This window comes from Rouxiella silvae (genome assembly GCF_002093625.1).
Taxonomy (GTDB): domain Bacteria; phylum Pseudomonadota; class Gammaproteobacteria; order Enterobacterales; family Enterobacteriaceae; genus Rouxiella; species Rouxiella silvae.
On record NZ_MRWD01000023.1, the window covers coordinates 1 to 56819 of the forward strand.

The window sequence follows — 56819 nt, forward strand, 5'->3', positions numbered from 1 at the left end:
CTTATTATACTTCGTAAATGCCGTTTTTCTGGCCTAAAAAAACAGCAATCGAACCCTTTTACAGCGGTCAATTACTTTGCGCAGATATTATTAGCAGTCTTGTTAGCGTATAGCGTTGTGAATAGTTACAATTGTTGTGTGGGTATGCGTTACATCATTTTATTTATTAAAACTCATTGTTTTTCATTAGTTTATTTGTATTTTCGGCTTTTCAAACCTGTGGTTATGAATAGAGTTACTTAAACTTTCAGCCGAGTCCTAGTCCGCTGAGCTGAAATTTGGTGCTGTAAATGATAAAGTAGTCTTACCATTGAAAACATGGTTCTCAATAAAACTAAATAAGAGTTAATATTATGGCTAATAGAGAGTTAATGAGACTTGCCAAATTGGCATATTGCAGCAGCCTAGGGAAAGAAGTCGAAAGTGAATGGAATCCGCTAGATAGCGACGTCGAAGCGTTTGAGCTAAAAAAAATGCTTGGACTTGAACTTCGTACCTATGAAAATGGTCTCGATCCCCATCAGTATGCAAGCGCGCATTACATGGTTAACGATGGCTATTCAGGTTGGGTTCATGAAAAAATTAACGGTGACGCAACTGTCGATATCCGACCTGTCGTTCGTCGCGTATTGGTCCGCGCCGCTGCGGAAATTGGTAAGCAAATATAATTTTGCAGTAAGCCTGCTATGTTTTTATTATCCTGTTTACATTGCAGGAAATATATTGGCTACGGCTAAAACTTGCCATCAGGTTGTTTTTTTAAAGCCTAACAAAGTTTCTGCGAATCACTCGTCGTTGATTTTAAGAATAGGCCTTATTTATTATGGCCTATTCTTGTCGTGGTGAAAAAGAGTAATCTAGCGACGCAGAATGTCGCTTCATGTCCGAACGCTTACTCTTCGTGAAGGGCACACTTTCTACACATGTCTAAGGTGAATTTACCTTTTCTCACTTCTTTGCGGATTTGTTTAAACCACTCGCTGCCCCAAATATCCAACAAGTTATTATTGAGCACATTACCGAAGCTGTGTTTAACGTGGAAATCATTAGTACACACTACCTCACCGGTATAAGTGATTGAAATCTCATCTGAGACGTAGTGGCATGATTTCATCTTACGCGCTATCGGCGGCTTAACCGTTCCCGCGCGATTGAATAGCGCCAGACCCTCGAGATTGCGAACCTTGATGACATTCTGCGTTTCCGGATTGTCTTTTATAATCGAGGTGAATGATTTGGGGAAGTTTTTGGTGTGCTGAGTCACCAGAAATCCGCTAACGCCTGAGTCTACTAGTTTCTTATACATCTCATAATTAAGCAGTATGCCGTTGGTATGTATAACGATTTGGGCATGAGGCAGCTTAGCGTGGGCGTAAGCCATAAGCTCTGGCAGCCGCTTATCCATCAGTGGCTCACCAAAAAAGTGAGGAGACAGTCGGCCAGAATATTTGATGGCGGATAAATCGTCTACCGCTTTGCGAAAGACCTCTTCTGGCATGTAGTTAACGCCGCGACCGCCATCAAGCCATAATGTTCACACCAAAGGTCTGTAATAGCAGCACAATATTAAGTGCCAAGATAATAACGGTGCCGATGACGGAGATAATGACCGTTGTTCTGCTGTTTACAAACTCGCCCATTATATCGCGGCGGCGGGTAAACATGACTAAGGCTATCATTGGTGCGGGCAGGGCAAGACTCAGCACGACCTGACTGTAAACCAGCGCGTCCGTGGCATTCACACCCATCGCCACCACAATAAAGGCGGGGATCATAGTCACCAGACGACGCACCCACACCGGAATTCTGAAGCCAACAAACCCTTGCATGATCATTTGACCGGCCATCGTGCCGACTACTGAGCTTGATATCCCGGAGGCGATAAGAGAAAGCAGAAATACCCCCGCAGCGCCAATACCGAGCAGTGGCGTCAACGTGTGGTAGGCCGTTTCTATTTCCGCGACATCGCTGTGGCCGCTGTGAAACGCACTCGATGCCATAATGACCATCGCTATATTCACCAGACCGGCCACGCTGAGGGCAATAATGACCTCGATATTAGAAAATCGCAGCAGCTTTCTTCGTTCCTTCTGATTCTTAACTTCAGTACGATTTTGTGTAAGCCCAGAATGCAGAAAAATAGCATGTGGCATTACCGTCGCACCAATTATTCCTACCGAAATAGTCAGCGCCTGCGCATCGGGTAGCTGGGGCATAATCATACCCATTCCCGCTTCAGCCCAGTTCACCGGAACAATAAACATCTCGACCAAATAACACAGAGCAATAATGGCAACCAAGCCGCCGATCATTAACTCAAGCGGGCGGAATCCACGTCTCTCAACCATGAGTAATACATAGGTAATAACGGCAGTGATACCCATCCCCACCAATAAAGGCATACCAAACAGTAATGAAAGCGCGATGGCACCGCCCAAGAATTCAGCCAGATCGGTCGCCATTGCGGCTATTTCACTCACGATCCACATTCCCCAAACTACCGGTTTAGGAAATTGTTCGCGGCACATCTCGGCTAGATTCTTATTGGTGACAATCCCCAGCTTGGCCGACAGCGCCTGAAAAAGCATTGCAATCAGGTTCGCCATCACCACTACCCACAGGAGGGTGTAGCCATAGCGCGAACCGGCCTGAATATTGGTCGCAAAATTACCCGGATCCATATAGGCAATCGACGCAATAACCGCTGGGCCGGCAAACAGCAGCGGCGTCATCATGCCGCGCTTACGTCCGTCTAAGGCTTGCCCAATGGCCTTATTCGTCCTCTCGGTCAGTGAGGAAGAGTGCTTCATCTCGTGCATAGTCGTTCCCGCCCCTGTAATACTTGCCCGTAAATGTTGAGTGGTTTTTATTCTATAAACTCAATATAGCATTGGCTATACTCTATAGGTCAGGCTAATTTGTGGGTAAAATTGTTTGATTTTGTTTCAAAGAGTGGGGAGCAACAGAACGGACAGTGCGGAGGGGTAAGTCACTTTTCTGGATAACGGCGGGAGCAATATTGACCGGTATATAGGGGCCGATGTGGAGGCCATTATTGATTACATCCAGAGAAACGTGATCTCTAATCCTTGTGTGGGCCAAATCACCAATATGGGTGGGGTACCTTCACCCGTACAGACCACAGAGGGCCTCTTAGTGTGGCACTTGCAGTTTGCCTGTCTATACGGCGAATAAGTTAAATTCAATCATACAGGTCGCCATGTGGCGGCCTTTTTTTATGCTTAAAAGAGGCTAAAAGATGGCAAAGAACTGCGCTACAGATAACACAAAGCTATTTGGTCGCGCCGTCATTATTGAAGTGGCGGACGGCTGCTCTGACACGGTACCGGGTGAAGGAGATTTCATGCTTCTCGTTGCCGGCACAACCAAAACTTTCGACTTCAATCCTAATACCACCAACTCATCCGCTGATGATACCAAGGGCTGGGTTGAAAATATTGTTACATCCAACGACCTGACTCTATCGTTTGAAGGTGAAGTCCACGTTAACGACAAAGCGGATCAGTATGGCGTGTACCGATTCATCAAATATTACGCCGCTGAAACGACAGCAGGACGCCAACCCACTCTCTGGGTGCGCATGTTCTTCGGTCAGTTGATGATTCAGGCTTATATGGTTATCACTGCGCTCAGTAACGACGGCGGCACGGATGATATCGTGACTTTCTCCACTGAATTCAAAGTCGCTGATGGCACCACTGTATCCGTTGATGACATCGCACCAGCTGTACCGGTTACAGGCGTGAGCGTTACCCTTGCAGCTGCAAGCATGGCGGTGGGTCATGCGCGCCAGTATCAGCAACCAAGAAAGCTGTTACCTGGTCATCATCTGATGCGACTAAGGCAACGGTCAATGCCAGCGGCCTTGTTACGGCAGTCGGGGCAGGTTCGGCAACAATCACGGCAACAACGGCTGATGGAGCTAAAACGGCAACTAGCGTTATCACCGTTATTGCAGCGTAAGCAAACCAAAGGGTGGCAAAAGCTGCCCTTGATTTTGTTTATGGAGGATTTGATGACGCCAATAAAAGAGATCGGCGAGTGCCTGATTGGGGCTGGAGACGATGATTATTTTTTTAGGCCATCATTCTCGCATATGATGCGCATTGGCAGCCCGCAGGAAATTGTTCAGGCTTATTACGACCTGCACAACAATGAGGTGCAAAGCCTACTGCTTGATATGGTCAACGCAACCGGCAGCTTGCCGCAATGGTTTATCCAATATCTCAACACCTGCTCAGCGGCCAGACGGGCCTTAATGGCTTCAATGGAAATAATGAACGCCTGCTGTGACGCTGATATCTCTGTCCTGACTGGTTATCTTGTGCCAAGCAAAACCGGCAAGCGGGCGTTCGTGTGGAGGCAGGGGGCGTTACAGCTCTCAGATATGATGCTGATAGCCTCATCGCTCATTACGCACGGCATCATCGGCAAAGCGAAGGTGCGGCAGTTGCAGCGCAACGAGGGCGGCAGCACGACGACCGAGTTTAAGGCTATCGACTACATCAACTCGGCCCGCAATCACTTCGGCATACCGCGGCAGGAGGCCGAAAATCTCGCTATGACCGAGTTTATTCTGATGATTAATGCTAAATACCCTGAGCAGAAGGGCTTTACTCGAGAGGAGTATGACTCCGTGGTTGATAACTATTTCGAGATGAAAGAGAAGCGGCTGGCAGCTTAGTTCAACTTAATGTTTTTTTTATTTCCAAGTATACAACCTACGTTTTGCAACATCTAATGGCACACGAGAAAAGCATCAGAAGGATGCTAAGCAGTAGACAGGGCTTTTGTTAAATGATATTAAATTCAAAAAAATCACAAAGATAAACTATGTCGAAAATCAGTGCCCCTTCGAGGATTTGCATTTATTCTGATGAGGATAGACCAAAGACTCTCAGCTTTTTTGCGGACATCAAGAATCAAGCCTTGTTTTTTGCCCGGAATCTCGTTGTAGATCTAACACAAGTTGAGTTCGCCTCAGCAGCTGCATCAACCCTAATGTTTGCTGTAGTCAATCATGCCCAACTTACTAGAGGAGACGCTAATTCCATCAAATTCATTTTTCCGGATAAAACACAAAATCCGCAGGGTAACAAGTGGATTGTTGGGACCGGATTATCTAAAGCACTTCTAGCAGGAAACTTAAGCCGACTAGATGCGTTAACGAGCAATGAACAATATTTTCAATCAGCTGTCAAACCTTATGAGCATTACCCTAAAACAGTTTTAATGTTGGATAAGCAAGCAAAGTTATCGGTAGGACAATTTGATGCATTAACTGCTGCTATAAGTGAGGCCATGATAAATGTTTCTCACCATGCCTATAAATTTTTACGTTTTGAGGGTTTTGTGAGTGCAGTTGGTGGCGAAAGGTGGTGGCAGTGTGCGTGGTATGATCCTGTTGGAGATGAGGTCGTTTTTATCATATGTGATTTAGGTATAGGAGTTGGTGAATCGTATAAATCAGGAAATCATGTGATAGCTTTCAGTGGTGAGCCCGACTGGGTTTTGCATGCTTTAAGCTTCGGTGGAACTAGATTCTCTGATTTAACTGAGCGTGGGAATGGCTCAGAAGATATGAAGAGGCCAATTACGTTGGGTGAATCAGATAATGAGAGTCTATTGGTTTATACGGGGCAGACCAAATACATCTATACTTCATCCCAGCAGATACCTGAATGTACATACATGCCAGAGCGTATACCAGGAACTATTGTTCAGTGGTCGCTGAAGAGAACGAGGAGTTAAAATGAATACAATATTGATCTCTAGGCAATTTTCGAAAACGCCATTTGGACGTTATGTGTCAGATGGCCCGCACAGTGCTGAACGCTTTAGAAGAGAATGCTTAGCTCCTGCTTTTAAAGAAGTTAATGAGCCTGTGGTGGTAGACTTTGATGGGATATCATTGGCTATCGGCTCCTCTTTTCTTGAGGAAGCTTTCGGGGGATTGATTCGCAAAGAAGGTATACCTAAAGATAAGGTAAAAAAATACTTGATTATAAAAAGTGAGCTTCCATTTTATAAACAGCAGATTGCTCGTTTTATTGATCGCGCTGAGCCTGAAAAGGTTAGGTGAGGGAAAAGCTTTTTATGTCAAATTTGCCATTAGTTCTTTCTTTGACAGGGCCAATTTTGGTCCTAATTGGCTGGAAAGTAGTATTTTACAACGCTCGAAGAATCGCAACAAGAAGTGAGAGCAAATCGATAGTTGACAGTCTTGTGAAAGTTATCAATGAAATCAATGATGTATCAGTTGATTACTGGGTTCCTAAAACGTCAGATGAGTTTCAGAAGTACCTCTTAACCGTATCTGCGAAATCCAGCCAATTTCAACACTATGTAAATGTTTTATCAAATCGAGGGGTTAAATTAGACGTAGCACTTTTGTCAGTTATCGCTGATGACGCAACTCTTGATGCCGAATATGCTTCTGCTATGACTGATGAGGAGCGAATTCAAAAGGCACATTTGGTTGTGGAAAGTTCAATGAGTGGGCTGCGTCACATCTTTAGCTGTTTTGAAAATGCATACCCTCCAGTTACAGAAATCGAAATGTATGAGTATTTTTCTTGGTGTGACGATGCTCATAAGAACCACTCATCTTCCAAAGTTGAAATCACTGTATAGCGCGAGCCTGGAAATTATATTAGCGCTCATAATAGACCCCGCAAAGCGGGGTTTTTTATTGCCTAAACCCACTTAACTGTAGGTTTTTTATTGTGAAATTGATGTTTTGTTTGTTAGGATATTTCCGATTGTAATAAAAGGAAATGACTGTAATGAAGAAGTTATTGATAGTAGCACTTGGTGTTATGGTTTTAGCAGGATGCGCATCTTCAGGAAACAAAGCACTGCAAAAGGAAAGTGAAACAAGCGTCCAAACAAAAATAAAAGAAGGCGTTACGACTAAAGCACAGGTTAAGTCGAACTTTGGATCGCCTGATAGTGTCAATTACACGGATGGTGGGAAGGAAATTTGGAAGTATGGTTTCGCAAAACTTAAAGTTAATGGGACCTCATTTATTCCTTTTTATGGCTTATTCCACAACGGAACGCACGGAACCAAAAAAGAGTTGACCATTCTTTTCAACGGCGATGTTGTAGAAAAATACAACATGTCTGAATCTGCGGTGGAAACAAAGACGGGTTGGGCAGACTAGCCTGAAGATTAATTCCTATGACCTCGCTCAGGCGGGGTTTTTTTATGCCTAGAGAAAGGTAATGGCCGGTAATCAAAATGCAGGATCTATTTACTACGATGTTGAGTTAGAAACTGCGCAGTTGCTTACTGGCGCCAGCAAAGTCGATACTGAATTAGAGGGTATTGCCTCTTCAGCAAAATCAACCGGCAAGTCAGTAGATATGCTAGGTCGAAATGCTAGCTCTATTGGCAAAGCAATGTTATCCCTTGGTGCTAATGCTAGCGTAGCTGAGGGATCGGTTTCTAGGTTGAAAGAGGTGGCCAAGAACTTAGCACTCGCCATATCGGTTGAAAAAATCGCTGAATATGCAAACGCATGGGTCACTGTAAGTAATAAGCCGATCAACTCAGTAAGGTCCACTGAAGATCTAGCCACCGTCACGCAGAGAGTTTTCGATATATCACAAGACACCCGCTCGGGGCTTGAAGCAACTGCCACGCTGTACGGCTGGCTTGAAAGAGCAACTAGGAGTGCGGGAACAAGTACAGCAGATCTTTCGAGGCTGGTTGAGACGGTTTCCCTTCCAAAATAAATCTCAAATGCCAAACTTTTTTGCCGGAAACGGGGATGTATAGATAGAGGCCATTGCCATCTAAAAGTCGGTAGGATTTTTACCCAGCAAAGGGGGGTGGCTGTCAACATACTAGCATCAACTGTGACGAACTGTTGTTGGGCGGTAGTACTGGTTTTTAGGGGGATTTGCGGACGAGGAAGAACTGAAAAAACCTTGAGGTGGTGTCCCCTACAGGAATCGAACCTGTAACTAGCCCTTAGGAGGGGCTTGTTATATCCGTTTAACTAAGGAGACATAGCTGCCACGGGGGGCAGCGCCGGCACAGTATACCCATTTTCATCTGAAAAATAAGGCATTGCGGGTTTGTTTGCTCAATACTTCATCATTTGACCGCCTTTGGGCCGTCTTTAGGGTTCTTTTGAGCTTTTTTGCGCTCGTTGCTTAAATCATTTCTAATTTGAGCGTGGCTGATCAGGGCGAATATAAATGTGCCGCCGATGATGTTGCCCGCGAGAGTTGGCAGTGCAAAAGGCCACAGAAAATGCTGCCAAGGTATCGCGCCGGAAAGTACCAGATATAACACTTCAACCGAACCTACGACGATGTGGGTCAAATTACCGATGGCGACCAGATAGGTCATCAATAGGATCACCCAAATTTTTGCCGCGCCTGCGCTGGGAAGCATCCAGACCATGGTGGCAATCAACCAGCCGGACACCACGCCGCCAACAAACATCTGGCTCGGATCTTTCTCCATCACTTCCATGCTGATGCTATGCATCGCCTGCATTATCGAGGGTTCAAACAGCGGTAAAGAGATAAACGCCAACGACGCACAGGCTGCGCCAATCAGGTTACCGGCCAGCACTACGCCCCACAAGCGGAACAAAATACCGAAATTTTTCAGCGTCGGTTTGTGCATGACCGGTAAAACGGCGGTGACGGTATTTTCAGTAAACAGCTGCTGGCGGGCCATGATTACTATAATAAACCCGACGGTATAGCCGAGATTCTCAAGGAAGAAACGGGCCGGGGTGTCTTCTAGCTGTTCGTGAAGAATGGCTTTAGTGACCAACGAAGCGCTAATGGATAAACCGGCGGCGATTGCGGACCACATTAGCGCCAGGCCGTCTCGCTCCAGCTCTTTCTCGCCCTCCATGCGGATCTGTTCATGCACGGCAGCGGCGCGCGAGGGGAGATTCTCTTCATCCACCTCAATCTCGCTGCCGTCATCATCCTCTTCACTGTCAACGTCGGGGCCGTTTTTATAGTTTTTTTTATCTGCACGGGGGGAATTGAGACTCATCACTGACTCCTTGGTGTTAATCCAGCGTTCGAAAAATTGGGCGTGATAAAGCGCAGCGTTTACATTTTGTATCACTCAATAAGCATAGGTTATTTTTTTAACCTTTTATTGCATGCAAACTCCGCAGCCAAAGCCTACAGCGTTTGTAAGGGCTATGTTATTATTGCCGCCCCGTTAGATAAGAGACTCGCCCATGTTCGAAGCGCTTAACCTCAGTTGTGTTCGTGACGAGCGAACCCTGTTTAGCAGCTTAAGTTTCACCATCCAGCCGGGCGAGATAGTCCAGATTGAAGGCCAGAACGGTGCCGGTAAAACAAGCCTGCTGCGAATTTTAGCCGGGCTTTCCGCTGCCGATGAAGGCGAGGTGCTTTGGCAAGGTCAAAACACGCGCCGCCAGCGTGAGGTTTTTCATCAGAATTTACTGTTTCTGGGTCATCACGCGGGCATTAAATCTGTGTTAACGGCCTATGAGAATCTGGCTTTTTATCAGTCGGAGAAAGGGCAGGCGGCACAGGATGCCATTTTCGATGCGTTAGAGCAGGTCGGCCTGCTAGGTTATGAAGACGTGGTAGTGGCGCAGCTTTCTGCGGGCCAACAGCGCCGCGTCGCGCTGGCCAGGCTGTGGATTAGCCGCGCGCCGCTGTGGATTTTGGATGAACCTCTGACCGCCATCGACAAGCAGGGCGTCTCTGCGCTCATTGAACTGTTTGAACATCACGCCCAACACGGCGGCATGGTGTTATTAACCACCCATCAGGATTTACCCGGCGTGAGTCGCGCAGTGCGTAAAATTCGTCTCACCAGTGCAGAGCTAGCCTAATGTTTATTAAAGTTTTACGCCGCGAACTGAAAATTGCTTTTCGAAAAAGCGCCGAGATTATTAACCCGCTATGGTTTTTCTTGATAGTCATCACCCTGTTTCCATTGGGTATTGGCCCTGAGCCAACGCTGCTGGCGCGCATTGCGCCGGGCATTGTCTGGGTGGCGGCACTGCTGTCTTCGCTGCTCTCGCTTGAGCGGCTTTTTCGCGATGATTATCTCGACGGTTCGCTCGAACAACTGCTGCTGTTGCCCGCGCCGTTGACTCTGACGGTCATTGCCAAGGTCTGCGCGCACTGGATGGTCACTGGACTGCCGTTATTAATTATTTCTCCGCTAATTGCGTTGCTGCTGTCACTGGATTTTAAAATTTGGGAGGCGGTGGCGTTAACCCTGCTGCTGGGCACGCCTACGCTGAGTTTTATCGGCGCTATCGGCGTTGCGCTGACCGTTGGGCTGAGAAAGGGCGGGGTGCTGCTGAGTTTACTGGTGTTGCCGCTCTATATTCCTGTGCTTATCTTTTCGACCGGTGCGATTGATGCGGCGTCGATGGCAATGCCGATTGGTGGATATCTGGCTATTTTGGGTGCAATGCTGGCCGGAAGTTTTACTTTGGCGCCCTTTGCCACCTCGGCAGCGCTGCGGATCAGCGTGCATTAATCAATCAGCGTGATGATTACTCTTAGGCACTTATTGGTCATAATATTTCAAATTAACCATAAATAGAGTAATGAGTTTACTTGCGGTTACAATACGCTAGAAAAAACGCAACCTTTGACTAACATCACACTTCTGGTTAGTGAACAATAGGCGCTATGCCCAAAAGAGCGGAAGGTGACCCACGCGTCCCTGACTGCCCTGCGTAACCCAAAAAAGGTTTACGGCATTTGAAACAGTGTAATTTTAACGTGAGCAATGACAAATAATGTGGAAATGGTTACATCAACTCGCAAGGCCTGAGCGGCTTTACCACGTCTGCGGCCGTTTTATTCCTTGGCTGGCTATCGCGGGTATTGTTTGCCTCCTTATAGGCTGGGTGTGGGGGTTCGGCTATGCGCCTCCCGATTATCAGCAGGGTAACAGCTATCGGATTATGTATATCCACGTGCCTGCCGCTATTTGGTCAATGGGTATTTACAGCTCGATGGCCATCGCCGCCTTTATCGGTTTAATCTGGCAGATGAAAATGTCCGAGCTGGCAATGGCCGCCATGGCGCCGGTCGGCGCGGTATTTACCTTTATCGCGCTGGTGACCGGCTCTGCTTGGGGTAAACCGATGTGGGGCACCTGGTGGGTGTGGGACGCGCGTCTGACTTCTGAGCTGGTGTTGCTGTTCCTTTATCTGGGCGTGATTGCCTTATATAACGCCTTTGAAGATAAACGAACTGCGGGCCGCGCCGCCGGTATTCTGGTGCTGGTCGGGGTAGTGAATATCCCAATAATTCATTACTCGGTGCAGTGGTGGAATACCTTGCATCAGGGTTCAAGCGATTTTGGTAAAACCATTGATCCCAGCATGCGTTATCCGCTGTTTTGGTCAGTGTTCGGCTACCTGTTCTTCTTTATTACCCTGACGCTGATGCGACTGCGCAACCTTATTATCAATCAGGAGCGTTCACGTCCCTGGGTGGCTTCGCTGGTGAATAAGGAGCGGGGTTAATGAACGCTGCATTCCCTACTTGGCAGGCATTCTTTGCGATGGGCGGCTATGCCTTTTATGTTTGGCTTTCCGTTATCGTCACGCTGATTTCATTATTTGGTCTGGTTATTCATACCGTCTGGCAGCGTCATAAACTGTTGGCTGATATTCGCCAGCGTCAATCTCGCGAACAGCGTATTCGGCAATCCAGAAAACAGGCCGGTGCAGCCCAGAAATCTGCGGCACCGAAGCCACCGGAATCTTCCCGGGAGAAGTTATTGTGAACACTCGTCGTAAAAACCGCCTTTATCTCGCCCTGATCGTATTAGTGGGATTAGGTTTGGCCACCACGCTGGTCATGTATGCGCTGCGCTCCAACATTGACCTGTTTTACACGCCTAGTGAAATTCTTCAGGGTAAAGGTAAAGACCATGAACTGCCGTTTGTCGGTCAGCGGCTGCGCATTGGCGGCATGGTGATGCCTGGCTCGGTAAAACGTGATGATAAAACCCTTGAAGTGCACTTTAAAATCTATGATGCACGCGGTGCTATCGCGGTGACTTATTACGGCATTTTGCCCGACCTGTTCCGTGAAGGGCAGGGCGTAGTGGCTCAGGGCGTGATGCAGGCCGATAACGTTGTCATGGCGAAGCAGGTTTTGGCCAAGCATGATGAAAAATATGTCCCACCGGAAGTAGAAGACGCAATGAAAGATAATCATACGGGACCTGCCTCGGCTTATGTTCCTCCTGCGAAAGGAAACGGCCAGTCATGATCCCTGAAATTGGTACTTTTGCTCTTTGCCTGGCGTTAGGCCTGTCAACTTTATTGAGCATTTATCCCCAATGGGGGGCGGCAAGGCAGGACGAGCGGATGATGGCGATGGCCCGCCCGCTTTCCTACGGCATGTTTGGCTGTATTTTGCTGGCCTTCATTATTCTGGTTCACGCCTTTGTGGTGAATGACTTCTCGGTCGCTTACGTGGCCAATAACTCTAATACCCATTTACCGGTTTACTACCGCATGGCGGCGACGTGGGGGGCGCACGAAGGTTCCCTGCTGCTTTGGGTCCTGCTGCTCGGTTGCTGGACTACAGCGGTTGCGCTGTTCAGTCGCCGTATGCCGAACGACGCCGTGGCCCGCGTTTTGGCAGTAATGGGGCTTATCACCACTGGCTTTCTGCTGTTTATTCTGCTGACCTCGAACCCGTTCCTGCGTACCTTGCCGAATTTCCCGATTGACGGCAGCGACCTCAATCCGGTACTTCAGGACATCGGCCTCATTTTCCACCCGCCTATCCTTTATATGGGCTATGTCGGTTTCTCAGTCGCGTTTGCCTTTGCGATTGCGTCACTGATGGCCGGACGCCTGGATACCGCCTGGGCGCGCTGGTCCCGCCCGTGGACTCAGGCAGCCTGGGTGTTTCTCACCATCGGTATCGTGTTGGGTTCTGCCTGGGCCTACTACGAGCTTGGCTGGGGTGGATGGTGGTTCTGGGATCCAGTAGAAAATGCCTCGTTCATGCCTTGGTTGGCCGGTACGGCGCTTATCCACTCACTGGCAGTGACTGAAAAACGCGGCACGTTCAAAGCGTGGACCGTATTGCTGGCAATTACCTGCTTCTCACTCTGCCTGCTGGGCACTTTCCTAGTGCGTTCCGGCGTGCTGGTTTCCGTGCACTCGTTCGCCTCTGACCCGGCGCGCGGTATGTTTATCCTCGCCTATCTGGTGATTGTTATCGGCAGTTCGCTGCTGCTGTATGCCATCAAAGGCAACTCGGTGCGTGCGCCAAGCCGCCATGAACCCTATTCACGAGAGAGTTTTCTGCTCGGCAACAATGTGCTGTTAGTCGCGGCGATGCTGGTGGTTCTGCTCGGTACACTGTTGCCGCTGGTGCACAAACAGCTCGGCCTCGGCAGTATTTCTATCGGCGAGCCGTTCTTTAACACGATGTTTACCTGGCTGATGGCACCGTTGGCGCTGCTGCTGGGCATCGGTCCGTTAGTGCGCTGGCGTCGTGATGAGCCAAGCAAACTGTGGCGTCGTCTGGGCGTGGCGCTGGTGGTGACACTGCTGCTGTCGATTCTGCTGCCTTGGCTGTTGCAGGACAAAATTGTGGGTATGACCGTGGTCGGCATGATGATGTCGGTGTGGGTTATTATCCTGACGCTGATGGAGCTGCACGAGCGCGCGACTCATCGTCATACCTTCTGGCGCGGGCTGACACATCTTTCTCGCAGCCACTGGGGCATGGTGCTGGGGCATTTGGGCGTTGCGGTAACCGTTATCGGCATTGCCTTTAGTCAGAACTACAGCGTTGAGCGCGATGTGCGCATGAAAGCGGGCGATACCGTGGATATCCAAGGGTATCATTTTGAGTTCCGCAACCTCAGCGATATCACCGGGCCGAACTATACCGGCGGCGAAGCCAATATTGACGTCACGCGCAACGGCAAATTTGTCACCGTGCTTCACGCCGAAAAACGTTATTACAGCGTGGCACACAGCATGATGACCGAAGCGGCGATCGACGGTAATTTGGCACGCGACCTTTACGCCGCGCTGGGTGAAGAGCTTGACGACGGCTCGTGGGCTGTGCGTCTTTACTACAAACCTTTCGTACGCTGGATTTGGCTGGGCGGCATCTTTATGGCGGTCGGCGGCATTCTGTGTATTCTCGACCCACGCTACAGAATGACCAAAAAGCTGAAACGTCAGGGCAAAGACGCGGCGGAGGAAGCATGAGTCGTAAAATTCTCTTTATCCCGCTGTTTCTGTTTTTAGCGCTGGCGGCGGCTTTTCTGGTGCAGCTGACCCGCAATGCGCACGGCGATGATCCCACTCTGCTGGAGTCGGCGCTGGTGGGCAAACCGGTGCCGGTGTTTAAGCTCGAATCCCTGTTTGAGCCGGGCAAAACCTATGATCAAGCCGTGCTGCACACCGGCAAACCGATTTTACTCAACGTGTGGGCAACCTGGTGCCCAACCTGTCGCGCCGAGCATGATTATCTTAATACGCTGGCGGCCAAAGGCGTGCACGTGATAGGTCTTAACTATAAAGACGACCGCGGCAAGGCGATTAATTGGCTGAATACGCTGGGTAATCCTTATGCGCTGAGCCTATACGACGGCGACGGCATGCTGGGACTTGACCTCGGCGTTTATGGCGCACCTGAAACCTTCCTTATCGACGGCAACGGCATTGTCCGCTATCGCCACGCCGGTGATCTCAACGAGCAGGTGTGGCAAAAAGAAGTCCGTCCGCTGTATATCAAGTACGGAGGTGACGCATGAGGCTGTTGTCGATTTTTCTCGGATTGGCGCTGAGCTTTAGCGTGTTTGCCGCCATCGACACCTATCAGTTCAAGTCAGTGCAGCAGGAGCAGCAGTATCGCCAGCTTACCGAGCAACTGCGCTGCCCGAAATGTCAGAACACCAACATTGCGGCGTCTGATTCGATTATTGCCGCTGACATGCGTACCAAGGTCTATCAATTATTGAATGAAGGCCAGTCGAGCAAACAGATTGTCGATTATATGGTCGCTCGCTATGGCAATTTCGTGACCTATGAGCCGCCGGTCACGCCTTCGACTTTAATTCTGTGGGTCGGACCTGCGCTGTTTGTATTGGTCGGCGCACTGGTCATTATTTTACGCGCCCGTCGTCGTCAAACGGGTGAGAAGTTCTCTTCGCAGGAACAGCAGCGCCTGGCGCAGTTGCTCGGTGAAAGTGACAGGAAAGAATCATGATTGTTTTTTGGCTGGTCATTGTTGTGTTGATGGTTATTGGCACTGCGCTCTTTATTGTGCCTGTTATTCGTGGCGATCGCGCCGACCTGGCAAACACCCGCGACGATTTGAACAAAGCGTTTTATCATCATCGCCTGACCGAACTTCAGGAAGACGAGGATCAGGGCGTGCTGTCTTCCCCTGAGCGTCCTCTTTTTGTGCAGGAATTGCAGGAAAATCTGCTGAGCGATATTCCCGGCCAAGCGAGCAAAGTGGGTAAACCGATTGCCCGCTGGACGCTGATCCCTGGCGTTATTGTGCTGTTGGTGGTGACCTTTGGTTTTTATCTGTACGCCGGAGGGCTCGGGCAGGTCAGTGCTTGGGATCAGGTCATGAAAAAAATGCCTGAACTGCGCGCACGTGTGGCGGATGCTAATGCCAAACCGCTCGATATGGCTGATATTCAGGACTTAGGATTAGGTTTACGTTCTGACCTGCAAAATGACCCTGATAATGCCAAAGACTGGTTGATGCTGGGTCGTGTCGGTATGGCGCTCAACAATGCCAGCACGGCAACGCAGGCTTTTGCGCGCGCTTACGCACTTTCTCCAAATGATATGGAAATCAAACTGGGGTATGCTGACGTGCTGACCCGTTCGAGCGATCCTCAGGATAATATCAACGGTGGCAACATGCTACGTGATATGCTCGAACATAATCAGGGTAATCTGCAAGTATTGAGTCTGCTAGCATATAATGAATATGAACAGGGTCATTATCCGCAGGCGATAGGTGCATGGCAGGTGATGCTGAAGATTCTGCCTGCTGACGACAAGCGCGCCGAGATGGTCAAAGCCAGCATTGAGCAGGCCAAAGCTAAGTCCGGCATGGACAAGGTAAAACTGGGCGTTGCCGTCACGCTGTCGCCTAAAGCGCAGCAGCAGCTTCCTCAGCAGGGTACAGTATTTATTTCAGTTACAGACGGCAGCAGCCCCGTCCCGGTCGCAGTCAAAAAACTGCCACTCAGCCGCTTCCCGCTCTCTGTCACTGTGGATGATACCAACGCCATGATGCCTGAACGCTTGCTTTCTTCGTTGCATCAATTAAAAGTACGCGTACGTATTTCACAAAATGGCTTGGCGACTCCGGCATCGGGTGATTGGTACGGCGACAGCACGTTAACCGATTTTTCGGGGAGTGGACAGGTCAATATTGAGATTAATCAGCAGGTTCCGTAAATCGGGGCCGAAGCATAAACAGGGAGACTAAGATGGACTTTCGCCTGACTGGGCTGGCGTTTGCCACGTTATTATTAGTTGGTTGTGCCGGGAGTGGGGATAAGCCCAAATCGTTGGTTACGCCATCCGCTACGGCGCCAAAAACGGCGTCTGCAACGGGTGTCGTGCCAACGGCTGCCGATGCATCAAATCCACCGGCTCCCGAAGCGGTTGACCCGCAGTTAGGTGGACGTTCAGATCCCCTGCAGGGTTTTAACCGCTCAATGTTCAACTTCAACTTGAACGTGCTTGATCCTTATGTTTTGCGTCCGGTTGCCGTGGCGTGGCGCGACTATTTGCCACAGCCTGCGCGTAACGGTCTGAGTAATTTCTTCGACAACCTCAGTGAGCCATCAACCATGGTTAACTATTTTGTTGAAGGCAACATTAATGAAGGTGCTAAACACTTTACGCGCTTCTTCCTCAACACCATTTTGGGGATGGGCGGCCTTATCGACGTTGCGTCGATGGCTAACCCACAGTTGGCGAAAGAAGAACCTCATCGTTTCGGCAGCACCTTGGGCCATTACGGGGTGGGTTACGGTACCTACGTGGTGTTGCCGGGTTACGGCAGCGCTACGCCGCGTGAAGACGTCGGCGGTCTGGTTGACGACCTTTACTTCCCGCTTAACTACCTGACCTGGTGGATGTCGGCCGGTAAATGGGCGCTGCAGGGTATCGAAACCCGTGCACAGTTGCTTGATTCCGACGGCCTGCTGAAAAACTCTTCCGATCCTTACGAGTTTATCCGCGCGGCTTACTTCCAGCATCATGATTTCCTGGCCAACGGCGGTAAGCTGACCCCCGTGGTTAACCCGAACGCCGCGGCGATTCAGGGCGATTTGGACAGTATCGACTCGGCGAACTGAGTTTCGCAGCCAAACAAAAAAGCGCCCAAGGGCGCTTTTTTTATCTCTAACGTTGTATTAGAACGCGTAGTTAAAGTTCAGGCCGTACAGCATTGCGGTGCCTTTGGCATCGAACTCGTAGTTAGGCACGCCGTCTGCCACTTTTTCACTAATATGTACTGATTTACCGTGCATATAGGAGACACCGAGGTCAACCGAGGCGTCTTTGTTAAACGCATAGGTGGTACCCACGCTCAACCACAGGCGGTCTTGATCGGGGATCGAAATGGTGCGGTTATCGGCTGGAACCGGGCTATCGTCATAGGCGATACCGGTGCGGAAGGTCCACTCATCGCTGTAGTAGTAGGTTGTACCCAGCGCCAAACGATAAACGTCGTGATATCCCTCTTTTTTCTCAAACAGCGTGTTGCCGTTGGAGCCGGTGGCTTTCAGCTCCTGGAACTGACTCCAGCTGGTATAAGTCAGGCTGTAGTGAACTGCCCACTTAGGCGCTACGCGGTTATAACCTGAGACTTCCCACATTTCTGGCAGGTTTAGGGTCAACGAACCCGGAACCGTGTTGCCGCCGGTGCCGCCTGCTAACACCGGCAGGTCACTGCGGTAGTTGCCGTCGAAATCAATATCTACTTTAGAACGATAGGTGAAGCCATAGCGGTTGTTGTCATCCACTTCATACAAAATACCGGCGTTCCAGCCGTAGCCCCACGCGTTGCCGTTCAGATGCGCGGCGGTGGTGTCGGCAGGAATGGTGCCACGGCTTTGCAGCGCCACCAGTTCACCGGCATTACGCTCGATTTTTGCCTTGGCATACACTGCATCAAAACCGACGCCGAAGCTGAAGTGCCGGTTAAGGCGATAGGCGGCGCTGAGGTTAAGGTTTTCGGTAATCAGGTCGGTTTTGCCCGCCAGCGGTCCGGCGGGATAGCCGCTTTCGAATTCGGTCGATAATCCGTAGTTCGACGTGGCCGATGCGCCCAACGCCCACTGGTCGTTAATCGGTAGGATGAAGTGCAGGTTAGGCACCCAGGCATTGGGGGCGATGTTGCCGTCATCGGTGCTGCGTCCGGTGACCGGGGATTTACCGGTCAGGCTGACGTCAGGATCGACGTAAACAAAACCGCCTGAGAAGGAAGGGCGATCGAACATGGTCATGGTTGCAGGGTTACGACTGCCGGATGCGGCAGAGTCGGCGATGGCGCCTTCACCCGAGAAGGAGCGGCCCAGTCCGGCTGCGGTGTATTCGTTTAGCTGAAATCCTGCCGCGTAAACTTGGGTTGAAACAAGTACCATTGCAGCTGCCACAGCCGATCTTTTAAACAGGTTTTTCTGGTTCATGACCAAAACCTCATTTTATGTTTTATAGAACAAAGTTACTCATGGGTAACGATGAGCGGCGGATTGTAGAGTCCGGAGTGGGCCGACTAATCAGACCAGTAGGCGAAGTATAGGTCCGACCTGTACACATGTTGCAATGTTGTTTCACACTTTCTGGCAATTAGATTTTAAAAATCAGATCCGCTTAACAAAAAAGATACGATTAAGATTCACTAAACTAACAACTCGGGTTGAACTAATTGGCAAATAAATAATTCAGACTTTTTGACGCGAGTTATTCTTGTGATTTGAGTCACTTAAAAACCCTGTAAAAAGTAGGGGCTAGTTTCATTGAAGAGGCAGGAGTAAAATAAATCGCAGAAAATCGATAACTTTTAATGATTCATTACGGCCAAAGGCCAGGCGCATGAGTGCGTTGCAAGGAGAAAATATGTCAGCTCTATCAATTGAGTCTCAGAAAAAAGGTCACGCAATCAACGCCTGCAGTGCCCAAGAAACGGCCGCCTGCTGCTGTGTCGATGTGGGAACAATTATTGATAACACCGACTGCACGGCGTCTTACCAGAACGTTTTCGCGACCCGTGAAGACGCCCAGGCAATGCTCGAAAATCTGACCGCGCGCGCGCGCAAGGCAGAATCTGATCCTTGCGTCATTCGCGGCGATTTTAAAGATGTTGAAAACGGTGTTGAATTAACCGCTGATTTCACCTTCTGCTGCCAAATTGAATCTATTAATTTCCAACTCTCTCTTCGTTAATATCTGCCTTAACCGCTCTTTGGCGTCCCCACGTCGTTGAGCGGTAGTCATCTGTTGCATTCAAAATTTGCTGTTGCTCGCAATTCGTCATCATGGACTTTGCCAACTGTAATCATCTGGTTAACACTAAGTTATCAGGTCGGACCTGTTGCATTGATAAGACTTTAAAATACTCTTTAAAACATTGGCCGTTTGGATTACTCAGGAGCTCCTATGAATAAGGCAATTCCACTGGTTACGCGTGAGGGCAGCCGTATCGCCATTGTTGACGGTTTGCGTACCCCATTTGCCAAACAGGCGACTGCCTTTCATGGCGTACCCGCTGTTGATTTGGGGAAAATGGTGGTCAGCGAGCTGCTGGCGAAAAGTGGGATTGACTCGGCAATCATCGATCAACTGGTGTTTGGTCAGGTAGTTCAAATGCCTGAAGCGCCGAATATTGCACGTGAAATTGTGTTGGGGACCGGCATGAGCGTCTCGACCGATGCCTACAGCGTTTCTCGTGCCTGCGCCACCAGCTTTCAGGCCGTCGCCAATGTGGCCGAAAGTATTATGGCAGGCACCATTAGCATCGGCATTGCCGGTGGGGCAGACTCCTCCTCGGTGCTGCCGATTGGGGTCAGCAAGGCGCTGGCTCGTACGCTGGTTGACGTTAATAAAGCCAGAACCCTCTCCCAGCGGCTGTCGTTGTTTAGCAAACTAAAACTACGTGACCTGTTGCCGGTGCCGCCTGCGGTGGCCGAATACTCCACCGGGCTGCGCATGGGTGACACCGCAGAGCAAATGGCAAAATCGCATGGCATCACTCGCTTACAGCAGGATGAGCTGGCACATCGCTCGCATCAGTTGGCGGCGAAAGCCTGGGAAGACGGGTTGCTCGACGGGCAGGTAATGGCCGCACACGTTCCGCCGTACAAAGACGTGCTGCAAAAAGACAACAATATTCGTTTCAATTCCAGCATCGAACAGTATGCAAAATTACGTCCGGCGTTTGACCGCAAGCACGGCACGGTGACGGCGGCGACCAGTACGCCGCTCACCGACGGTGCGGCGGCGGTGCTAATGATGAGTGAGTCGAGAGCGCTGGCGTTGGGGCTACGTCCGCTGGGGTATTTACGCAGTTTCGCCTTCGCGGCTATCGATGTTTGGGAAGATATGCTGCTTGGGCCTGCCTATGCGACGCCGCTAGCGTTAGATCGTGCGGGGTTAACCCTCCAAGATATTGATTTAATTGACATGCATGAAGCTTTTGCCGCGCAAACGCTGGCCAATATAAAAATGTTTTCCAGCCAACAGTTTGCTAAGGAAAAGCTTGGCCGAGAGCAGGCGATAGGCGAAATAGATTGGAATAGATTTAACGTATTGGGTGGATCGCTGGCCTATGGCCATCCTTTTGCGGCAACCGGTGCGCGAATGATAACTCAAACCCTGCATGAGCTGCGCCGCCGCGGCGGTAAATTGGGCTTAACCACCGCCTGTGCCGCCGGTGGACTTGGTGCCGCAATGATTCTGGAGGTGGCCGAATGAACCAGAAACCGCTGATTTTCCCCGTTGAAAAATTGGAAACCGCCACGCCTTCGGCTTTCACGCTGCACTTTACCGAAGACGACATCGGCATTATTACCATCGACGTGCCGGATGAGAAAGTGAACACCCTAAAGGCCGAGTTTGTCCATCAGGTGAGTCAAATACTCCACCAGGCGCAGCAACATCCCAAGCTTAAGGGGCTTATTTTTGTGTCGGGCAAGAAGGATTCCTTTATTGCCGGGGCCGACATCAGCATGATTTCCCGCTGCACGCAGGCAAGTGAGGCTGAGGAGCTGGCAAAAAAAGGCCAGACAGTGATGGCGCAGATTGCTGGCCTGAAGGTGCCGGTCGTCGCGGCTATTCATGGCGCCTGTTTGGGAGGCGGACTGGAGTTAGCACTGGCCTGTAACAGCCGTATTTGTTCGCTGGACGATAAAACGCAGCTTGGCCTGCCAGAGGTGCAGTTGGGTCTGTTGCCCGGATCAGGCGGAACGCAGCGCCTGCCACGGCTGATTGGCGCACCCAAAGCGCTGGATATGATGCTGACAGGCCGCAGCATTCGCGCTAAACAGGCGCTGCGCATGGGACTGGTTGACGATGCCGTTCCTCAGTCTATTTTACTGCAAACTGCTATTGAGCGAGTGAACAAGGGCCGTATCAGTAAAAGAGTGTTGCCCTGTCAGGCTCGACTTGCTCAGGGGCCGTTAGGGAAAACGCTGCTGTTTCACTTTGTGCGCAAGCAAACGCGCGCTAAATCGAAGGGCCATTATCCCGCGACCGAAAAAATTATTGATGTGGTGCAAACCGGGTTGACTCAGGGCAGCGGCAGTGGGTATCAGGCCGAAGCGCGTGCCTTTGGCGAACTGGTGATGACGCCGCAGTCGGAGGCGCTACGCGGGCTGTTTTTTGCCTCAACTGCGCTGAAAAAAGATTTAGGTGCCGAGGCCTCACCGCGTGAGATCCATAACGTTGCCGTACTCGGCGGCGGACTGATGGGCGGCGGCATTGCCAGCGTCACGGCCACAAAAGCGGGTGTGCCGGTCAGGATTAAAGACATTAATCAGCAGGGAATAAGCCACGCGTTTAAAACCAGTTGGGACCTGCTGCAGGGCAAAGTAAAACGCGGCCACCTTAAACGCGCCGAGCAGCAGCGCCAGATGATGCTGATTTCCGGGACTACTGATTACAGCGGTTTCAGGCAAGTTGATTTAGTGGTTGAAGCCGTGTTTGAAGATCTCGAACTGAAACAAAAGATGATCCGTGAAGTTGAGGAAAATGCTGCCCAGCAGACTATTTTTGCCTCAAATACTTCTTCTCTACCGATTCACGAAATTGCTCGCGGTGCAGCAAGGCCTGAGCAGGTTATTGGCCTGCACTATTTCAGTCCAGTCGATAAAATGCCGCTGGTGGAGGTTATACCCCATGCGCATACCAGCGCAGAGACGATTGCCACCACCGTCGCGTTTGCCAGAAAGCAGGGCAAGACGGCGATTGTTGTTGGCGATAGCGCCGGATTTTACGTTAACCGCATTCTGGCTCCTTACATAAATGAAGCGGCGCGCTGCCTGCTGGAAGGGGAGAGTATTGAGCATATCGATAATGCGTTGGTCAACTTTGGTTTTCCCGTCGGTCCGCTCCAGCTCTTGGATGAAGTAGGTATAGACGTCGGCACTAAAATCATTCCCATTCTTGAAACGGCCTACGGTGAACGTTTTGCGCCACCGCCGGGGCTGGACGCGGTGCTTAAAGATGACAGGAAAGGCCGTAAAAATGGCAAGGGCTTTTATCTTTATGCCGATAAAGGGCAAAAGGCCAAGAAAAAGCAGGCAGACTCTTCTATTTACAAGCTGTTAAATCTGACGCCTAAAAATAAGCAAGCCGAGAGCGACATCGCTGACCGCTGTGTCGCACTGATGCTAAATGAGGCCGTTCGCTGCCTCGACGATGGCACGGTGCGTAATGCCCGTGATGCCGATATTGGTGCCGTTTTTGGCATCGGTTTCCCGCCATTTCTCGGCGGGCCGATGCGTTATATCGACAGTTTGGGTGCCGATAGGGTGGTGAAGAAATTGCAGGCACTTCAGCGGCAGTACGGCGAGCGTTTTGCACCCTGTGACGCGCTGCTCACGCGAGCCGCCGAAGGGCAGAAATTGTATAGCTGAGAAATTGAGCGTAAAATGTTCAGTCTGTTGAATGTGTTCGCTGTGAGTCATCCCTAAATTTCGCCTGTAGGTGTGACGGAGATCACGGCTTAATTCGGGGTTTCTGGTAAACGTTAATCAGCTACCCTAACCGTTAGATATGGTCATTAAATAAGCAGTCTATTTACATCCATTTTCAGTTGGTGTAAAAAACAGCGTTTTATTTACGATAACTTTCAGGCAAAATGCCCGACCGCGATACAGATGCCACAGCGTTATTAAGGACGCAGGCATTCCGACGGTACGTTTTGGTGATGTTCTGATGATGTAGTGCCCTGCTAGGATGTGGGCAGAAGGGTAATACAGCACGCGAAGCGTACCTGTATAGCGCTATTTTTGTTAACAAAAGCGGTGCAATATGCAAGTTGTGATTATGCGTCACGGTGAGGCTGCTCTCGATGCAGCCAGCGATTCGGTTAGACCTCTTACCGATTGTGGATGTGACGAAACAGTATGTATGGCGTCCTGGTTAAATGGCCGCTCCGTTAAGATTCAGCGTGTTCTGGTGAGCCCTTATTTGCGGGCGCAGCAAACGCTGGAAAAAGTGCGTCAGGCGATAGCGCTTCCTGAAAAGGTCGACGTGTTGCCAGAATTGACGCCCGGCGGCGATGCTGCTCTGGTAGCCGAGGAGCTGCAGGCCTTGGCAAAAGAGGGGGTTAGCTCCGTACTGGTGGTGTCTCACTTGCCGCTGGTGGGTTATCTGGTGGCTGAATTATGCCCCGGGAAATGTCCGCCAATGTTCGCTACCTCTGCCATGGCCAGCGTTGAAATTAACGCCGACACGGGGCAGGGAAGTTTCGACTGGCAGTTCAGTCCTTCGCAGGTGATTGCAAAAGCCTGCGGTTGATTCGAATCGCAGTGGTTAGACGTAAAAAAGGCACAGCGCGCTGTGCCTTTTTGCATTTCTGGGCTGATGCCTAGTCTTCCCGCGTTTTATCATCCAGTTCGACCAGGACCAGCAGAGCCGCATTGCCCCCAAGCTCACGCGGCGCCTGATGAAAAGCCTCTACGTCCGGGTGCTGTGCCAGCCACAACGGTGTCTGTTGCTTTAAAATGTGTTTGCCGTGCCCGTGCATCACACAGGCACAGTGCACGTGTTCACGGCGACAGGCGGCAATTAGCGCACCCAGCTCCTGCTTCGCTTCACGCTGGGTAAGCCCATGTAAGTCCAGAAAAAGCTCCGGTGAATAATCACCGCGGCGCAGTTTTTTTAGCTCAAAATGGCTGACGTCAGGCCTGACGTGACGCACCGGCCCTTCATTGTCCAGCATCGGCTGGAACTCATCGGAAAAATAGTACGTTGCGTCAACCTGCTCTTGCAATAGCCGTTTCGGCGAGGCAATAACCTGTGGCTTTCGCGTAGGTTTATGCAAAATAGTATCGTTTTTCAAACGCTTGGTGCCCGGTACCGCCTCACGAAATAAGGTGAGGTCTTCCTTATTCAGGGAGAATTTTTTCTTCATCGTTATATCATCATTCTTCGCACATTTTTACAGTGTACCTGCTCAGTGCTTCCTTTCTAAATAAAACTGTTTCGCGGTATCTCGCAACAAAAGGGGATACCTGCTGATTTGTTGCTGTCTTCGTGGCAAACTATGCGGAAATTTTATGGCCGTAAATAAAGCCACCCGCCGTACCCAGGAGAGAAAATTGGATAAAATATTCGTCGACGAAGCCGTCAGTGAGCTGCATACCATTCAGGATATGCTGCGCTGGACCGTCAGCCGCCTGAATGCCGCTAATGTTTATTACGGGCATGGAACGGATAATCCTTGGGACGAGGCCGTACAACTGGTGCTGCCAAGCGTGTTTCTGCCGCTCGACATTCCAGAGGATATGCACACCGCGCGCCTGACCTCCAGCGAGCGTCATCGTATTGTTGAGCGCGTGATCCGCCGCGTCAACGAGCGCGTACCTGTTGCTTACCTGACCAATAAAGCCTGGTTCTGCGGTATGGAGTTTTACGTTGATGAACGTGTGCTGGTTCCGCGCTCGCCGATTGCTGAACTGATCAACAACCGCTTTGCCGGCATTTTGCAGCACCAGCCTGAGCATATTCTTGATATGTGCACCGGCAGCGGCTGTATCGCAATTGCCTGCGCTTACGCCTTCCCCGAGACGGAAGTGGATGCGGTAGATATCTCCGCCGACGCGCTGGCGGTTGCTGAACGTAACATCGACACCCACTGCATCGAGCAATGGGTTACGCCAATTCGTTCTGACCTGTTCCGCGAACTGCCTGTGCTGCAATACGACCTGATTGTAACCAACCCGCCGTACGTTGACGAAGACGACATGGCAGACCTGCCGGACGAATATCGCCACGAGCCTGAATTAGGCTTGGCTTCCGGCAGTGATGGTTTGAAACTGACGCGTCGTATTCTGGCCTGTGCGCCTGATTACCTGACTGACAACGGCGTGCTGGTTTGTGAAGTGGGCAACAGCATGGTACATCTGATGGAACAATATCCGGATATTCCCTTTACCTGGCTGGAGTTTGAGAACGGCGGTGACGGCGTATTTATGCTGACCAAACAACAGTTGCAGGACTGTGCGGCGCATTTCAGTATCTACCGCAGCTAATTGAATTTTAACAGTTAACACACAGCTTAAGGAGCCGTGATGGCTGGGAACAGTATTGGGCAATTTTTCCGCGTCACTACTTTTGGTGAATCCCACGGTATCGCGTTGGGATGTATTATTGACGGCGTTCCTCCGGGTATTCCTCTGACCGAGGCTGACCTGCAGCACGATCTCGACCGCCGTCGTCCGGGTACGTCTCGCTATACCACGCAGCGTCGTGAAGCCGATGAAGTGAAAATTTTATCAGGCGTGTTTGAGGGCGTAACGACCGGTACCAGCATTGGTCTGATTATCGAAAATACCGATCAGCGTTCGCAGGATTACAGCGCCATCAAAGACGTATTTCGTCCGGGACACGCTGATTACACCTACGAGCAAAAGTATGGCACTCGTGACTATCGCGGCGGCGGTCGTTCCTCTGCGCGTGAAACCGCGATGCGCGTTGCCGCCGGTGCTGTCGCCAAAAAATATCTGGCGCAGAAGTTTGGCGTGAAGGTTCGCGGCTATCTGGCACAGATGGGCGACGTCAGCTGCGAGCTGAAAGACTGGGATTTGGTCGAAACCAACCCGTTCTTCTGCCCGGACGAGTCCAAGCTTGAAGCACTGGACGAACTGATGCGCGAGCTTAAAAAAGCCGGTGATTCTATCGGTGCCAAAATCACCGTGGTGGCAGAAAACGTACCAACCGGACTCGGCGAGCCGGTTTTCGACCGTCTGGACGCCGACATTGCCCACGCGCTGATGAGCATCAACGCGGTGAAAGGCGTTGAAATCGGTGACGGTTTTGCCGTTGTGAATAAGCGTGGCAGCGAAAACCGTGACGAAATCACGCCGCAGGGCTTTGAAAGCAATCACGCTGGCGGCATTCTGGGCGGCATCAGCAGCGGTCAGGCGGTGGTTGCGCATATTGCCCTGAAGCCAACGTCGAGCATTACCGTGCCGGGTCGCACTATCAATCGCGAAGGCGAGCAGGTCGAAATGATCACCAAAGGTCGTCACGACCCTTGTGTTGGCATTCGCGCCGTGCCCATTGCCGAAGCCATGATGGCCATTGTGTTGATGGACCACCTGCTGCGCCAGCGCGCGCAGTGTGGCGATGTTAACTCTAGCGTTCCACGCTGGTAGTGAACTGAAAAGACTGACTTTAGGCAGAGGACGCTGTTAAAGCATGCGCATAAAAATCGGATTGATCGGCCTGTTGGCCGCAGCGGTGGCTTTCCCCGCACTGGCGGTAACGCCGTGGCAGCGTATCACTCAGCCTATTGCCGGCGTTCCGCAGGCGGTAGGCAGCTATGCCAATGGCTGCCAGATAGGGGCTAAATCTCTGCCGCTCGACTCGCCTGACTATCAGGTGATGAGAACGGATCAGCGCCGCTACTTTGGTCAACCGGACCTGCTGACCTTTATCAAGCGCTTGTCGTCAGAGGCTAATCGTCAGAGTTTGGGCACCGTGCTGATTGGCGATATGGCAATGCCCGCCGGAGGGCGTTTTAGCAGCGGACATGCCAGTCATCAGTCAGGTCTCGACGTCGATATCTGGCTGCAACTGCCGCGTAAACGATGGACTGAGCAACAGCTGCTAAAACCGCAGCCGATTGATTTGGTTAGCCGCGACGGTAAAAGCATTGTTAAAAGCCAATGGCAGCCGCAGATCGAAAAGCTGATTAAGCTTGCGGCTGAAGACACCGACGTGGTGCGCATTTTTGTCAATCCGGCGATTAAACAGCAGCTTTGTGTCGATGCGGGCAGCGACCGTGAATGGTTGCATAAAGTCAGGCCGTGGTTTGGGCACCGTGCACACATGCACGTTCGCCTGCGCTGTCCGGTGGGTGACCATAACTGTGAAAGTCAGGCACCGCCTCCAGCGGGTGACGGCTGTGGTGCAGAGCTGCAAAGCTGGTTCCTGCCGCCAAAGCCGGGCAGTGGCGTACCTGAAAAGCGCGAGCCACCGCCGCTGCCGGCCGTTTGTCAGGCGTTACTTGATAAACACGTGGGCCAGCTTTAACCGCCGTTCCCTTTGCCGTTTCGCTTTATATTGAGTTAGTCAGTCACTATGTCAGATTCAACGGAAAAACATCATTATCAGCAGCTCATTGAAATTTTTGATGGCTGCTTCAGTCAGGATTTCAATACTCGCCTGATCCGCGGCGACGACGAGCCGATTTATCTGCCTGCCGACGAGCAGGAGGATTTTAACCGCATCGTTTTCGCACACGGCTATTATGCCAGCGCGCTGCACGAGATTTCTCACTGGTGCGTGGCGGGGGCAGAAAGGCGCAAACGGGTGGATTTCGGCTATTGGTACTGCCCCGATGGCCGCGATGCGCAGACGCAAAGTGAGTTTGAGTCGGTTGAAATAAAGCCCCAGTCATACGAATGGATGTTCTGCGCTGCCGCGGGCTTTAATTTTAACGTCAGCTGTGACAATCTGAGCGGCGACTGTGAACCCGACCGGATTGGTTTTCAGCACAAGGTTCGTGCAGAAGTTTTGAAGACGCTGCAGAAAGGGCTGCCTGAGCGCCCGGCGCGCTTTATCGAAGCGCTGCAGTCGTTTTATAATACCGCACCATTGAGTGCCGACTCTTTTCCCGCTCCTCAAGAGCTTTAATAATAAGAACCTTGCCCGTCATCGTGATTTTTTTGCGGGCAGAGATACAGTAAGGAACAGGATGATCGCAGAATTTGAAGGGCGTATTTTCGCGCTGATTGAAGACATGGTTGAAAGCGCGACTGACGATGAGCTGTTTGCAAGCGGCTATCTGCAAGGTCATCTGACTGTTTCGGTCGCAGAAGCCGAAGCCAACGGTGAGAATACTTCGCAGCAGTTAAAAGCTCGCGTGCAGAGCAGTCTGGATAAGGCAATCCTGGCGGGTGAGCTTTCACCGCGCGATCAGGTGTTGGTGCTGGGTATGTGGGAAAACCTTTACCAGAAAGCCTTGCCTGAAACTGAGCGTGAATAAAGAGCACACCCGTGTTCCAGTCAAATATTAAGGGCCCTTTACGGGCCCTTTTTACATCGGGCAGACCTCAATCGTGATGAGTAACCGGTCGGCCTTTAATCAGCTTTCTAACCCACATGCGGTTAGGATTAAGCGCCGCCAACGTTGAAGCCTCGAGTGGCTGTGGTTCACCGGCAATCTGTGCCGCCAGGATCTCGGCAGCCAAAGGGGCGGAACTTAATCCCCGCGACCCGAGTGCGCCGAGCATAAACAGATTGGCGTGCACCGGTGATGGTTCAACGGACTGTTGCTGCTGAAGCTGCGTTGGCAAATCTTCATAGGTGCTTAGCAGGCTGTCGTAGTCTGGCACGCTGCCAACCATCGGCAAGTGGTCGCGCGTGGCGCAGCGCACGCCGTTGCGGGCCAATCCGGCGCTGACGTCAATCTCCTGCGGCCACGGCTGTTCGGGCAGGCAGTCAATCAGCCGCTGGCGATTTTGCAACTGATCTTCATCGCGGTAAACGGCTAACTGCTCGGCGCGATGATAGCTTGCACCTATGCAGTGCTGGTGGTTATTGGGATTCACCGGCGTCAGATAGCCGTCATAGCACAGCACCTGTCTAAGTTTGCTCAGCGATGGCGTGGTGGGAATATGAGAAACCTGCCCACTTACCGCGTAAACTGGGAGTCTTGCGCTTTGCTCAAACGCCGCAATGGCCGCACCGTTGGCCATCACCAGCGTAGCGTGTTCTTTTGCCGTTTGCTCGGCAAATTCTACCCGCCAACCTTGAGAGTCTGTCGCCGCCAGCGCGGTTACCTGATGCTGATAATGCACCCGCAGGCCGAGCGACTGCGCGTAGTCTATGGCCTTCGCCGTCAATTCGGCAGGGCACAGCCAGCCACCCAGTGGGTAATGTACGCCACCGGCATCACAGGCCAACCCCACTTCTTCGGCCATTTGCTGCGCGTTGAGGCCGCTCGCCAAAGCCTGCGGCCATCCGCCCTCAAGCAGCTTATCTATCTTGAGCTGACTTTTTTCATCGAACCCCAACTGCGCTACGCCACACCATTGGCCATCGAATTGCAGACCAATGTTCGAAAACTGCGTGTACTGGCGGCGAGCAAAGGTAAAGGCGTGAGCAAAAAATTGCTCAATGGCGTCATGCCGACCATTGAGCAGCGGATAAAGCGCGCCCTGACGGTTTCCCGAGGCACCCTGCGCGGGCGATTCATCGGCGCAATACAGCGTCACCTGATAGCCGCGACGCAGCAACGCCAGTGAGAGCAGCGCGCTGGCCACGCCGCCGCCAATAATAGCCACATCTTGCGGATTTTTTGCCGCTGGACGGGCATACCACGGGGCAGGATGCGCAGCAATCGGGTTATCAGCCCGCCATCCGCTGAGCATCTCGCGCTTCTTGCCGTGTCCTTTTACTTTACTGACGTTGAAACCGGCCTGCTGTAGCCCGCGGCGTACAAAACCTGCCGCCGTAAAGGTGGCGAAAGTACCCTCGACCCGACTCAGCTTTGCCATCGAAGCAAACAATTCGTCGCTCCACATGTCGGGATTTTTCGACGGGGCAAAGCCGTCAAGGAACCAGGCATCCACTTGTTGATAAAGGCTTGGGTCACTGTTGGGCAGCAGATGCGTGACGTCACCGAACCACAGGTCCAGCGTAACGCGGCCGCCGTCAAGCAGCAGGCGATGACAACCGGCAAAAGGCAGCGGCCACTGTTGACGCAGTTTTTCAGCAAAAGGAGCTAATTCGGGCCAGTTACGGTGCGCCATCTCCAAATCTTCTACCGAAAGCGGAAATTTTTCATAGCTGATGAAATGTAATCGCTCAAGCGTTGTCTGATGAGGCTGTTGCTTGAATTCGTCTGAAGATTGACTGAATTCTGTAAAGGACTGCCAGAGCGTCAGAAAGTTTAAACCGGTGCCAAAACCCGTTTCTGCAACCACCAAAAGTGGGCGAGGGTGAGTGGCAAATCGCGCGGGAAAATGGTTGCCATTAAGAAACACGTGACGCGTTTCGTGCAGGCCGCCCTGATCCGAAAAGTAGATGTCATCAAACTGTCGGGAAACAGGTGTACCCTGTTCGTTCCAGCTTAAATCGGCCGGTTGTATGGGGTTGTGATCCACGTAAAACTCTCTGGGTTCTAGGCTGTGCGCGAAGTTTAACTGTCTGTTATGCTGCGCGCAAATTTCAATTCTTTACACAACGAATTGCTGATCGGACTTGTTCGGCGTACAACTGTACGCTAAAGTGCGTGACGAAATCCCGAAAAGTTAATAGTAAAAAGAGGTATTAAATGAAACGTGCTGTCATTACTGGTCTGGGCATTATCTCGAGCATCGGTAACAACAAGCAGGAAGTTCTGGAGTCGCTTAAAAAAGGCACATCAGGGATAACCTTCTCGCAAGAATTTAAAGATGCCGGTATGAGAAGCCAAGTCTGGGGCAATGTAAAACTGGACACGACCGGTCTTATCGACCGTAAAGTCCTGCGTTTCATGAGTGACGCCTCCGTTTATGCTTATCTTTCAATGGAACAGGCAATTGCCGACTCTGGCCTGACGCCAGAAATGGTCTCCAATGAACGCACTGGTCTGATTGCAGGCTCTGGCGGCGGTTCTCCGCGTAATCAGGTTGCAGGTTCTGACGCAATGCGTTCACCTCGCGGCCTAAAAGGCGTGGGCCCTTACATGGTGACCAAAGCGATGGCATCCGGCGTTTCTGCCTGCCTGGCAACACCGTTCAAGATCCGCGGCGTTAACTATTCCATCAGCTCTGCCTGCGCAACCTCTGCTCACTGCATCGGTAACGCGGTAGAAATGATCCAACTTGGCAAGCAAGATATTGTTTTTGCTGGCGGCGGCGAAGAGCTGTGCTGGGAAATGGCCTGCGAATTCGACGCAATGGGCGCTATGTCCCGCGGCTACAACGAGACGCCTGATAAAGCATCCCGTACCTATGACACCGAACGCGACGGCTTTGTTATTGCCGGCGGCGGCGGCATGGTAGTGGTTGAGGAACTTGAGCACGCACTGGCGCGTGGCGCGCACATCTATGCCGAAATCATCGGCTATGGCGCAACGTCAGACGGCGCGGATATGGTTGCTCCATCAGGTGAAGGCGCGGTTCGTTGCATGAAGATGGCAATGCAGGGCGTTGATACCCCGATTGACTACCTCAACGTGCACGGCACCTCTACCCCAATCGGCGACGTGAAAGAGCTGGGTGCCGTTCGCGAAGTGTTTGGCGATAACTCCCCGGCAATCTCTTCGACCAAAGCAATGACCGGCCACTCGTTGGGTGCTGCTGGCGTGCAGGAAGCGATTTATACCTTGCTGATGGCCGAGAACAACTTCATTGCGCCAAGCATCAACGTTGAAAATCTCGACGAAGCGGCAGTAGGTCTGAATATCGTGACTGAACCCACTGAGCGTCAACTGACCACGGTGATGTCAAACAGCTTCGGCTTCGGCGGAACCAACGCGACTCTGGTAATGCGTAAAATGACTAACAACCGTTAATCATTGTTAAGTCTATAAAAATCTATCTAAGCCCGCGTCGTTGCGGGCTTTCTTTTGCCTGCATTTTATAAACATTTCAGATACAATCTCGCCCGCGTTGTTAAATTAAAAATTTTAAAACTTTCATTGATGATGATTTCCATAGGCCAGATAGCTCACTCACGACGTCGCTTCCCCGCATGGCTGGGAATTTGCGCGATTTTGATGCTATTTATCGCGCCAGTGGTGTCCAAAGCCTTGGTTGCTCAGGGAATACCTGTTCCGATGATGGCGGGAATGGATATGTCATCGATGGAAATGTCTGCCGCACCGATGCACGATATGAGCCTGTCTGCGACGCACGACAGGCACAACGCCGATCAAATGTCGCACGAAGCTCTCCCATCATCGCCGTTAGCAGCCATGACTCCCGTGGATATGATGGACGCGGCATGTGGCTACTGCGTGCTGCTGATGCACCTGCCTCTGCTGGTTTTGCTGGCGATTCCGCTGTTGTGGTCGATGGCCGAGGTGGTTCGTCCGCCGCTGCCTTGTGCTATTCAGTGTCCGATCTCCGCGCCTTTATTTAGCAATTCTCAGCCACGCGCCCCTCCTGCAACTGTTCTGGTCGCCTAACGCCATTTGGCGTTAATGGCCTACCGTATTCAAAATCATTCACCTGCAAAATGACGTGCTGCTACCGCCTCTCATTCAGCGCGGTCGTGGCGTTATTTGATTTTATACTGAACAGATTCAGGATGTTACTTATGAGTCAATCTCTTGGCTGCTTTAGCACGACGGGCGATGTGAGCGGTAAAGCCGCCGCACTGGCACTGCTTAAACGCCTCCACTTTTATATGGGTCTATTTGTCGGGCCGTTTATTTTTATTGCCGCGTTTACCGGCGTGCTTTACGTCGTTACACCACAAATTGAAAATTATCTGTATGCCGAACAGTTGTTTACCGCATCTCGGGGTGATACACAGCCGCTGTCCCGACAAATTGATGCCGCGCGAACGGTGGTTGGCGATCGGGCGGAAATCTACGCCGTGCGTCCCGCACCGGTAAAAGGGGAAACTACCCGCGTACAGTTTTCTCAGGCTGGGCTGGGCGCCTCTAAAAGCAGAGCCATCTTTATCGATCCCGTGACGCTCGACGTGAAAGGTGACGTGGTGGTGTATGGCACCAGCGGCATATTGCCGTTTCGCACCTGGCTGGATGATTTACACCGTGGTCTGCTGCTGGGCGATATCGGGCGTAATTACAGCGAATTGGCAGCGTCGTGGTTGTGGGTGGCTGCGTTCGGCGGCCTTCTGCTGTGGGCGTTTACCCGCAGTGGGCAAAAGGGGACACGAAGAATGAGCAAGCAGGGGACACGTCAGCGTCGCAGCCGACTGTGGCACACCACGCTTGGGCTTATTCTGCTAGCGGGTTTGCTGTTTTTTTCGGCTACGGGCCTAACCTGGTCACAGTGGGCGGGCAATAATATCGGGATTTTGCGTGCGGATATGGGGTGGCTTACGCCGTCGGTTTCAACGCAGCTCGGGCAGGGTAAATCTGTACCCCCTGCCAATGAACACGCTGAGCATCACGTCTCTCCAATGGGCACAATGAAAATGGCGGACATGCCCGATATGGATATGAGCAGTGTGCTACCTGCGGCCGCAAAGTCGGTGCAGGTAAAAGCCTCAACCTTTGACGGGGTAGTGGCAGCCGCACGCGCGGCGGGTATTGACGCGAAGAAAATCGAAGTTCGTCCCTCTTATAATCCCGCTAAAGCCTGGACGGTAAGTGAGGTTGACCGCGGATGGCCTACGCAGGTTGATGCAGTATCCGTTGATGCGAATGACCTGCACATCGTTGATCATGTCTATTTCAAAAACTTCCCACTGCTGGCAAAACTCACTCGGTGGGGCGTTGATGCCCATATGGGGGTGCTGTTTGGCCTATGGAACCAGCTATTACTGGTGTTTTTCGGCCTCGGAACCTGCGCATTAATAGGCTGGGGCTACGTAATTTGGTGGCAGCGCAGGCCAAAAATGACAGGGCAACGCAGTCCAGCAACCACGCTGATTCATACCTGGCGCGCTGTGCCGATTGTACCTCGCTGGATTTTGCTGGCATTGGCGGTGGCGCTGGCATTCAGTCTGCCGGTGATGGGCGTCAGTCTGCTGCTGTTCTTGGTGATTGATCTGCTGCGCTGGCTGCGTCAAAGCCGTGGCGAGCGTCTGCTGTCGGCGACTTCTGCGCGTTAGCGATAAATAGGACATCAACAAATCTGAGGCGCTTTCTTGCGTCTCTTTTTTTATCATTTTTGGAATACGTCGCGGAGAGTCACGCATTCGCTATGGCGTAATCTTATTGCCTGAGGTAACGTCAGCAAACTCCCTTTAACTCCTAGAGTTTGTGATATTTCTATGCTGTCTCAGACATTAGTTCTTCTTTTTCGGCCCTTTTTACGTGACCGGTTTCTGCATATTCTGTTAGTGCTTGGCGCGGTATTGACCGTTTTTCAGACCGAGAAAGTCACTCAGTTTGCCAATTTTGTTGACTGGAACACTATCGTCACGTTACTGGGTTTACTGATGCTGACGAAAGGCGTTGAAATCAGTGGCTATTTCGATGTGGTCGGTAGGAAAATGATTAACACGCTGGACAATGAACGCTGGCTAGCGCTGTTTTTGGTGGCTGCCGCTGCCGTGCTGTCTACGTTTATGACCAACGACGTGGCGCTGTTCATTGTGGTACCTCTGACCATCACGCTAAAAAAATTAACCTCTTTGCCGGTGACAAAGCTGATTATTTTTGAGGCGCTGGCGGTAAACGCGGGTTCTTTGCTGACACCGGTTGGTAATCCGCAAAACATTCTGCTGTGGAGCCGCTCGGGCCTGTCATTTTTGCATTTTATTGGGCAAATGGCCCCGCTGGCGCTGGCATCTATGGCTGCACTGCTGGTGGTGACTTGGGTCAGCTTCCCATCCCATGCGTTAAAGAAAAAAGAAAGCCAGCAGAATAGTGCATTCAGTAAGCCGTTGCTGACGGCGTGCGTCGTGCTTTATTTGCTGTTTATTGTGTGTGTCGATTTAGGTCTGGCAATGTATGGGCTAATCGCGGTGTTCATCGGCTTCATGCTGATGTCGAGACAGGTTCTGCTGCGCATTGACTGGCCGCTGATCCTGGTATTTATCATTATGTTTATCGACGTGCGCCTTATTGTGAGCATTGGGCCGTTGCAGCAGGCGCTAGGCAGCATCGCCGGACTGCCGGAGTATGGGCATTATCTGCTGGGGATGGGGCTTTCGCAGATTATTAGTAACGTACCTGCGACTATTTTGCTGGTGAACTATATTCCCGCCAATGCGCTGCTGGCTTACGCCGTCAATGCTGGTGGCTTTGGTTTGGCGATAGGCTCGCTGGCGAATCTGATTGCCATGCGCATGTCGGGTGAGAAAAAGATTTGGCTACTGTTTCACTGTTACTCTTTTCCCTTTTTGCTGCTGAGTGGCGTGGTCGGTTGGATTTTATTGGCCTGGATTAACTAAATTTTGCACCTTTACCTTATCTTGATACGGGTCAAACGGTCGATCGCGGCGGTGATTTCGGCGGGTGTCAGCGCTGAAAAACCCAGCAACCAGCCGTCACGCGTAGCGGATTCGATCGGTGTTTGCGGTAAGTAGAGCGCAGAAAGACCCGGGGTTATTACGCCTAATTTAAGCGCCTGTTGAGTCAAGGGTTCTTCTTGTCCGTGAGGCAGGCGAACCGAAAGCTGAAGTCCTCCGGCGGCGGGTTGAGGCTGCATCCAGTGCGCGAGTTTCTGGTTAATTTGCGCCAGTAAATGATCACGGCGACTCTGATAAAGCTGGCGCATATAGCGCAAATGAGCCACGAAGTGCCCCTGCTGGATAAACTCAGCGGTAACTGCCTGCATCAACTGAGAAGTGTGCCCGTCATACACCGTGCGCAGTTGGGTCATTGGTTGGACCAGGCCCGGCGGCAACACCACGTAAGCCACGCGCAGAGAAGGGAACAGCACTTTGGAAAAGGTCCCTAGATAAATAACCTGATTGTGGTTATCCAGCCCCTGCATGGCGGGGAACGGTCGCCCGTCGTAGTGTAACTCGCTGTCGTAATCGTCCTCGATAATCCAGCTCTGGTGCCGTTTGGCGTAGTCAAGCAGCGCTATCCTGCGCGACAGACTCAGACTGACTCCGCTCGGGTAATGATGTGAAGGGGTGAGATAAATGAGCTTCGGGGCAGGTGCGCTGTCATCAAAACGCATGCCTTGTTCATCAACCGGTATGCCGCAAAGCCGTGCGCCGGCGCTGGTAAAAGCGTTGCGCGCGCCAAGGTAGCCTGGTTGCTCAGTCCATACCGGTTCACCTTCGTCGATGAGTAGGGTAGCAAGTAGTTGCAGTGCCTGCTGTGAGCTGGTAGTGATGACGATGTGTTCTGCGCAGCACTTGACCCCGCGCGACTGCTGCAAATAACCCGCGACTGCCTCGCGCAGAGGCAGATAACCCTGTGGGTCGCCATAGCCGAACAGCGCATCACTTTTGAGTCTCAGCGCTTTATTGGTCAACTGACGCCAGGTTTTAACTGGGAAAGCGCGCAAATCGGGAGAACCTGCCGCAAAAGGGAGGGGAGAGAGCGGATCCTGACAGCCGCCGGTGGCGATAATTGCAGCGCCTCGTGAAGAAAGGGGCGTCTTTTGCGCTGTCTGCTGAGTTGCGCCTGTTGATGTGTGAGAAGACGAGAGTCGCCTAGGGCGGGATTGCGGAAAATGGTCACTGACAAATGTCCCTTTGCCGACCTGCCGCGTGATATAGCCCTCTGCCTCAATCTGCCCGTAGGCTGCCTCAACGGTAATACGCGATATTCTTAAATCGCTGGCCAGCAGTCGCGAGGACGGTAGCCGCTGGAGGGGCGGCAGAATTCCCTGAATAATAGCCAATCTCAGAGCCGTGCAAAGCCGTTCGCGCAGTGGGGCAGAGGCTTCATGGGTCTGTTCGAAAAGTTGGATTAACGCTCCACGCTGATTTCTAATAGAGTTTTCATTTTTAAATGTCAAAATGGGTCTTATCAAAAGCGAGATATTGGTATTAAACATAAGGCCAAAACGCGGCAAAATAAAGAGCTAACAGCACGCTCATTCGCTATTTTCAGCAAATCACTTTCGATAAGGAAAAATGTATGCCGCACGAATCTAAAGTTTTGGCTTTTCCACCACCGTCACCTCACCTCAGCGAGCAGTATTTGCACACGAAATTGAGTTTTTATAGTGATGCGTGGGACGTAGCTGAAGATTTACGTCATCAAATCTCCGGGATGGTGGTGATTGATACCCGTTCGGAACAGCATTATCAGGCAGGGCATATTCCCGGTGCGGTCAGCTTTCCCCATCGGTTGATGAACGAACAGTCCACGGCCCGTTTGGACAGAGATAAAGTGTATGTCACCTACTGCGACGGTATTGGCTGCAATGGCTCGACGCAAGGCGCCTACAAACTTGCCAGGCTAGGGTTTCACGTTAAGGAGCTGATAGGCGGGCTGGATTTTTGGCTACGCGATGGCCACCCACAGGCAAAAGGCACTGAGGCCGGAGTTTATCCGGCCAACTGGCAGGCAGAAGACTGCGGGTGCGATTGAAACTTAGAGGGTAATCCAGAATAGCAAGGCGAGTACGACCAGTAGAATAAGGGTTAACCACATGCCGCCGTTAGGCTGCATCGATTTCGGCAGCAGGACAATAAGCGCGTTCGCGGGGGCTGATGGCTCAGGGCGCAGGTTTTTCGCGCCCTGAGTTTCTGGCGTCTCATGACGTGAGGTGTTGCTGACGCGCTGATTGAAAAGTACACGGATCAAAGTATTCACCTGCGCGGTGAGCAGCGGCGTATTAGTATCTGCATGGTAATTGCTGACAACGTAGTCATTCAGACGCTGCTGTTCCTGCTCGGTAGCCGGTTGTTTTAGTACGCTGAGCAGGCTGGTTAGCGTCGGCGATGTTTGCTGACTGACGGTGATTTTAACCTGCGCAAACTGCGTCAGCAGCGGAAAATGTTTGGCCGGAATAGGATCACCCACCTTCACACCGATCATCACAAAAAGCTCTTGCCATATTTTGGCAGGTGCTTCACCGGTTGCCGCACTGAGTTTGGTCACTGACTGTTGTAGACTGTTGTGTTCCGCAGGCAGCAAGGGACGATCCATGATGGTGGTCAACTGCGGCTGTGGAATGGTCATTTCCCGTGACTGAATCAACACCAGCACTTTTTCAAGCTGCTCGTGGCTCAGTTGGCTGAGCACGGTGTGACCGAAATTTTGACGGATAAAATCGCTGACCGCCTGACGGTTGTTACCCAGCGGCAGCAGTTCGGTCAGCTGCTGCAGTAGCTGACGGGACGCATGGCCGCCCTGCGCCTGATGAAGTTTGTTATTGAGCAGTAATTCAGCCTGAGCAAACTGGCTAGTAGTCAGTTCGCCGTCGTGTGGAAGGGCAAGCTCATGACGCAGGTTGGCCCAGATTTCAGGCGACTTCATGGCAGTTAACGCCATCAGCTTAACGATCAGTTTTTCAAGACTGGTGCGCTGCGCCGGGGTGAGAGGCTGGTTTTCACCTGCGCCAGCAGGGACTGTTTGGGCATCACGCTGTTCCCGCTTCTTGCCAACGGGGGAGCTTTCGCCACTCAAAGGTTGCATATTACCAGTCCTTGCTAAGAGTTTTTACCGCCCCGACAGGTTGAATTCAGGGGCAATAGAGGTGTTAAACACGGCGTCGAGCGCACAAGAGCGACATCATACAGATAATTACCCTCGTTCGACACCGTGAATACCGCCATAGCAGAGATTCTTTGCGTTAACTTTCCTGTTTATGGTCTACGAGTTGCGTTCCTTTACGTGCGCCGAACAGTGGAGTGCGCAATCTCTGCGCCAGTATCACGCCAACCAGCGTAACTCCGCCACCGATAAGGTGATAACTGTGCAACTGTTCATGCAAAAAGATCACCGCAATGACTGCGGTGAAAATCGGCGTCAGGTTCATAAAAATGGTAGCCAAATTGGCACCAAGATGATGTACGCCTTTGATCCACAGGAAAGGGGCAATTATCGATGCCGGAATACCTGCAAAAAGCACCAATGGTATATTTTGTGAGTTTAATTGTACGTTGTTCGCCATAAGGAAATTGGGAAGTAGCATCAAAACGCCGAAAATAATCTGCACATACAGCGACTGCCAGTTTGGAACTGGAATGGCCCAGCGTTTGGTTAACACGCCGTACAAAGCGTAGGACGCCGAAGCGGCAAACATCATCAATTCACCCATGCCAATGCCTTGCTGCAACAGCATTTGGGGATGCCCAGAACTGACCAGCCATATCAGGCCACCCAGTGAAACGATGCTGCCGAGTGCAATCCCCACCGTCGGCACCACGCTTAATACTACCAGGCTGATTAATACGGTCAGCAGCGGTATGAGTGAGGCAATAATGCCCATGAACAGCGCGCTTACGGTGTGGGCGGCATAGTAGGCCAGGCTTTGGTACAACACCATGCCCAGCAGGCCGAGAGTCATAAATTTCCACCAATACTTTTTAATCTCCGCGCGGTTGCGCCAAACGCCGGGCAGGATGAACGGTGTTAACGTTAATAACGCTAATAGCCAGCGATAGAAAGAAATGGCGGCTGGGTCGATAGCCCCGGCTGCGGCTTTGCTTACCACGGCATTTAACGACCAGATAAGGACCGCGAAGAGTGGGAAGAGCAGGTTCATAAGTAATGTCCGCAATAAATTATCCCTCTAGTGTAATACTGTCTGGTTTTTTATATATACTGATAATCAGACATCTTTTTTCGTAAATCAGCCAATTTAGCATGACGTCATCGGCGCGGTGAGAATCAATAGCATGGCGACTAAAAGCAACAGCAATAGCAATAAAATCAGGCCGACCTCCGGGCGTAAACGGTCTGAAGCCCGAAGCTTTCCCTTGTCAACGCTGGCACCCGAGACGCTACTGTTTCGTGGAGAAACGGTAAGCGCCAATACCGAATACGCTTCTCATTCACACCGTTGGAGTCAGATCATCTGTGTGAAGTCCGGCGTTTTGGCCATGCAGGTCGCCGGTCAGCGCTATCTTGCACCGCCGGAGTTCGCTTTGTGGATCCCAGCAGGAACCGTGCACTCGAGCTACAACCGTAAAACAACACGATTTTATGCTATCGACATCGCCACCCATCTTGATGCAGGACTGCCAAAAACACCGTGCTTGCTCAATCTTACGCCCGTTTTTAACGCTATTGCCGAAGACTGTTTTTCACGCGGTCTTTCCGTTCCCATCACGGAGTCGGACGTGCGCATGAGTCAGGTACTGCTGGACCAAATTGCCGTCTGTCCGTGTCTGAGTACCTATCTGCCCAACTCTGACGACAAGCTGCTGGCGCCCATTTTATCGGCGCTGGAGAAAGATCCTGCCAACAATCTTTCGCTGGCCGAGTGGGCAAAGCGGGTCTATACCTCCGAGCGGACCCTTTCGCGACGCTGCCAAGACGAGCTGGGTATGGCGTTCAGCGAATGGCGGCAACGACTGCGTTTTTTGCACGCTATTTCTCTGCTTGAGCAGGGTAAAAGCGTGCGTGAAGTCGCGTTGGACGTCGGCTATAGCTCATCTTCGGCGTTTATTACCATGTTCGTACAAATCTCGGGCACCACGCCGCAGCGTTTTCGTACGGAACAATAATTGGCTGTCTATATTAATCGACTGACTCTATATAGATAGCTGAACAGCTATGGCAAAATGGCTGTCAATTTTTTAGCACGGCAAGCGGAGAAAAGCGTGAAAATCCTGGTTGATGAAAATATGCCTTATGCGGTCGAATTGTTTAGCCGCTTGGGTGAAGTACAGGCCGTTGCGGGTCGTCCCATTCCTCAAGATGCGCTGGCTTCGGCGGATGCTCTGATGGTGCGTTCGGTCACCAAGGTCAACGAGAGCCTGTTGAGCGGCACGCCGGTAAAATTTGTCGGTACAGCCACTGCCGGTACTGACCACGTAGACGATGCCTGGTTGCAGCAGGCCGGTGTGGGATTTTCTGCCGCGCCCGGCTGTAACGCTATTGCCGTGGTTGAGTACGTCTTTTCTTCTCTGCTGATCCTCGCGCAGCGTGACGGTTTCTCGCTGCGCGATAAAACGGTGGGAATTATCGGCGTCGGCAACGTTGGTTCACGTCTTAAGGCCCGCCTGACGGCACTGGGTATTCGCACACTTCTTTGCGACCCTCCGCGTGCCCAGCACGACAGCAGCGAAACTTTCTGGCCGCTTGAAAAGCTGGTGGCCGAGGCTGATATTCTTACCTTCCATACTCCGCTAAATCAGTCTGGTCCTGACAAAACGTATCATCTGGTTGACGAAGCCCTGCTGGCCGCCTTGAAGCCGGACGCGATTCTCGTTAACGCCTGTCGGGGGGAGGTGGTGGATAATGCCGCGCTGCTGAGCGCGCTGAACGGCGAGAAGAAACTCACGGCGGTATTGGACGTATGGGAACCCGAGCCAGAACTGTCTTTGGCACTGCTGGAGAAGGTTGCCATCGGTACAGCGCACATCGCAGGCTACAGCCTTGAGGGTAAAGCGCGCGGTACTACGCAGGTTTTTGAGGCATATAGCCAGTTTATTGGCCAGCCGCAGCAGGTTCCGCTTGAAAGTCTGCTGCCCGCGCCCGAATTCGGTGAAGTCCTGCTGCGCGGTGAGCTCACCGAAGCTAAGCTGCTGCGTCTGGCGCACTTAGTGTATGATGTGCGGCGCGATGATGCCCCGCTGCGTAGAGTAGCCGGTAAAAGCGGTGAATTTGACCGTTTGCGCAAGTTTTATGAAGAGCGTCGCGAGTGGTCATCACTGTTAGTGCACTGTGATAACCCAGAGACCGCCAGCCTGTTGAAAAAACTCGGCTTTAATAGCGACGTTGCTTAAGGTCCCGATAAGGTTCCTACCGTATCCTTCTGTTATTATTATTTATCAGGGCGGAGTAAATCCCGCCCCTTTTAGTTTGTAGTCTGAAATTTTTGGAGAAAACCAACATGTCTGATGGCTGGAATATCGCGCTGCTTGGCGCCACTGGCGCGGTAGGTGATGCGCTACTGGAGCTCCTGTCTGAACGTCAGTTCCCGGTTGGTGAGCTTTTCCCGCTGGCGAGTGAGCGCAGCGCCGGACAAACGATTCGCTATAACGGCAAAAGCATGCTGGTGCGCGACGCCGCCGAGTTTGACTGGTCGCAGGTGCAGCTGGCGTTTTTTGTTGCCGGTAAAGACGCTTCGGCAAAGTATGCAGAAGAGGCGGCTAATCAGGGCTGCCTGGTTATCGACAGCAGCGGTCTTTTCTCGATGGAAAATGATATTCCGCTGGTGGTGCCATCGGTAAACCCTGACGTACTGATGCACTATCGCAACCGCAACATTGTTGCCGTTGCTGATAGCCTGACCAGCCAACTGCTGACCGCCATCAAGCCGCTGACCGAGCTGGCTGGACTGTCGCGCCTTCACGTGACGTCTCTGCTGTCCGTTTCAGCCTTGGGCAAAGCCGCCGTTGACGACCTGGCCGGACAGAGCGCGCGTTTGCTCAACGGTATTCCGGCTGAAGAGGGCATTTTCAGCAAACAGCTGGCATTCAATCTGTTGCCGCTGCTCAATGATAACGAAGGTAGCGTGTTGGAAGAGCGTCGCCTGGTGGATCAGGTGCGTAAAGTGGTTCAGGACGACGGCCTGCATATTTCGGTAAGCTGTGTACAGTCTCCGGTATTTTATGGCCATGCACAGGTTGTTCACTTAGAAGGGCTGCGTCCGATTTCTGCCGACGAAGCCCGCACAGAGCTGGAAAATGCCGACGATATCAACCTCAGCGAGGAAGACGATTTCCCGACTCAGGTCAGCGATGCGTCCGGTAATTCGTCGCTTAGCATTGGCTGTATCCGCAATGATTATGGTATTCCCGAACTGATTCAGTTTTGGTCGGTGGCAGACAACGTTCGCTTTGGCGGCGCCCTAATGGCGGTTGAAACTGCAGAAAAGCTGATCCAGGAGTACTGGTACTAATGTCTGTCGAGCAACACGTTGACACGCAGCCGTCAGCCGTTATCGCTGAACGTATTGCCCTGGGAATTGAGTACGACGGCAGCCGCTATTATGGTTGGCAGCGTCAGCAGGAAGTCGACAGCGTTCAGGCCTGTTTGGAAAAGGCGCTGAGCCGCGTTGCCGATGCGCCGATTACCGTGCAGTGCGCGGGGAGAACCGACGCGGGCGTGAGCGCAACCGGCCAGGTGGTACATTTTGATACGCCAATAATTCGCAAAGATGCGGCCTGGACGATGGGGGTCAATACTCATCTGCCCAAAGATATTGCCGTGCGCTGGGTCAGTCACGTCGGTGAGGATTTTCATGCACGTTTTAGCGCTACGGCTCGTCGCTATCGCTATGTGATTTACAATCATCGCTACCGCCCCGGAATTTTAAATCACGGAATAACGCACGTCCATATGCCGCTTGATGTTGAAAAAATGCAGCGGGCAGGGCAATGTTTGCTGGGCGAAAATGATTTTACCTCATTTCGTGCCGTACAGTGCCAGTCGAGAACGCCTTGGCGTTTTATGATGCATTTGAACGTCAGTCGCTTTGGACATTATGTTGTGGTGGATATTAAGGCCAACGCGTTCGTTCACCATATGGTGCGCAATATTGTTGGCAGCCTGGTTGAAATAGGCGCTGGCAACCAGCCTGAAAGCTGGATGGCAGAGCTGCTGGCTGCGAAAAACAGAAATCTTGCTGCCGCGACCGCCAAGGCTGAAGGGTTGTATCTTGTTGCCGTTGATTATCCCGAAAAGTTTGCGTTGCCGAAGGTTACGCTGGGCCCGCTGTTTCTTGCCGATTGAAGGACACATGAGGTAATACCATGGAATTTATCCACTATATCGTTGATTTTATCCTGCATATTGATGTGCATCTTACTGAACTCGTCGCGAACTATGGCGCATGGGTGTATGCCATTTTGTTCCTGATACTGTTCTGCGAAACCGGATTGGTGGTCACGCCATTCTTACCGGGTGACTCTTTGCTATTTGTAGCGGGGGCGCTTGCTGCTCTCCCCACTAACAGTCTCGACGTTCACGTGATGGTATTTTTGATGGTGGTGGCCGCAGTAATAGGGGATGCGGTTAACTACACCATTGGACGTTTGTTTGGTGCGAAACTGTTCGCTAATCCAAATTCAAAAATTTTCCGTCAAAGTTATTTGGACCAAACGCACAAATTTTACGAGAAACACGGCGGTAAAACGATTATTCTTGCGCGCTTTGTGCCAATTGTTCGTACTTTTGCGCCTTTTGTTGCCGGCATGGGACGTATGTCTTATCGCCAGTTTGCCACCTATAACGTGATCGGTGCCCTGATTTGGGTACTGCTATTAACCTATGCTGGCTATCTTTTTGGCAACGTGCCGTTTGTGCAGAACAATTTGAAATTCGTGATCGTCGCCATTATCGTTGTCTCTGTTTTGCCAGCGATTATCGAGGTTGTCCGTCACCGTAAAGCCGCGGGCAAAACAGGCGAGCGGCCAAACTAACGCACAGGTCAGGTCCTGACTTTAGCGATATTTCTTAAAATTAAAGTTATTAAACCAAAGGGTAAGACCAGTTTTTTATCTACAGTCTTGCCCTGTTATGGTTTAATGAGCGACATTTGTGGTCTGTTCCTGCGAGCAACCCCTCCTGCTTGATGGTTTTAACGGCAATAGCCGCATGAAACATCAGGTTTAATGGGGGCGGTTTTTGAGTTAAAAGCAGGGGACTTGTTACAGCATGAACAGCGAACTGGCGCGTGCCAGGTTCAAACAGAAAGGTCATCGATGAGCTGGATTGAACGAATTCTTAATAAAAGCAACATCTCGCAAACCCGTAAAGCAAGCATTCCAGAAGGTGTCTGGACCAAATGCGATAGCTGTGGTCAGGTGTTATACCGCGCTGAACTCGAGCGCAATCTGATGGTTTGTCCTAAGTGTGATCACCACATGCGTATGTCTGCACGTATGCGTCTGTTCACTTTTATGGACGAAGGTAGCGAGGTCGAATTGGGTAGTGAGCTTGAGCCTAAAGATTTGCTTAAGTTTAAAGACTCCAAAAAATATAAAGATCGTCTGGTAGCAGCTCAGAAAGAGACAGATGAAAAAGACGCGATGGTGGTAATGAAAGGCACCCTGTACGGCATGCCTATTGTTGTTGCTGCGTTTGAATTTGCCTTTATGGGGGGGTCTATGGCCTCCGTTGTCGGCGCACGTTTTGTGCGTGGCGTTGAGCAGGCGATGGAAGATAACTGTCCGCTGGTTTGTTTCTCTGCAAGCGGCGGTGCTCGCATGCAGGAAGCGCTGATGTCACTGATGCAGATGGCGAAAACCAGTGCTGCGCTGGCAAAACTGCAAGAGCGCGGCTTGCCTTATATCTCGGTGATGACAGACCCAACGATGGGTGGTGTTTCCGCCAGCTTGGCGATGCTTGGCGATATCAACGTTGCTGAACCTAAAGCGCTGATTGGCTTTGCGGGACCTCGCGTTATTGAGCAAACCGTTCGTGAAAAACTGCCGCCGGGCTTCCAGCGCAGTGAGTTCCTTATCGAGAAAGGGGCGATTGACATGATCGTTCGTCGTCCTGACTTGCGTAACAAACTGGGCAGCGTGCTAGCCAAATTGACCGGTCATCCTGAGCCAAAAGTCACCGAAGTACCTGTTGTTAAAGCAGATGACGCTTCAACAGATAATCATCAGGATGCCTGATAGGCTGCATTAATAGCCTGTACGCGTGAAAAGGGCGGCAATATTGTTTGCCGCCTTTACCCCCATCTGTTGGGTAATGAGTGCGGGTAATAAGTAAAATAGGCTGGTATCCAGCGTCGTGCGCAAGTGCTGACAAAGGGGCATTGCCTGTCGTAAAGTCCGGTAATGCATGTCCTTCAGATTCATAATGATTCTGAATAGATTAAGTTAGGCGGGACTTATGCAAAAGACTCTTATTCCTGAAGCCACGTCGCCTTTGGTCACGTGGCTTCATTATCTTGAAAATCTCCATTCCCAGGCGATTGAACTCGGTTTAGATCGGGTAAAAGCCGTTGCTTCACGCATGAATCTTCTGACTCCCGCCCCTAAAGTATTCACCGTTGCGGGTACCAATGGCAAAGGCACTACCTGCCGCACGCTTGAAGCCGTGCTGATGGCCGCCGGTTACCGGGTCGGGGTTTACAGTTCTCCGCACCTGGTTCGCTACACCGAGCGCGTGCGCATTCAAGGGCAAGAGCTTAGCGAAGCGGAGCACTGCCAGTCGTTTGCGCTGCTTGAGGCTGGCCGGGGTGATATTTCGCTGACCTATTTTGAATACGGTACACTTTCTGCGCTGCAGCTGTTCAAGCAGGCCGCTCTGGACGTGGTTATCCTTGAAGTCGGGCTTGGCGGAAGACTAGACGCCACCAACATTGTGGATGCCAACGTTTCTGTGGTCACCAGCATTGCTCTCGACCACACGGACTGGTTAGGCCCCGACTGCGAAAGTATTGGCCGAGAAAAAGCCGGTGTCTTCCGCCAAAACTGTCCTGCCATCGTCGGTGAAATTGACATGCCACAGACCATTGCCGACGTGGCTAATGAAAAAGGTGCTCTGCTGCATCGCGTAGGCCACGACTGGCATTATCAGGTCAGCAGTACGGATTGGAACTGGCGCTGCGAAGGCGAAGGCGCGGCTCATTACGAAAACTTGCCGCTGCCCAACGTTCCGCTGGCCAATGCGGCTACGGCGCTGGCGGCGCTGCACTATTCTGACCTGAACGTTTCTGAAGATGCGATTTATACTGGCCTGCAGCAGGCCTCTTTGCCGGGGCGTTTTCAGGTGATCAGTGAGTCGCCTAGACTTATCCTCGACGTTGCACACAATCCGCACGCCGCGGGCTATTTGGCCGGTAAACTTTCTGATTTGCCAAGGCAGGGCGGAAAAGTGCGTGCAGTTATCGGTATGTTATTGGATAAAGACATTGCGGGAACGTTGGACTGTCTTAAACCGCAGGTTGACGTTTGGTACTGCGCGCCGCTTGAAGGGCCGCGTGGTGCCGACGTATCAGCGTTGACAGAACATCTTCCGCAGGCGTTTTCTTTCACCGATGTGGTGAGTGCATGGAGACAGGCGATGCAGGATGCTGAAACTCAGGATATTGTTATAGTCTGTGGATCATTTCATACCGTAGCGCATGTGATGGCTGCGTTAGATACGGGGAATACCAGTGGCAAGTAAGTTTCAAAATCGTCTGGTTGGCACCGTAATTCTGGTCGCGCTGGGGGTCATCATTCTCCCAGGGCTGCTTGATGGAAAAAAGAAGCACTATGAGGATGAGTTCGCGTCGATTCCGTTGGTGCCTAAACCAGGGGATGCTCAGGAGCAGGACAGCACAGGACAGGTAACGCAGTCTTTGCCGGCACAACCTCCTGAAGGGGCGGGTGACGCTGTTAATGCCGGTGCGGCAGAGGCGGCTCACGCCGCCGCGCAGGCTGACGGCGCAGGTGAGGAAGACGGCGATGCAACGGTGAGCGCACCACCGCCGAAATCTCAGCCTAAGACCTTAACGCCACCGAGCCACGTTGAATCGCGTCCCGCTCAGCAAACGAGACCTGCGCAGACGAAACCAGTACCGACCAAGGCCGCCGAGCCGAAGAAAGTTGAGCCAAAGCGCGTAGAGTCCAAGCCGGTTGAAACGCCTAAGGCGGAACCTAAGTCACAGGCGACCGAGAAGCCAGCAACGGCAGAAAAAGCGCCGGTGGGCCAATCTTATGTGGTGCAGCTGGGTGCATTGAAAAATGCCGACAAGGTGAACGAGATTGTCGCGAAGCTGCGTCTGTCAGGCTATCGCGCCTATACGGTTCCGGCTACGCCGGTTCAGGGGCAGATAACCCGCGTCTTCGTCGGACCCGAGGCCAACAGGCAAAATCTTGAGTCGTCGCTGCCGGCGTTGAAAAATGCCAGTGGATTGAGCGGCGTCGTGCGTTCGTACTCGACGAAATAAAGACCCGTTATTTTGTAACGTGCAGAGCATTTGATTGTGCTTAATCACCCCGGTCACCTGGTCATCCAGGTCGCCGGGGTGTTTGTGATTAGAGCGCGCCTGTTCCCAGGCTGCCGCTGTATAAGCAAACTGTGCCCTTTTCATTTAACTTTTATTTAAAAGATTTTGTTATCTTTTTGCGATGGTTGATGTTTTTTTCACCGCAATGAATAATTTGGCTGACCGGCAGATTTCCCCTACGCAAACGTTTTCTTTTTCTGTTAGAATTCGCAGCGATTTGGATGCCGGGCAAGTTTTTCCCAGAGTAACTGTCGCTTAAGCAGCAGAGACGAAGGGTCTTATCCTGGATGAGATTGATAAAGTGATGGTTTGGATTGATTACGTCATTATTGCGGTTATCGGGTTTTCTGCTTTAGTCAGCCTGATTCGAGGTTTTGTTCGCGAAGCCTTATCATTGGTAACCTGGGGGTGCGCCTTCTTCGTTGCCAGCCACTATTATCCTTACCTCGCCGTCTATTTCACACGTTTCGAAGACGAAGTCGTTCGAAACGGGATCGCAATCGGTATCTTGTTCATCGCGACGTTGATCGTAGGTGCCATTGTAAACTATGTGATTGGCTCATTGGTCGAGCGTACCGGACTTTCGGGAACTGACCGGGTACTTGGTGTCTGTTTTGGCGCACTGCGCGGCGTACTTATCGTCTCCGCAGGGCTGTTCTTTCTGGATACGTTTACCAGCTTTTCACACGGCGATGACTGGAAGCAGTCTCAGTTGATCCCATATTTCAGTTCTATCATCAGGTGGTTCTTTGACTACCTGCAGAGCACGTCGAGTTTCTTGCCAAAGCATATTTAACTTTGGCAGCGCTGATGAGGAAAAGACAACATGTGCGGTATTGTCGGTATCGCCGGTTTCATGCCGGTAAACCAGTCGATTTATGACGCGTTAACGGTGTTACAACACCGTGGGCAGGATGCCGCAGGCATCGTCACCATTGATGGCAACAACAACTTCCGTTTGCGGAAGGCTAATGGCCTGGTGAAGGATGTATTCGAAGCACGGCATATGCAACGTTTGCAGGGCAACATGGGCCTTGGTCACGTTCGTTACCCTACGGCTGGCAGTTCCAGCGCTTCAGAGGCTCAACCTTTTTACGTCAACTCTCCGTTCGGCATCACCCTTGCCCACAACGGTAATCTGACCAATGCACACGAACTGAGAAGTACGCTGTTTGAGGGCGCGCGTCGTCACGTCAACACCACGTCTGACTCCGAAATTTTGCTGAACATTCTTGCGAGCGAGCTGGATAGATTCCAACACTACCCGCTTGAAGCAGACAACATTTTTGCTGCTGTATCCGCAATGAATCTCAAAATCCGCGGTGCTTATGCCTGTGTGGCGATGATAATTGGCCACGGCATGCTCGCGTTCCGTGACCCGCACGGTATTCGTCCATTGGTTATCGGCAAGCGCGAGCTTGAAGACGGCCGCTGTGAATACATGGTTGCGTCTGAAAGCGTGGCTCTCGATACGCTGGGCTTTGAGTTCCTGCGTGACGTTGCGCCAGGTGAAGCCGTTTATGTCACCGAAAAAGGCCAACTCTTTACGCGCATGTGTGCCGAGAATCCTCAGTACAATCCGTGCCTGTTCGAGTACGTCTATTTTGCTCGCCCGGACTCGTTTATCGACAAGATTTCGGTCTATAGCGCACGTCGCCGTATGGGCCAGAAGCTGGGTGCCAAAATTGCTCGCGAGTGGGAAGACTTGGAAATTGATGCGGTTATTCCGATCCCAGAAACGTCTAACGATATTGCTCTGGAAATCGCCCGCATCCTTAACAAGCCTTACCGTCAGGGGTTTGTTAAAAACCGCTACGTTGGCCGTACCTTCATCATGCCGGGTCAGCAGGAGCGCGTTAAGTCGGTTCGCCGTAAACTGAACGCCAACCGCGCTGAGTTCCGTGATAAAAACGTTCTGCTGATCGATGACTCTATCGTTCGCGGTACGACCTCGCAGCAGATAGTCGAGATGGCTCGTGATGCAGGTGCCAGAAATGTCTACCTCGCTTCGGCCGCGCCGGAAGTCCGTTTCCCGAACGTTTACGGTATTGATATGCCGACCGCTAATGAGCTGATCGCTCACGGTCGTGAAGTCAGCGAAATTAACCAGATGATTGGTGCAGACGCGCTTATCTTCCAGGACTTGAGCGACCTTATCGATGCGGTGAGAGAAGAGAATCCGGATATCGAGCAGTTCGAATGCTCGGTATTTGACGGCATCTACGTCACTAAAGATGTTGATCAAAACTATCTTGAGTACCTTGACGCCCTGCGTAACGACGATGCTCAGGCATTGCGCGGCCAGCAGGAAGCTGAAAATCTCGAAATGCATAACGAAGGCTGATCCAGCCTTTCAGCCGCCCATTATTCCCCACTTTATGGAGGATAATGGGCGGTATTCGCGTTATATCGCGACTCCCTCCTCTGTTACTTGCCAATCGCTTTTCAATCCGGCAAAGTCTTCTGATTATTCATACCTTCTGACGTTTTAGTTCGTCATTTCTGAGGCAGTTTTCATGAAACGACTCATTGTCGGCATCTCCGGCGCCAGCGGCGCAATTTATGGCGTTCGCCTGCTACAGGTATTACGCGAAGTCGCTGACGTTGAAACCCATCTGGTGATGAGTAATGCCGCGCGACAAACCCTCGCCCTGGAAACCGATTTGAATTTACGCGACGTGCAGGCTTTGGCCGACGTGGTTCATGATTCGCGTGATATCGCCGCCAGCATTTCTTCCGGTTCTTTCAAAACCGCGGGCATGGCGATTCTGCCTTGTTCAATCAAAACGCTCTCCGGCATCGTAAACAGCTATACCGACGGTTTACTGACGCGTGCAGCAGACGTGGTATTAAAAGAGAGCCGCAGGCTGGTTCTATGCGTGCGCGAAACCCCGCTTCACCTGGGTCATCTGCGTTTAATGACGCAGGCCGCTGAGCTGGGCGCGATTATCATGCCGCCGGTGCCGGCGTTTTATCATCGTCCGACCAGCGTTGAAGATATTGTTGATCAGACCGTTAATCGCGTCATCGATCAGTTTGATATCGAGCTGCCGGAAGACCTGTTTGTTCGTTGGCAGGGCAGCCACTGAGTTTTTGCAACCTTTTATGCCCTAATTTTGCACAGAATGATAACGATGCACCAAAATTGAACTCTTTGTGTTTTATTTTGGTGCATTTCTGTTTCAATCATCCGATGCGGCGAGGTCAACGGGTTATTTTGCAGACTACTCTAAATGTAATTACGGGCCTGTCGTTCATTAAAACAGCAGAAAAGAAAAGTCGGCACGATTACTGCATAACTTATGCATAATTACTGCATAGCAGTAAAATTAGTAAAAATGTTACCGACACAGACCGGTAACAAAACAATAAAAGGTTGTTCAGGCAACCCGGTACAACAACAAACAACAACGCACGATTAATGGCTGAGGGTAATGTATGAAAAAGTTGTTCAAGGTTCTTCCTCTGGTGTTAGTACTGGCCAGCGCAAGCAGCGCTTTTGCTGCCGTGCCAAAAGCAATCAAAATCGGTACGGATCCAACTTATGCGCCATTCGAGTCCAAGGATTCCAGCGGTAAGCTGGTAGGTTTCGATATCGACCTGGCCAATGAAATGTGTAAGCGTGCGCAAATTAAATGTACCTACGTTGAAAGTGACTTTGATGCCCTGATCCCATCATTGAAAGCAAAAAAAATCGACGCCATCATTTCCTCTCTGTCGATCACTGAAAAACGTCAGCAGGAAATCGATTTTACCGAAAAACTTTATGCCGCGAACGCACGCCTGATTGCGCCGGTTGGTTCTAAAGTTCTGCCAACGCTTGAGGCACTGAAAGGCAAAAATGTGGGTGTTTTACAGGGTTCCACTCAGGAAGCCTATGCCAACGCTATGTGGCAGCCTAAAGGTATCAACGTTGTTGCTTACCAGAACCAAGACCTGATTTACGCCGACTTAGCATCTGGTCGTCTGGACGCGGCGTTCCAGGACGAAGTGGCGGGTAGCGAAGGTTTCCTGAAACAGGCTGCGGGTAAAGGCTATGCGTTCGCGGGTCCTTCCGTTAAAGATGATAAATTCTTTGGCGTGGGTACCGGTATGGGTCTGCGTAAAAATGAAGACGACTTGAAATCCGCCCTGGACAAGGCATTCGACTCTATGCGTAAAGACGGTACTTACGACAAATTGGCGAAAAAATACTTCACGTTCGATGTGTACGGTGGTTAAGCATTAACTGACGACGTCAGGAAAATAGTTGTCGTTTCCGTAGTGGCGGCTTGCCCTTAGGGGTAAGCCGTTTTTAAAAAGCCCTAATAAACCTGCGAAACGCAGTCTGATTCTCGTCAAAGACAGGATATGTTCATGCTATATGGGTATTCCCAAGTAATAATCCAGGGCACGCTGGTTACGCTGGAATTGGCACTTTCCTCGGTGCTGCTGGCGGTGGTTATTGGTTTGATTGGTGCGGGCGGTAAGTTGTCAAAAAGCCGGGTTATTTCTGGTATTTTCGGCGCTTATACGACGTTGATTCGCGGTGTTCCCGACCTGGTATTGATGTTGTTAATTTTTTATGGTTTGCAGATTGCGTTAAACAATCTGACTGAAGCTGTTGGCATGGATCAGATTGATATCGATCCCCTGAGCGCCGGTATCATCACCCTGGGATTCATTTACGGTGCCTATTTTACCGAGACGTTTCGCGGTGCTTTTATGGCCGTCCCTCGCGGACAAATCGAAGCTGCCGTGGCCTATGGTTTCAGTGGGTCACAAATTTTTCGTCGTATTCTGTTTCCGGCCATGATGCGCTTTGCGCTGCCGGGAATTGCCAACAACTGGCAGGTTATTCTCAAGGCTACGGCGCTGGTTTCTCTGTTAGGCCTTAATGACGTGGTTAAAGCGACCCAGCTAGCAGGCAAGGGAACCTATCAACCTTTCTACTTCGCCATCGTTGCAGGTATTATTTACCTGGTATTTACCACTTTATCCAATGGTGTTCTGGTGTGGCTCGACCGCCGCTATTCGCTGGGTGTGAAGAGGGCTGAGCTATGATAGATATTTTACATCAATACGGTTTGTCCTTGCTGTACAGCGACGGTTACCGTTTCACCGGCCTCGCGGTCACGCTGTGGCTGTTAATCAGCTCGGTGGTGATGGGCGGCCTGTTGGCGGTGCTCATGGCCGTAGGACGCGTATCGCCAAACCGCTGGGTAAGCACGCCTATCTGGGTTTACACCTACATCTTCCGCGGTACTCCACTGTACGTGCAACTGCTGGTGTTTTATTCAGGCATGTACAGCCTGGAAATCGTGCGTGGAACTGACTTCTTGAACGCGTTTTTCCGCAGCGGGCTAAACTGCACCATTCTTGCGCTGACGCTTAATACCTGTGCGTATACCACCGAAATTTTCGCTGGGGCTATTCGTTCGGTTCCGCATGGAGAAATTGAGGCGGCCAATGCCTACGGCTTCTCGCGATTCAAACTTTATACCTGCATCATTTTACCTTCCGCGCTGCGCACGGCTTTGCCTGCCTACAGCAACGAAGTGATTTTAATGCTGCACTCCACCGCGTTGGCGTTTACTGCCACGGTGCCGGACGTATTGAAAGTTGCACGAGATATCAACTCCGCGACCTATCAGCCATTCTATGCCTTTGGTATTGCAGCGGTTATTTATCTTTGTGTCTCATTTGTGTTGATTAGTTTGTTCCGCAAGGCGGAAAAACGCTGGCTGGCGCACGTTAAGCCCCAGTCTTCTCACTAAAAAAATGTATTAACAGTGAAAACGTTAAACCTGTGCGGGAAAAATCATGCCAGAAAATAAATTAGCCGTAATAGATTTGCATAAGCGTTATGGTGAACACGAGGTGCTGAAAGGCGTGTCGATGTCGGCAAATGCGGGTGACGTTATCAGTATTATTGGGTCTTCTGGATCGGGGAAAAGTACCTTTTTGCGCTGCATCAACTTCCTCGAAAAGCCGAGTGAAGGCTCAATCAGCGTAAACAATCAAGATATCCGCATGGTGCGCGATACAGACGGGCAGCTGAAAGTGTTTGATAAAAAACAGCTTCAGCTCCTGCGTACCAAGCTAACCATGGTATTTCAGCACTTCAACCTGTGGAGCCACATGACCGTTCTGGAGAACGTTATGGAGGCGCCGATTCAGGTCTTGGGTCTTAGCAAAGCGGAAGCCAAACAACGCGCCGTTCTCTATCTCGAAAAAGTGGGTATTGACGAGCGAGCGCGCGGCAAATATCCGGTAAACCTTTCCGGTGGTCAGCAGCAGCGTGTCTCAATTGCACGCGCATTGGCGATGGAACCTGAGGTGCTGCTGTTTGATGAACCGACCTCAGCCTTGGACCCTGAGCTGGTGGGGGAGGTATTGCGCATCATGCAAAAGCTGGCCGAGGAGGGGAAAACCATGGTGGTGGTCACTCACGAGATGGAGTTTGCTCGTCACGTTTCTAATCACGTTATTTTCCTGCATCAGGGCGTGATTGAAGAGCAGGGTAATCCGGCCGATGTATTCGGCAGCCCGAAGAGTACGCGTTTACAGCAGTTCCTTTCGGGTGCCTTAAAATAACCCGTCGTCATTAGCAACAAAACTTCGCCATGAGGCCCTTCCCAGGGCCTCTGTGAGTTACTGCAGTGTTTCGCGGATAAGCCTCGCTTCATTTTGGAGTCGTACATAGGCCTGATAGCGGAGGGTATGCAGTTCGCTCACACTAGCCTCGGGTAAATGCTGATTGTCTGGAACACAAAATTGCTCCATGGCATGACTGACTGACGGTGAAATCCCGCCAGCGACGGCGCCGAGGATGGCCGCTCCCAGAAGTACCGGTTCATCAGCTTTTGTTGTCATGATCGGATAACCACAGGCGTCGGCTATTAGTTGGCGTACCAGCGAGTGACGTCCTGCTCCTCCGCTGAGCACCACGTTATCAACGGTAACCCCCATACTGACCTGCGCGTCAATAATCTGTCGCAGCCCGTAGCCAATGCCGCAGAGGCCAGCAATATAAAGGGAGAGCAGGCTGTCGATATCGCTCTCCATGCCCAGTCCCACGATCACCGCCCGTGCGTGAGGATCCGCATGCGGTGAGCGGTTTCCCAGGAATTCAGGCACTACGTGTATATCACGCGCTAACTGAATCGCATCAGCGGAGGACAACCCCTTTTTCTGTGCCAGACTGGCGAGATACGAAGGCAATGATAAACCTGCATCTTTAGCTTTGAAGGTAGCCTCAGGCGCGGCTGGATGGAAGGACACAAGCTGAGCAATAGCAGCGCCAGCGGCGCTCTGCCCTCCTTCGTTAAGCCAGAGACCAGGAACCATGGCTGAGTAGTAAGGCCCCCAGACACCTGGAATGAATGCCGGTTCCTGCGTGCTGGTCATGGTGCAGGATGAGGTACCAAAAACGTAGGCCAGATTACGGACCGCACCGCCACCGACGCCCACGGTGCCGATGCCACCTGCGTGTGCGTCAATCATACCGGCGGCCACGGGTGTACCCAATGGCAGACCCATTCGATCGGCTGCTTCTGTCGTTAGCCCCTTTCCGCAGGCCATGCCAGGCTCAATGATGCTAACGCCGATACGACGAAAATCCTCATCCGCCAGCTCCTCTAGCCCAATCTGCTGAAAGTAGTCGGGATCCCAGCGTTTCTCGTGGGCCAGATAAGTCCACTTACAGGTCACGGTGCAGACCGACCGGGCCAGATCTCCGCTGGCCTTCCAGGTCAGGAAATCTGCCAAATCAAAGAATTGCCAAGCATTATGGTATACGTCAGGCCGGTTCTCCTTAAGCCAGAGCAGCTTGGGCGTCTCCATTTCCGGCGATATTTTCCCGCCGACATATTGAAGGACGGGATGCTCGGTCGCATTGATCGCTTCGGCCTGCGCGGTGGCGCGATGATCCATCCAGACGATAACGTTTCTCTGTGGGTCTTCTGACGGCCCTACAGCAAGGGGCACACCGCCGTCGCCGACCACGACAAGAGAGCAGGTGGCATCAAAACCGATACCGGCAACGCGGTCTGGAGAAACCTTTGACGCGGCTACGGCTTGTCTGACGGTTTGACAGACGGCGTCCCATATTTCACGACTTGACTGCTCGACGTAATGTTCAGGGCCTTTATAAAGGGTTATTGGCTGCGTAGCGCGGCCCAGCATTGTTCCCGACGGGGCAAACACGCCGGCTCTAACGCTACCGGAGCCGACGTCAACGCCAATAACTACCGGATTGGGGTGGGCTGGATTGTTATTACTCATACCTGCTCCTTTCAGCTAGGAAGGCTGAATGTTGGGTGATCAGAGATCGACACTGTTAGGTAGGATAACCAAATCGCGAACAGTAACGTTCTTAGCGCGGGTCACCATGAACAGGACAGATTCTGCCACCTCTACAGGCTGCATCAGACTGCCGTTAGCCAGCGCTTCATCCATTTTATCCTGTGGCCAG

Annotated in this window: 58 protein-coding genes, 1 tRNA gene and 3 pseudogenes (1 of these 62 running past the window's edge); 49 read left to right on the forward strand and 13 right to left on the reverse strand. The window is 51.6% G+C overall.

Annotated features, from left to right (window positions below):
* Positions 1-371 precede the first annotated feature (371 nt).
* The gene (locus BS639_RS10970; RefSeq protein WP_055779369.1) at positions 372-668 is read left to right on the forward strand and encodes a hypothetical protein; all 297 of its coding nucleotides are present in this window, start codon (positions 372-374) and stop codon (positions 666-668) included.
* A 224-nt stretch (positions 669-892) separates the two neighbouring features.
* Here the strand turns inward: BS639_RS10970 and BS639_RS10975 are convergent, their stop codons facing one another.
* Positions 893-1498: a radical SAM/SPASM domain-containing protein gene (locus BS639_RS10975; RefSeq protein WP_084983102.1), complete on the reverse strand. Its 606-nt coding sequence runs from the start codon at positions 1496-1498 to the stop codon at positions 893-895.
* Positions 1499-1520: 22 nt separating this feature from the next.
* Positions 1521-2819, reverse strand: coding sequence for an Nramp family divalent metal transporter (locus tag BS639_RS10980; protein ID WP_084983103.1), 1299 nt, complete (start codon positions 2817-2819; stop codon positions 1521-1523).
* 211 nt (positions 2820-3030) lie between these two features.
* On the opposite strand from BS639_RS10980, the gene BS639_RS25345 reads away from it, so the two are divergent.
* From BS639_RS25345 to BS639_RS11020, 9 genes and pseudogenes are all read left to right on the forward strand, one after another.
* Positions 3031-3195: a phage tail termination protein gene (locus BS639_RS25345; protein ID WP_456153887.1), complete on the forward strand. Its 165-nt coding sequence runs from the start codon at positions 3031-3033 to the stop codon at positions 3193-3195.
* 169 nt (positions 3196-3364) lie between these two features.
* A pseudogene (locus BS639_RS25275) lies at positions 3365-3643 on the forward strand (phage tail tube protein); the annotation flags it as partial.
* Positions 3644-3807: 164 nt separating this feature from the next.
* Positions 3808-3984: pseudogene (locus tag BS639_RS25120) on the forward strand (Ig-like domain-containing protein); the annotation flags it as partial.
* A gap of 52 nt (positions 3985-4036) precedes the next feature.
* The gene (locus BS639_RS10995) at positions 4037-4705 is read left to right on the forward strand and encodes a DUF6246 family protein (protein WP_173882087.1); all 669 of its coding nucleotides are present in this window, start codon (positions 4037-4039) and stop codon (positions 4703-4705) included.
* Positions 4706-4854: 149 nt separating this feature from the next.
* Positions 4855-5772, forward strand: coding sequence for a hypothetical protein (locus tag BS639_RS11000; RefSeq protein WP_084983104.1), 918 nt, complete (start codon positions 4855-4857; stop codon positions 5770-5772).
* Between the two features lies 1 nt (position 5773).
* Positions 5774-6103: an STAS-like domain-containing protein gene (locus BS639_RS11005; protein WP_084983105.1), complete on the forward strand. Its 330-nt coding sequence runs from the start codon at positions 5774-5776 to the stop codon at positions 6101-6103.
* Between the two features lie 14 nt (positions 6104-6117).
* Positions 6118-6654 carry a hypothetical protein gene (locus BS639_RS11010; RefSeq protein WP_084983106.1) on the forward strand — a complete coding sequence of 179 codons (537 nt, stop codon included), beginning with the start codon at positions 6118-6120 and terminating at the stop codon, positions 6652-6654.
* 152 nt (positions 6655-6806) lie between these two features.
* Positions 6807-7187, forward strand: coding sequence for a hypothetical protein (locus tag BS639_RS11015; RefSeq protein WP_084983107.1), 381 nt, complete (start codon positions 6807-6809; stop codon positions 7185-7187).
* Between the two features lie 238 nt (positions 7188-7425).
* Complete coding sequence (locus BS639_RS11020) at positions 7426-7761, forward strand: tape measure protein (protein WP_324615966.1); 336 nt, start codon at positions 7426-7428, stop codon at positions 7759-7761.
* Here the strand turns inward: BS639_RS11020 and BS639_RS24985 are convergent.
* From BS639_RS24985 to BS639_RS11030, 3 genes and pseudogenes are all read right to left on the reverse strand, one after another.
* A pseudogene (locus tag BS639_RS24985) lies at positions 7745-7840 on the reverse strand (hypothetical protein); the annotation flags it as partial. The gene BS639_RS11020 and the pseudogene BS639_RS24985 overlap by 17 nt on opposite strands.
* A 122-nt stretch (positions 7841-7962) precedes the next feature.
* A tRNA-Arg gene (locus BS639_RS11025) sits at positions 7963-8037 on the reverse strand.
* A gap of 88 nt (positions 8038-8125) precedes the next feature.
* Positions 8126-9049 (reverse strand): formate/nitrite transporter family protein, encoded by a 924-nt coding sequence (locus BS639_RS11030; RefSeq protein WP_055779361.1) that lies wholly within the window; start codon positions 9047-9049, stop codon positions 8126-8128.
* A gap of 193 nt (positions 9050-9242) precedes the next feature.
* Between BS639_RS11030 and ccmA the strand changes: the two genes are divergently transcribed.
* The 10 genes from ccmA (at position 9243) to mlaA (ending at position 17380) form a co-directional block, all read left to right on the forward strand.
* Positions 9243-9869 (forward strand): cytochrome c biogenesis heme-transporting ATPase CcmA, encoded by a 627-nt coding sequence (gene ccmA, locus BS639_RS11035; protein WP_055779357.1) that lies wholly within the window; start codon positions 9243-9245, stop codon positions 9867-9869.
* Positions 9869-10528 (forward strand): heme exporter protein CcmB, encoded by a 660-nt coding sequence (gene ccmB, locus BS639_RS11040; RefSeq protein WP_084983109.1) that lies wholly within the window; start codon positions 9869-9871, stop codon positions 10526-10528. The genes ccmA and ccmB overlap by 1 nt, the downstream gene beginning before the upstream one ends.
* A gap of 265 nt (positions 10529-10793) precedes the next feature.
* Positions 10794-11528, forward strand: coding sequence for a heme ABC transporter permease (locus tag BS639_RS11045; protein ID WP_055779351.1), 735 nt, complete (start codon positions 10794-10796; stop codon positions 11526-11528).
* Positions 11528-11791, forward strand: a complete 264-nt coding sequence (ccmD, locus tag BS639_RS11050; protein WP_055779348.1) for a heme exporter protein CcmD — start codon at positions 11528-11530, stop codon at positions 11789-11791. The genes BS639_RS11045 and ccmD overlap by 1 nt, the downstream gene beginning before the upstream one ends.
* A complete protein-coding gene (gene ccmE, locus BS639_RS11055; RefSeq protein WP_055779345.1) occupies positions 11788-12282 on the forward strand; it encodes a cytochrome c maturation protein CcmE in 495 nt (164 codons plus the stop codon). The genes ccmD and ccmE overlap by 4 nt, the downstream gene beginning before the upstream one ends.
* Complete coding sequence (locus BS639_RS11060; RefSeq protein WP_084983110.1) at positions 12279-14252, forward strand: heme lyase CcmF/NrfE family subunit; 1974 nt, start codon at positions 12279-12281, stop codon at positions 14250-14252. The genes ccmE and BS639_RS11060 overlap by 4 nt, the downstream gene beginning before the upstream one ends.
* Positions 14249-14800: a DsbE family thiol:disulfide interchange protein gene (locus BS639_RS11065; protein WP_084983111.1), complete on the forward strand. Its 552-nt coding sequence runs from the start codon at positions 14249-14251 to the stop codon at positions 14798-14800. Before BS639_RS11060 ends, BS639_RS11065 begins: the two co-directional genes overlap by 4 nt.
* Positions 14797-15255, forward strand: coding sequence for a cytochrome c-type biogenesis protein (locus BS639_RS11070; protein ID WP_055779336.1), 459 nt, complete (start codon positions 14797-14799; stop codon positions 15253-15255). The genes BS639_RS11065 and BS639_RS11070 overlap by 4 nt, the downstream gene beginning before the upstream one ends.
* Complete coding sequence (gene ccmI, locus BS639_RS11075; RefSeq protein WP_055779333.1) at positions 15252-16472, forward strand: c-type cytochrome biogenesis protein CcmI; 1221 nt, start codon at positions 15252-15254, stop codon at positions 16470-16472. The genes BS639_RS11070 and ccmI overlap by 4 nt, the downstream gene beginning before the upstream one ends.
* Positions 16473-16504: 32 nt before the next feature.
* The gene (gene mlaA, locus BS639_RS11080) at positions 16505-17380 is read left to right on the forward strand and encodes a phospholipid-binding lipoprotein MlaA (protein ID WP_055779330.1); all 876 of its coding nucleotides are present in this window, start codon (positions 16505-16507) and stop codon (positions 17378-17380) included.
* Positions 17381-17437: 57 nt separating this feature from the next.
* On the opposite strand, the gene fadL is transcribed toward mlaA, so the two are convergent.
* Positions 17438-18715, reverse strand: coding sequence for a long-chain fatty acid transporter FadL (gene fadL / locus BS639_RS11085; protein ID WP_084983112.1), 1278 nt, complete (start codon positions 18713-18715; stop codon positions 17438-17440).
* Positions 18716-19145: 430 nt separating this feature from the next.
* Between fadL and BS639_RS11090 the strand changes: the two genes are divergently transcribed.
* The 4 genes from BS639_RS11090 to sixA all read left to right on the forward strand — a co-directional run bounded on the left by BS639_RS11090 (position 19146) and on the right by sixA (position 24047).
* A complete protein-coding gene (locus BS639_RS11090) occupies positions 19146-19472 on the forward strand; it encodes a YfcZ/YiiS family protein (RefSeq protein WP_084983113.1) in 327 nt (108 codons plus the stop codon).
* A gap of 213 nt (positions 19473-19685) precedes the next feature.
* Entirely contained in the window at positions 19686-20999 is a 1314-nt protein-coding gene (gene fadI / locus BS639_RS11095) for an acetyl-CoA C-acyltransferase FadI (RefSeq protein ID WP_084983114.1), read from the forward strand.
* Entirely contained in the window at positions 20996-23161 is a 2166-nt protein-coding gene (fadJ, locus tag BS639_RS11100; protein WP_055779321.1) for a fatty acid oxidation complex subunit alpha FadJ, read from the forward strand. Before fadI ends, fadJ begins: the two co-directional genes overlap by 4 nt.
* A 397-nt stretch (positions 23162-23558) precedes the next feature.
* Positions 23559-24047 carry a phosphohistidine phosphatase SixA gene (gene sixA / locus BS639_RS11105; RefSeq protein ID WP_055779318.1) on the forward strand — a complete coding sequence of 163 codons (489 nt, stop codon included), beginning with the start codon at positions 23559-23561 and terminating at the stop codon, positions 24045-24047.
* A gap of 70 nt (positions 24048-24117) precedes the next feature.
* Here sixA and smrB read toward each other — a convergent pair whose 3' ends face one another.
* A complete protein-coding gene (gene smrB, locus BS639_RS11110) occupies positions 24118-24663 on the reverse strand; it encodes an endonuclease SmrB (protein ID WP_055779315.1) in 546 nt (181 codons plus the stop codon).
* Between the two features lie 187 nt (positions 24664-24850).
* On the opposite strand from smrB, the gene prmB reads away from it, so the two are divergent.
* From prmB to BS639_RS11135, 5 genes are all read left to right on the forward strand, one after another.
* The gene (gene prmB / locus BS639_RS11115; RefSeq protein WP_055779519.1) at positions 24851-25783 is read left to right on the forward strand and encodes a 50S ribosomal protein L3 N(5)-glutamine methyltransferase; all 933 of its coding nucleotides are present in this window, start codon (positions 24851-24853) and stop codon (positions 25781-25783) included.
* A 39-nt stretch (positions 25784-25822) separates the two neighbouring features.
* Positions 25823-26908, forward strand: a complete 1086-nt coding sequence (gene aroC, locus BS639_RS11120) for a chorismate synthase (protein ID WP_055779312.1) — start codon at positions 25823-25825, stop codon at positions 26906-26908.
* 43 nt (positions 26909-26951) lie between these two features.
* Positions 26952-27788 (forward strand): penicillin-insensitive murein endopeptidase, encoded by an 837-nt coding sequence (gene mepA, locus BS639_RS11125; protein WP_084983115.1) that lies wholly within the window; start codon positions 26952-26954, stop codon positions 27786-27788.
* A 48-nt stretch (positions 27789-27836) separates the two neighbouring features.
* Positions 27837-28391: an elongation factor P hydroxylase gene (locus tag BS639_RS11130; RefSeq protein ID WP_055779306.1), complete on the forward strand. Its 555-nt coding sequence runs from the start codon at positions 27837-27839 to the stop codon at positions 28389-28391.
* Between the two features lie 61 nt (positions 28392-28452).
* The gene (locus tag BS639_RS11135) at positions 28453-28743 is read left to right on the forward strand and encodes a YfcL family protein (RefSeq protein ID WP_055779303.1); all 291 of its coding nucleotides are present in this window, start codon (positions 28453-28455) and stop codon (positions 28741-28743) included.
* Positions 28744-28810: 67 nt separating this feature from the next.
* On the opposite strand, the gene mnmC is transcribed toward BS639_RS11135, so the two are convergent.
* Positions 28811-30865 (reverse strand): bifunctional tRNA (5-methylaminomethyl-2-thiouridine)(34)-methyltransferase MnmD/FAD-dependent 5-carboxymethylaminomethyl-2-thiouridine(34) oxidoreductase MnmC, encoded by a 2055-nt coding sequence (gene mnmC / locus BS639_RS11140; protein ID WP_084983116.1) that lies wholly within the window; start codon positions 30863-30865, stop codon positions 28811-28813.
* A 170-nt stretch (positions 30866-31035) separates the two neighbouring features.
* On the opposite strand from mnmC, the gene fabB reads away from it, so the two are divergent.
* The 4 genes from fabB (at position 31036) to BS639_RS11160 (ending at position 35780) form a co-directional block, all read left to right on the forward strand.
* Positions 31036-32259 (forward strand): beta-ketoacyl-ACP synthase I, encoded by a 1224-nt coding sequence (gene fabB / locus BS639_RS11145; protein WP_055779297.1) that lies wholly within the window; start codon positions 31036-31038, stop codon positions 32257-32259.
* Between the two features lie 129 nt (positions 32260-32388).
* Complete coding sequence (locus tag BS639_RS11150) at positions 32389-32874, forward strand: DUF2946 domain-containing protein (protein ID WP_084983130.1); 486 nt, start codon at positions 32389-32391, stop codon at positions 32872-32874.
* Positions 32875-33005: 131 nt separating this feature from the next.
* Entirely contained in the window at positions 33006-34493 is a 1488-nt protein-coding gene (locus BS639_RS11155) for a PepSY-associated TM helix domain-containing protein (protein WP_084983117.1), read from the forward strand.
* A gap of 162 nt (positions 34494-34655) precedes the next feature.
* Entirely contained in the window at positions 34656-35780 is a 1125-nt protein-coding gene (locus tag BS639_RS11160; protein WP_055779292.1) for an SLC13 family permease, read from the forward strand.
* A gap of 11 nt (positions 35781-35791) precedes the next feature.
* Here BS639_RS11160 and pdxR read toward each other — a convergent pair whose 3' ends face one another.
* Entirely contained in the window at positions 35792-37345 is a 1554-nt protein-coding gene (pdxR, locus tag BS639_RS11165; RefSeq protein ID WP_084983131.1) for a MocR-like pyridoxine biosynthesis transcription factor PdxR, read from the reverse strand.
* Positions 37346-37428: 83 nt separating this feature from the next.
* Here pdxR and BS639_RS11170 point away from each other — a divergent pair, with 83 nt between their 5' ends.
* The gene (locus tag BS639_RS11170; RefSeq protein WP_084983118.1) at positions 37429-37884 is read left to right on the forward strand and encodes a rhodanese-like domain-containing protein; all 456 of its coding nucleotides are present in this window, start codon (positions 37429-37431) and stop codon (positions 37882-37884) included.
* 3 nt (positions 37885-37887) lie between these two features.
* Here the strand turns inward: BS639_RS11170 and flk are convergent, their stop codons facing one another.
* Positions 37888-38934 (reverse strand): flagella biosynthesis regulator Flk, encoded by a 1047-nt coding sequence (flk, locus tag BS639_RS11175; protein ID WP_084983119.1) that lies wholly within the window; start codon positions 38932-38934, stop codon positions 37888-37890.
* A gap of 157 nt (positions 38935-39091) precedes the next feature.
* Positions 39092-40006 (reverse strand): DMT family transporter, encoded by a 915-nt coding sequence (locus tag BS639_RS11180; RefSeq protein WP_084983120.1) that lies wholly within the window; start codon positions 40004-40006, stop codon positions 39092-39094.
* 133 nt (positions 40007-40139) lie between these two features.
* Here BS639_RS11180 and BS639_RS11185 point away from each other — a divergent pair, with 133 nt between their 5' ends.
* From BS639_RS11185 to hisP, 15 genes are all read left to right on the forward strand, one after another.
* Complete coding sequence (locus BS639_RS11185; protein WP_082457405.1) at positions 40140-40970, forward strand: AraC family transcriptional regulator; 831 nt, start codon at positions 40140-40142, stop codon at positions 40968-40970.
* Between the two features lie 96 nt (positions 40971-41066).
* Positions 41067-42194 (forward strand): 4-phosphoerythronate dehydrogenase PdxB, encoded by a 1128-nt coding sequence (gene pdxB, locus BS639_RS11190; RefSeq protein ID WP_084983121.1) that lies wholly within the window; start codon positions 41067-41069, stop codon positions 42192-42194.
* A 107-nt stretch (positions 42195-42301) separates the two neighbouring features.
* Positions 42302-43312: an aspartate-semialdehyde dehydrogenase gene (locus BS639_RS11195; RefSeq protein WP_055779280.1), complete on the forward strand. Its 1011-nt coding sequence runs from the start codon at positions 42302-42304 to the stop codon at positions 43310-43312.
* Complete coding sequence (gene truA / locus BS639_RS11200; protein WP_084983122.1) at positions 43312-44145, forward strand: tRNA pseudouridine(38-40) synthase TruA; 834 nt, start codon at positions 43312-43314, stop codon at positions 44143-44145. The genes BS639_RS11195 and truA overlap by 1 nt, the downstream gene beginning before the upstream one ends.
* 20 nt (positions 44146-44165) lie before the next feature.
* On the forward strand, positions 44166-44834 hold the full coding sequence (locus BS639_RS11205) for a DedA family protein (protein WP_055779275.1): 669 nt from the start codon (positions 44166-44168) through the stop codon (positions 44832-44834).
* 282 nt (positions 44835-45116) lie between these two features.
* Positions 45117-46037: an acetyl-CoA carboxylase, carboxyltransferase subunit beta gene (accD, locus tag BS639_RS11210; RefSeq protein ID WP_084983123.1), complete on the forward strand. Its 921-nt coding sequence runs from the start codon at positions 45117-45119 to the stop codon at positions 46035-46037.
* A gap of 220 nt (positions 46038-46257) precedes the next feature.
* A complete protein-coding gene (folC, locus tag BS639_RS11215; RefSeq protein WP_055779269.1) occupies positions 46258-47538 on the forward strand; it encodes a bifunctional tetrahydrofolate synthase/dihydrofolate synthase in 1281 nt (426 codons plus the stop codon).
* Complete coding sequence (gene dedD / locus BS639_RS11220; protein WP_055779266.1) at positions 47528-48304, forward strand: cell division protein DedD; 777 nt, start codon at positions 47528-47530, stop codon at positions 48302-48304. Before folC ends, dedD begins: the two co-directional genes overlap by 11 nt.
* 364 nt (positions 48305-48668) lie before the next feature.
* Positions 48669-49160 (forward strand): colicin V production protein, encoded by a 492-nt coding sequence (cvpA, locus tag BS639_RS11225; RefSeq protein ID WP_055779263.1) that lies wholly within the window; start codon positions 48669-48671, stop codon positions 49158-49160.
* Between the two features lie 30 nt (positions 49161-49190).
* Entirely contained in the window at positions 49191-50708 is a 1518-nt protein-coding gene (gene purF / locus BS639_RS11230) for an amidophosphoribosyltransferase (RefSeq protein WP_055779259.1), read from the forward strand.
* A gap of 172 nt (positions 50709-50880) precedes the next feature.
* Positions 50881-51453: a UbiX family flavin prenyltransferase gene (locus BS639_RS11235; protein WP_055779255.1), complete on the forward strand. Its 573-nt coding sequence runs from the start codon at positions 50881-50883 to the stop codon at positions 51451-51453.
* Positions 51454-51802: 349 nt separating this feature from the next.
* Complete coding sequence (locus tag BS639_RS11240; RefSeq protein WP_055779251.1) at positions 51803-52585, forward strand: lysine/arginine/ornithine ABC transporter substrate-binding protein; 783 nt, start codon at positions 51803-51805, stop codon at positions 52583-52585.
* Positions 52586-52720: 135 nt separating this feature from the next.
* Positions 52721-53407, forward strand: a complete 687-nt coding sequence (locus tag BS639_RS11245; protein WP_055779247.1) for a histidine ABC transporter permease HisQ — start codon at positions 52721-52723, stop codon at positions 53405-53407.
* Positions 53404-54120 carry an ABC transporter permease gene (locus tag BS639_RS11250; RefSeq protein WP_055779244.1) on the forward strand — a complete coding sequence of 239 codons (717 nt, stop codon included), beginning with the start codon at positions 53404-53406 and terminating at the stop codon, positions 54118-54120. The genes BS639_RS11245 and BS639_RS11250 overlap by 4 nt, the downstream gene beginning before the upstream one ends.
* A gap of 46 nt (positions 54121-54166) precedes the next feature.
* Positions 54167-54940 carry a histidine ABC transporter ATP-binding protein HisP gene (hisP, locus tag BS639_RS11255; protein WP_055779241.1) on the forward strand — a complete coding sequence of 258 codons (774 nt, stop codon included), beginning with the start codon at positions 54167-54169 and terminating at the stop codon, positions 54938-54940.
* A 57-nt stretch (positions 54941-54997) separates the two neighbouring features.
* On the opposite strand, the gene BS639_RS11260 is transcribed toward hisP, so the two are convergent.
* Together BS639_RS11260 and BS639_RS11265 are read right to left on the reverse strand one after the other, a co-directional pair.
* Complete coding sequence (locus BS639_RS11260) at positions 54998-56629, reverse strand: FGGY-family carbohydrate kinase (protein WP_084983124.1); 1632 nt, start codon at positions 56627-56629, stop codon at positions 54998-55000.
* A 39-nt stretch (positions 56630-56668) separates the two neighbouring features.
* A protein-coding gene (locus BS639_RS11265) for an SDR family oxidoreductase (protein WP_055779234.1) crosses the window boundary here: on the reverse strand, positions 56669-56819 show its final stretch. The gene runs 599 nt beyond the window's last position; the window shows 151 of its 750 coding nt (coding positions 600-750); the start codon falls outside the window, past its right edge; it ends in the stop codon at positions 56669-56671.

Bases quoted from the DNA above. Each gene is read 5' to 3' on its own strand.
- BS639_RS10970 (WP_055779369.1), top strand. From the start codon at position 372: ATGAGACTTGCCAAATTGGCATATTGCAGCAGCCTAGGGAAAGAAGTC.
- BS639_RS10975 (WP_084983102.1), bottom strand. From the start codon at position 1,498: ATGCCAGAAGAGGTCTTTCGCAAAGCGGTAGACGATTTATCCGCCATC.
- BS639_RS10980 (WP_084983103.1), bottom strand. From the start codon at position 2,819: ATGCACGAGATGAAGCACTCTTCCTCACTGACCGAGAGGACGAATAAG.
- BS639_RS10995 (WP_173882087.1), top strand. From the start codon at position 4,037: ATGACGCCAATAAAAGAGATCGGCGAGTGCCTGATTGGGGCTGGAGAC.
- BS639_RS11000 (WP_084983104.1), top strand. From the start codon at position 4,855: ATGTCGAAAATCAGTGCCCCTTCGAGGATTTGCATTTATTCTGATGAG.
- BS639_RS11005 (WP_084983105.1), top strand. From the start codon at position 5,774: ATGAATACAATATTGATCTCTAGGCAATTTTCGAAAACGCCATTTGGA.
- BS639_RS11010 (WP_084983106.1), top strand. From the start codon at position 6,118: ATGTCAAATTTGCCATTAGTTCTTTCTTTGACAGGGCCAATTTTGGTC.
- BS639_RS11015 (WP_084983107.1), top strand. From the start codon at position 6,807: ATGAAGAAGTTATTGATAGTAGCACTTGGTGTTATGGTTTTAGCAGGA.
- BS639_RS11020 (WP_324615966.1), top strand. From the start codon at position 7,426: ATGTTATCCCTTGGTGCTAATGCTAGCGTAGCTGAGGGATCGGTTTCT.
- BS639_RS11030 (WP_055779361.1), bottom strand. From the start codon at position 9,049: ATGAGTCTCAATTCCCCCCGTGCAGATAAAAAAAACTATAAAAACGGC.
- ccmA (WP_055779357.1), top strand. From the start codon at position 9,243: ATGTTCGAAGCGCTTAACCTCAGTTGTGTTCGTGACGAGCGAACCCTG.
- ccmB (WP_084983109.1), top strand. From the start codon at position 9,869: ATGTTTATTAAAGTTTTACGCCGCGAACTGAAAATTGCTTTTCGAAAA.
- BS639_RS11045 (WP_055779351.1), top strand. From the start codon at position 10,794: ATGTGGAAATGGTTACATCAACTCGCAAGGCCTGAGCGGCTTTACCAC.
- ccmD (WP_055779348.1), top strand. From the start codon at position 11,528: ATGAACGCTGCATTCCCTACTTGGCAGGCATTCTTTGCGATGGGCGGC.
- BS639_RS11060 (WP_084983110.1), top strand. From the start codon at position 12,279: ATGATCCCTGAAATTGGTACTTTTGCTCTTTGCCTGGCGTTAGGCCTG.
- BS639_RS11065 (WP_084983111.1), top strand. From the start codon at position 14,249: ATGAGTCGTAAAATTCTCTTTATCCCGCTGTTTCTGTTTTTAGCGCTG.
- BS639_RS11070 (WP_055779336.1), top strand. From the start codon at position 14,797: ATGAGGCTGTTGTCGATTTTTCTCGGATTGGCGCTGAGCTTTAGCGTG.
- ccmI (WP_055779333.1), top strand. From the start codon at position 15,252: ATGATTGTTTTTTGGCTGGTCATTGTTGTGTTGATGGTTATTGGCACT.
- mlaA (WP_055779330.1), top strand. From the start codon at position 16,505: ATGGACTTTCGCCTGACTGGGCTGGCGTTTGCCACGTTATTATTAGTT.
- fadL (WP_084983112.1), bottom strand. From the start codon at position 18,715: ATGAACCAGAAAAACCTGTTTAAAAGATCGGCTGTGGCAGCTGCAATG.
- BS639_RS11090 (WP_084983113.1), top strand. From the start codon at position 19,146: ATGTCAGCTCTATCAATTGAGTCTCAGAAAAAAGGTCACGCAATCAAC.
- fadI (WP_084983114.1), top strand. From the start codon at position 19,686: ATGAATAAGGCAATTCCACTGGTTACGCGTGAGGGCAGCCGTATCGCC.
- fadJ (WP_055779321.1), top strand. From the start codon at position 20,996: ATGAACCAGAAACCGCTGATTTTCCCCGTTGAAAAATTGGAAACCGCC.
- sixA (WP_055779318.1), top strand. From the start codon at position 23,559: ATGCAAGTTGTGATTATGCGTCACGGTGAGGCTGCTCTCGATGCAGCC.
- smrB (WP_055779315.1), bottom strand. From the start codon at position 24,663: ATGAAGAAAAAATTCTCCCTGAATAAGGAAGACCTCACCTTATTTCGT.
- aroC (WP_055779312.1), top strand. From the start codon at position 25,823: ATGGCTGGGAACAGTATTGGGCAATTTTTCCGCGTCACTACTTTTGGT.
- mepA (WP_084983115.1), top strand. From the start codon at position 26,952: ATGCGCATAAAAATCGGATTGATCGGCCTGTTGGCCGCAGCGGTGGCT.
- BS639_RS11130 (WP_055779306.1), top strand. From the start codon at position 27,837: ATGTCAGATTCAACGGAAAAACATCATTATCAGCAGCTCATTGAAATT.
- BS639_RS11135 (WP_055779303.1), top strand. From the start codon at position 28,453: ATGATCGCAGAATTTGAAGGGCGTATTTTCGCGCTGATTGAAGACATG.
- fabB (WP_055779297.1), top strand. From the start codon at position 31,036: ATGAAACGTGCTGTCATTACTGGTCTGGGCATTATCTCGAGCATCGGT.
- BS639_RS11150 (WP_084983130.1), top strand. From the start codon at position 32,389: ATGATGATTTCCATAGGCCAGATAGCTCACTCACGACGTCGCTTCCCC.
- BS639_RS11155 (WP_084983117.1), top strand. From the start codon at position 33,006: ATGAGTCAATCTCTTGGCTGCTTTAGCACGACGGGCGATGTGAGCGGT.
- BS639_RS11160 (WP_055779292.1), top strand. From the start codon at position 34,656: ATGCTGTCTCAGACATTAGTTCTTCTTTTTCGGCCCTTTTTACGTGAC.
- pdxR (WP_084983131.1), bottom strand. From the start codon at position 37,345: ATGTTTAATACCAATATCTCGCTTTTGATAAGACCCATTTTGACATTT.
- BS639_RS11170 (WP_084983118.1), top strand. From the start codon at position 37,429: ATGCCGCACGAATCTAAAGTTTTGGCTTTTCCACCACCGTCACCTCAC.
- flk (WP_084983119.1), bottom strand. From the start codon at position 38,934: ATGCAACCTTTGAGTGGCGAAAGCTCCCCCGTTGGCAAGAAGCGGGAA.
- BS639_RS11180 (WP_084983120.1), bottom strand. From the start codon at position 40,006: ATGAACCTGCTCTTCCCACTCTTCGCGGTCCTTATCTGGTCGTTAAAT.
- BS639_RS11185 (WP_082457405.1), top strand. From the start codon at position 40,140: ATGGCGACTAAAAGCAACAGCAATAGCAATAAAATCAGGCCGACCTCC.
- BS639_RS11195 (WP_055779280.1), top strand. From the start codon at position 42,302: ATGTCTGATGGCTGGAATATCGCGCTGCTTGGCGCCACTGGCGCGGTA.
- truA (WP_084983122.1), top strand. From the start codon at position 43,312: ATGTCTGTCGAGCAACACGTTGACACGCAGCCGTCAGCCGTTATCGCT.
- BS639_RS11205 (WP_055779275.1), top strand. From the start codon at position 44,166: ATGGAATTTATCCACTATATCGTTGATTTTATCCTGCATATTGATGTG.
- accD (WP_084983123.1), top strand. From the start codon at position 45,117: ATGAGCTGGATTGAACGAATTCTTAATAAAAGCAACATCTCGCAAACC.
- folC (WP_055779269.1), top strand. From the start codon at position 46,258: ATGCAAAAGACTCTTATTCCTGAAGCCACGTCGCCTTTGGTCACGTGG.
- cvpA (WP_055779263.1), top strand. From the start codon at position 48,669: ATGGTTTGGATTGATTACGTCATTATTGCGGTTATCGGGTTTTCTGCT.
- purF (WP_055779259.1), top strand. From the start codon at position 49,191: ATGTGCGGTATTGTCGGTATCGCCGGTTTCATGCCGGTAAACCAGTCG.
- BS639_RS11235 (WP_055779255.1), top strand. From the start codon at position 50,881: ATGAAACGACTCATTGTCGGCATCTCCGGCGCCAGCGGCGCAATTTAT.
- BS639_RS11240 (WP_055779251.1), top strand. From the start codon at position 51,803: ATGAAAAAGTTGTTCAAGGTTCTTCCTCTGGTGTTAGTACTGGCCAGC.
- BS639_RS11245 (WP_055779247.1), top strand. From the start codon at position 52,721: ATGCTATATGGGTATTCCCAAGTAATAATCCAGGGCACGCTGGTTACG.
- BS639_RS11250 (WP_055779244.1), top strand. From the start codon at position 53,404: ATGATAGATATTTTACATCAATACGGTTTGTCCTTGCTGTACAGCGAC.
- hisP (WP_055779241.1), top strand. From the start codon at position 54,167: ATGCCAGAAAATAAATTAGCCGTAATAGATTTGCATAAGCGTTATGGT.
- BS639_RS11260 (WP_084983124.1), bottom strand. From the start codon at position 56,629: ATGAGTAATAACAATCCAGCCCACCCCAATCCGGTAGTTATTGGCGTT.